This is a genomic window from Acidithiobacillus ferriphilus (genome assembly GCF_028215975.1).
Classification (GTDB): Bacteria; Pseudomonadota; Gammaproteobacteria; order Acidithiobacillales; family Acidithiobacillaceae; genus Acidithiobacillus; species Acidithiobacillus ferriphilus.
The window spans coordinates 743,424-799,606 of sequence record NZ_CP116458.1 but is presented as its reverse complement, the minus strand read 5'-3'; the positions used below and the strand labels follow the sequence as shown (position 1 = coordinate 799,606).

The following is a 56,183-nucleotide window of genomic DNA, read 5'->3' as shown; positions in this document are numbered from 1 at the left end:
GTTGGCAGAGGCAACAATATCCGGGTCCTCGTGAGAGGCAAATACATAATCGAGATGCGCCGGCAGGAAATAGCTCGCCATCTCTGCCAGCAGGTTCTTGTATGTGAGGTTACCGCCGGGATCGAGCAGCATCCCTTCCCCATTATTAACAATAAGGAATTGATTGGCCTGAATCCCATCGCCCTCCACCAGATCGGTGAAGGCAATGCATTTATGCGTTCCGTCGTCATACAGCAACTGTGGCATTATGGGCTCCTATGCAGGTGATACCGGCCCTGCCATTAAGCAGGGCAACAGAATTAAAACGCTATAAATATAACAGTATTATTTCATACTATTGTTTTTTAAGCACGCTATCAAAAAGCGACCCCGCACAGCAACCCGTCTGGGTGGTTTTTTCACCCAGACGGGAACCTGATGGATGAGATTGGGCCTGCCGGGCTGAGTGTCGGGGCTTGGCCGTGCTTGCATAGCGGCGATACCTCTTTTACAATGCGGGCATTCAGTTGAGCTGAATCAGCGCAGCGCGAATCAGAACGCTCCCTCCATCAGGAGGTTTGGGTACGACAGGTCTCCTGATCGTGCCTTTTTTATTTTGAACTGCCACTTTTTCAGAGGTCGTGGAATTTATGGGTGAGATAACGAGGGCGCTCATCAGCGTTTCCGACAAACGGGGCGTCGTGGAATTTGCCCGGCGGCTGCAGGATTTCGGCGTGGAAATACTCTCTACCGGCGGCACCGCCAAGGTCTTGATGGCCGATGGTGTCGCGGTGCAAGAAGTGAGCGACTACACCAGCTTCCCGGAACTGCTGGAGGGCCGCCTCAAAACCCTGCACCCCAAAATCCACGGCGGGCTGCTGGCGAAGCGCGGCAACAGTAGTCACGTCCGACAAATGGCCGAACATGGCATTCCCGCCATCGATCTTCTCTGCGTCAATCTTTATCCCTTCGCCGAGACTGTCGCCAGCGCCGATTGCACACTGGAAGAAGCCATCGAAAACATCGACATCGGTGGCCCGACCATGCTCCGTGCGGCGGCGAAGAACTGGGAGAACGTCACCGTCCTCGTCGACCCCGATGACTATCCCGCCGTACTGCAGGAGATGGAACAGAGTTACGGCGGCATCGGTGCCAGCACCCGCTTCCGTCTGGCTACCAAGGTCTTCGCCCACACCACGCAATATGACGGTGCTATCGCCAACTATCTTTCCAGATTCAATCCCGATGGCAGCCGGACAATCTTCCCACAAACCCTGTCCTTGCAATTTGAGAAGGTCCAGGACCTGCGCTACGGTGAAAACCCTCATCAGACCGCATCCTTCTACCGCGACGGCAGCGGCGGCGGACTGGCGAACGCCCGTCAGTTGCAAGGCAAGGAATTGTCTTACAATAACATCGGGGACGGCGATGCCGCCGTCGCGCTGGTGATGGAATTTGCCGAACCCGCCTGTTGCGTGGTGAAGCACGGTAATCCCTGCGGCGCAGCCGTGGGACTGGATCTGCTCGGCGCCTATCAGCGCGCGTGGGCCGGCGATCCGGTATCCGCCTTTGGCGGCATCATCGCCTGTAACCGGCCGCTGGATGCCCAAACCGCTGAACTCATGAGCGGCCAATTTGTCGAGATGGTGCTGGCGCCCACTATTTCGCCCGACGCCCGGCCCATTCTGGCCAAAAAGAAAAACCTGCGCGTACTCGCCTTCGACGATGGTCGCGCTTGGCGGCGGGCGGGCTGGGATTACAAACGCGTGCGCGGCGGCCTGCTGGTACAGGACTTTGACCAGAGCATCGAAGCGGAGGCGGATTGGAAAGTGGTCTCGGAACGCGCGCCGACGACACAGGAGGCCCGTGACTTGGCCTTTGTCTGGCGGGTCGGTAAATACGTGCGCTCCAACGCCATTGTCTATGGCCGCGAAGGCCAGACCATCGGCATCGGTGCGGGGCAGATGAGCCGAGTAGACGCAGCCAGGTGCGGCGCGGCCAAGGCCTTGGAACTAGGCTTCGATCTGCACGGCGCGGCGCTGGCTTCTGACGCCTTTTTCCCTTTCCGCGATGGGGTCGATGCGGCGGCGGCTGCGGGCGTAAAGGTGATTATCCAACCCGGCGGCTCCATCCGTGATGAAGAAGTCATCGCCAGCGCCAATGAACACGGCATCGCCATGGTCTTTACCGGCGTGCGCCATTTCCGGCATGGTTAAGGAGGGGACGCAGATGGGTGCAAAAGTCATGGTCCTCGGCGGTGGCGGACGCGAACATGCCATCGCCTGGAAACTGGCCCAGTCAGCGGTGGTGGCGAAGGTCTACTGCGTGCCCGGCAATCCCGGTACGGCGGCGGAAGCCAAGGTCCATAATTTGGCCCTGAAAGCGACCGACGCCGGTCAGGTGGTCGCCGCCGCCCATGCGCTGGACATCGCGCTGGTCGTCATTGGTCCCGAAGCACCACTGGTAGCGGGCGTGGGTGATGCCCTGCGCCGGGCTGGTATCCCGGTCTTTGGCCCCAATGCAGCCGGAGCGATGCTGGAGGGCAGCAAAGCCCACGCCAAAACCTTCATGGAACGGCACGGCCTTCCCACCGCCCGGTACGGACGTTTTACCGATGCTGACGCGGCCCTCGGCTACCTGCGTGACCATCCGTTGCCGATGGTGGTCAAAGCCGACGGCCTGGCCGCTGGCAAGGGGGTCGTCGTAGCTTTCGAGCGAACAGAAGCTGAGGCCGCCGCACGCCAGTTCCTGCAATGGGGTCCCATCATCATCGAGGAGTTTCTGGAAGGTGAGGAAGCCAGCTTCATCGCCATTGTGGCGGATGGTCAAGTCCTACCACTGGCGGGGTCACAGGATCACAAACGCCTGCGCGACGGCGATCGGGGTCCCAATACCGGTGGTATGGGTGCCTACTCCCCGACCCCCATCTTGGATACTGCCATGAGTGAGCGAGTGTTACGCGAAGTGATGCGCCCCGCGGCAGAAGGGTTAATGACGGACCGTACGCCCTACTGCGGCTTCCTCTATGCCGGCCTGATGATCGGTCCCGCCGGGCCCAAGGTGCTGGAGTTCAACTGTCGGCTAGGCGATCCCGAGACACAACCGCTGATGATGCGTTTGCGTTCCGATCTCTATACGCTTTTGCTGACCGCGGCCCGCGGCGATCCACTGCCGAAGGCACTCGACTGGGACAGTCGCGCTGCCCTCTGCATCGTACTGGCCACTGCGGGTTATCCTGACCATCCGCGGCTAGGTGACCCCATTCTCGGTCTCAATAAGACGCAGGGGGATACTGTCAAAATCTTCCATGCCGGGACTACGACAGAGCACGACACCGTCATCACGGCTGGTGGCCGGGTGCTCGGCGTCACGGCACTGGGAGAAAGCCTGTCGATCGCACAGCAACGGGCTTACGCCGCCGTCGCCGATATCCGCTGGCCGGGCTTGCAGTATCGGCAGGACATCGGCTACCGTGGCCTGCGGCGCGCCTGACCGCGTTTTCGACTGATGCTACCTCGTCATCCACGTCGACAGGATGTTCGCCGGGGGATAGCGCATTTACGGCGCGGTGGGGTCATCGCCTATCCTACGGAAGGAGTCTGGGGACTGGGCTGCGACCCGCGCCAACGCCGCGCGCTACGCCGGGTTCTGGTCCTCAAAAGGCGTCCACAACATAAAGGCGTTCTTCTGGTAGCAGGCCGGGTGGCAGAAACCCGGCAGTACTGGTCTGCGCAAGGAATAGACCCGGCACTGCCGGCACGACTCTGGCCCGGAACGACACTGGTACTTCCCACCACACCGAAAGTCCCTTTCTGGATACGCGGACGCCATGAGAGCATCGCAGTGCGGATCAGTACCCACCCGGCCATCGTCGCCTTGTCCCACGCCTTTGGCGGCGCCATAGTCTCCACCAGCGCCAATCCGGCAGGGCAACAACCAGCCCGTGACTTGCGCGCCTTGTACCGCTATTTTGGTCGTTCCCTGTGGATATTACCGGCCCGGCTGGGCCGTCAACGCCGCCCCAGCCGTATTGTCGATGCCCGCAGCGGCCGTATCTTACGGGAGTAACAGCATGCAACAGCCATCCTTAGACGAAATGGAAGCCTTCCTCCGCAGCCTCCAGGATCGCGTCTGCGACGCCCTGGAAGCAGCGGACGGCACCGCAAAATTCCGCGAAGATCTGTGGGAACGGCCCAGCGGTGGCGGCGGTCGCACCCGGGTTATTGTCAACGGCGCTTTGCTGGAAAAAGGCGGGGTCAACTTCTCCAAAGTTCATGGCGACCAGCTTCCCCCCTCGGCTACCGCACACCGCCCTGAACTGGCCGGACAGACCTTCACCGCTCTTGGGGTCTCTCTGGTACTGCATTGCCGCAACCCCTACGTCCCCATCGTACACATGAACTACCGATTCTTCTCGGCGGGACCAGTGTGGTGGTTCGGCGGCGGCGCCGACCTGACGCCCATCTACGGCTTTGAGGAAGACGCCCGTCATTTCCATAGCACCCTCAAAACCGCCTGTGATCGCCATGACCCAGGCTTTTATCCGCGCTTCAAAGCCTGGTGTGACGACTACTTCACCATCAGGCACCGTCAGGAAATGCGCGGTATCGGCGGTATATTTTTCGACGATCTCAATGGCGATGGCGAGCTTCTGCAAGCCTTCTGGGAGGATATGGCCAACAGCTTCCTCGCCAGCTATCTGCCCATCGTCGCCCGGCGCCGGGACCTGCCCTACGGCGAACGCGAGCGGCAATTTCAACTTCTGCGCCGGGGGCGCTATGCGGAATTCAACCTCGTCTATGACCGCGGCACCCTCTTCGGCCTACAGTCCGGCGGGCGCACCGAAAGTATCCTCATGTCCCTGCCCCCCCTGGCGGCCTGGACCTACGACTGGCATGGCGAAGCCGGTAGCCCCGAAGCCCGCCTCAAGGAGGACTTCCTCACACCCAGGGATTGGGCGTGAGCTACGGTCTGCTGCGCCCCCTGCTTTTTACGCTGGACCCGGAGCGCGCCCACACCCTGAGCATCGCTGCGCTGGAAACACTGGGGCGCATGCCGCAAAGCATGGCCTGCCTGACAAAGCACTATAGCGTCACCGATCCCCGTCTGGCGCAGGACTTTTGGGGCCTGCATTTTCCCAACCCCGTCGGTCTCGCTGCCGGCTACGACAAGGACGCCCGCGCCGCCACCGCCCTCCCCGCCCTCGGTTTCGGCTTCATCGAAATCGGCACAGTGACCCCGCGCCCGCAGCCGGGTAATCCGCGCCCCCGGGTCTTTCGTTATCCGGCACAGCAGGCGGTCATCAACCGCATGGGTTTCCCCGGTGAAGGGGCTGCGGCAGTTGCCCACAGACTGGCGGCGTTAACTAGCCATCCGGTGCCTATCGGCATCAATCTCGGCAAAAACAAGGATACCCCGCTGGAGCAGGCGCAGGACGACTATGTCGCCGCGCTGGAGTTGCTCTTTCACTATGGCGACTATCTCTGCATCAATGTCAGCTCACCCAACACGCCTGGGCTGCGACTGCTGCAGGGGGAGGAGGCCTTACGGGGACTGCTCAGGGCAGTTACCGCAGCCAACCAGCGTCTGGCCTTGCAGCATCAGCGCCCCCCTCTGCCGCTGCTCCTGAAAATCGCTCCAGATCTGGATAATGATGACCTCGACGCTATCGGTTGTCTGGCCTTAGGCACGGAACCTCTGGTGGATGGTTTTGTTGCCACCAATACCACTGTAGAACGCCCGGTCTCCCAGCCTGGACTCTCCGAAAGCGGGGGTCTGAGCGGTGCACCATTGCTGGAGCGATCCAATGCCGTCATCGCGCAACTCTATCGAGCGACCCAGGGACAGGTACCCATCATTGGTGTCGGTGGTATCCTCAGTGCGGCAGATGCCTATGCCAAGATCCAGGCTGGGGCCAGCCTGTTGCAGATCTATAGCGGGCTCATTTTCCGGGGACCGGCACTGGTGCGGGAGATTCTGGAAACACTGCCGGAGCTGTGGTTGAAGGATGGTTATCCCGACCTTACGCACGCACGGGGTAGTGCCGCCTGATATCCTCTCTGCCGCGGAAATCATTGCCCTTGCGCACGCATCATATAGTGTAATCGAGGTGAGGCTGCCAAAGGTGGAGGACTACAGAAGCGGACTTGCTGGACGGTATGGCAAAATCAGGGCGTGGCTAACGTATTGGTAGTCGTTATGGAATACCCAAGGTTGCCGGGTCCTGCCTTCTCGCCATGGAGAAGGCTTAACATCGCCAGCCTGACCAATCAGATACTGAAGTGCTTAGGTTTCTGACCCCAATCAAAGGCACCCATCATGTCGTAAGCATTGTGGTCACGATGGTTGAGGGCCCGCAGACCAAAACGGGTTTCGATGAATTTAAGGATGCTGGCCGTGCTGGCCAGGTGATGGTCCACCAAACCCTGGCGCGCCCAAGGACTGATAAGCAGGGCCGGGGTACGGGTGCCGAATCCGTAGTCGTCCACCACTTTAGGCGGCAGCGAATCCCAGAAGCCACCGCCTTCGTCATAGGTAATGAAGATGGCGGTTTTGTCCCAGGCCGGGCCATCAGCGGCAGCGCGCACCAATTGCTCCACCCATTCCATGCCATAAACGGGTGCACAGTCGGCCGGATGCTCGTCATGGGCGGCACTGGCCCTGACAAAGGAGACACCGGGCAGTTTGCCGGCTCGGGCATCGGCGAGAAAGTCGTCACTGTCGCGCATACGACCGCCCTTCACATATTCTGGCCAACGCGGGTAGTACTGGAAGGGGTTATGGTGGGCTACATACAACTGACCCGTGTCAATCACCGCCGAGCCGTCGCCAGGGCCAAAAGCGGTCTTAAGCGCCCACGGCTTTACGCGGTTCCAGTTTTCGTTATACCAGGCCCAGGATACTTTGGCGCCATCCAGACGGTCACCGATATTGTCGTAGGTCTGTGCCTCCGGGGGTGGGGATATCTTCAAGGCCTTCACGGCATCCGCATTGGTCGGTCCCTGCACCGGCGGCAGATCGTTGACCAAGACTTTTTTGTGGTCATAGGGCAGATCAAAGAAGCTGTGTTCCAGACCGGCGTCTTTCGGATCGAAAGGTGCGCAAATATCCTTGGGCGCATTGGGATAGACACAGGAGCGGGCGGCCACCAGATAGAGCGCATTGCCGGTACTGCCGCCGCTCATGGCCTGAAAGAAATGATCAAAGAGCGTGTACTGGTGCGCGACACGGTGATAGAAGGGCAGATCTTCACCGGTATAATACCCCAGCACCGGACCACTGGGTCGAGCCAGATCAAAGGCGGTCTGCTCCGGGCTCATTTTTTTGAATTCGTCCCGCGACAAAAGGGTTTTGCTACCGCCCGCCAGAGCTACGAAACGGTCCATCTTACCGTTATGAACCTCCGCCATCATGCGGAAAAACCGATGTTTTGGATCCCAATGTACATTGCCTTTGGCGGGAATATAGGGCGCCATGTGGAAGGGCTGGTTAGGCAATTGCACGTTCTGAAAACCCGGAATATCCGTAGGTAACGGTAGGTTATCATAAGCGATACCCGCCGGATTTTTCTGCAAACCGAAAAAACGATGATCCAACTGCCCCTGTGCATCTAACAAATTGATAATCTGTTGCCCGTTTTTCGGCTGGAAGGTACCGAAGTAATGATCAAAACTGCGGTTCTCCTGAAATATCACCACCACATGCTCAACCTTTTGACGCAGGAGATTTTCCTCGCTGATTCCCGCAGCTCGTGCCACACCCAGCAGATGCGGAGCGGCGATAACCGCACTGCTCCCCAGTCCCAACTGCGTCAAAAACTGTCGACGATTTTGTGGCCCCATAGAAAACACCCTCGTTCATCTCAATCACCCATGAAACTATCACATCAGCGCTACGAGGAGTGGCTTGATAAATGTACCTCCACATTAAAATTGCTGGCATGCTTCGGCATATTCTTGGTAAAGGGCGGATAAGTACCCTCTTCCACCGATTTCAGCGCCGCCTTATCAATTGATCCCACACCACTGGATTGGGCAATTCTCGCCCACAGTAGTCGGCCCGACGGCGTCAATCGGAAGGTGATCACGGCGGTGCCACTCAAATGCATCATCCGGACGGCCTCCGGAACATGCGCATCGGCCTGAACACGGGTGCGCACCATGCCAGCGTACTGATCTACAGCCGCCTCACGTGCAGCCATGCTTGGCGCCGGAGGGGGTGGTGGCGGTGGCGGCGTGGTTACCGGCGGACTAGGCGGTACCACTGGTGCCGTAGGCAAGGGTGTTTTGGCCATCAACGGCTTGGGCGCAGGCGCGTGATGCACTACCGGCTTCGGCTGCGGAATGGGATGAGGTAGCGGCTTAGGCACCGGCTTCGGATGCACTACCGGCTTCGGTGGCGGTGGCACCGGCTTGGGTTTGGGAGGTGCCGGTTGCACCATGTGAATGGCGATAATCTTCTTTACCATTAGCTTAGGTGCTGGTGTATTACCACCCCCCCAAATCAATCCACCTACCAACACTACCTCTAACACTGCGCCAATCAACAATGCGCGTCCGAAATGCCCCTTCGGACGTTGTGGTGCCCAGGATGGATCACTGACAATTGTATTCACCGATTATATTCCTCGTATATACTTTTCCTAATTACTCGCTTTCGCGGCAATCCCGATATCACTCACCCCAGCTTTCTGACAGCGATCCATCACATGAACGAAGTTCTGGAAGGGCACTCCCTTGTCGGCAACAATGGTGATCTGAGTCTTGCCGGGATCGCTATCAGAGGCAAGCATTTCCTGCAGGCCGCCGAGATCATAGCGATGACCCTTTACATTCACTGATCCATCCTTATCGATATTGATGGTGTAGTGCGGATGCGGAAGCTGCTGTGCCCGACTAGCGGTCGGGAGTTGTAAATTCAGCCCCTTATCGGGGATCATTTGCAGAGTAATCATGATAAAAAACACCAGCAGGAAGAGCATGATATCAATCATGGGGATGATCTCCACCCGGCCCTTTTTCTGCTCGAAGTAACGGCGCCCCATCAACTGGCCCTTGCCACAGACAGCACTTCACTGCGCTGCTTACCGCTGTTGTCCGGCGTGATCATGGGCTGACCATCCATCCGATTGAGCAGCATGGTCTTTACGGAATCCAGTTGCAGGAGAATCTGCCGCACCTGATTGTTGAAGGCATTGAAAGCGATCAGGCCGAGCATGGCGATAAACAGGCCGGTTGCCGTGGCGACCAGCGCGTCAGCCACACCGCCGGTGACCGCCGCAGGAGCGTGTCCTGGCGCGGCCAGCACCGAAAAGGCGTGGAACATGCCGATAATCGTGCCGAACAAACCCAGCAGCGGCGCCAAAGTGATGATGGTGTCCAGCAACCACAGACGGCGATCCAGTTGCGGCGCCAATACCAGCACGCTTTCTTCCAGACGGCTGGCGAGGGCTTCGTCCTTGACCTGTCCGTGATGGGAAGCGGCCATTCGCAGCAAAGCGGCTTCGGGCAGATCCCCGGCGCTTATGGTCATTTTACTAAGCGTTTCACGATCCAGCCGACCATGGCTACCCAACTCCTGCACGAACACCAGCCCACGCAAAATGGTGCGCCGCAGGTACCAAAAGCGATCCACTATCACCGCCAGTTCAAGCAGCAGCAGAGTACCGAGCACGTAAAGAACGCCATCTGAATAGTTGGCGAGATGAATGAGATATTGCGGGTTCATGGTAGCCCCTCTATCAACCGAAAGGACCACCATAGCAAATCAATGTGACAGTTTTATGAACCTTTTATGACGTTTTTATATCAATGTCATTTTTCTTGTTACGCAGATCAGCTATATTAAAGCGTTAGGACACTGCCTCCAACAGCACGCAACCCAAATCCAGTCATGGAATAAAGAAGTGGATTACTGTAATGGAATTGTTTGCTGTTCAGGCTGCTGTGGCGCCGTTGGCTGGCTGCTGGCCGAAGGCGGCGGCAACCCCGTCCCCGCCGGGGCTTCCGCGCTGGCAGCCAATCCCAGCCGCTGCGAAAGCAGTTTTTGAAACTGCAAAGACAGCGGCTTGTCACCCAAAGTCCCAATGCGGATATTGGCCTTGGTAACATCCGTCGCCATGGAGGTTAGCGTCACCTTGGCCGTCTGTCCATCTTGGGTGGTACCTTCAAGCAAAAGCTTAGAAGGACTCTTGTGGATTTCACCGTTATAGCGAATGTCCATTTCTCCGAATGCCGCCCGGGACGCCGCACTGACCCGACTCACCGAAGCCGGGTAGAACGCGTAGAAATTGGCGACCCCGCCGTTCTCCGCGTAAGCCACCGCCCCGCCGCCAGCTCCGGCTGCAAGGAGCGCCACACACCCGCCAAGCGGTAGCGTTGCCACCACGCCTGCTGCCACCGCCAACCACGCCAACCGCCGCTGCATCGCCATGCCAACCCCCTAGCTCCGTGAAAAAACGGTTACAAAAAAACCCGGCAAAACCGGGCTTCTTCAGCTTTTTGGTACCGAGAGTCGGACTCGAACCGACACGATGTCACCACCACCGGATTTTGAGTCCGGCGCGTCTACCAGTTCCGCCATCCCGGCAAAATACCAGCGTATATATTAAAGGGTCTGTCTGCCCTAAGCAAGACCGGGCAGGCAATCAAAGATTAATGCCATCCCCAGCCTGGGCCTCCCCACCAACCCCAAGGTCCCCAAGGACCGCCACCCCAGCCCCCGTTAATAAAGACCGTACTCGTGGCGGGCTCACGTACTTCCAACGGCCACAAATACACGGTACCGGCCCGCAGTTGCGGGTAAGGATACTCATACCCTCCAATCTTTTCCATCTGCACCCCCGCCACCGTCCCCACAAAGGTAAGTTCCCTTCCCACCGCGTAAAGCGCCGGGTCGTAGAACCCTGGGGCACAGGCGATAAATCGCCCTTCATCGGACTTTTTCCGACCCAGATAAGGCCGTCCATCCTGACGTAGTGGCAGCGCCATTACCGTAAAGCAGGTCTCCTGAGCCTTCGGCTGCGCCTGAATCAGTATTCCACCCCAGCGCACCAGCTTTCCGTTTTCCGCCCCCGTCTGCGCCTGACGCGGTGTAATGGGCGGAAACTGCCCACTCACCGGTGTAACCGTTGCGCACCCCCCCAAAACTATCGCTGCAATCACACCCATCAATGCCTTCAATGTGTTCATTGCAATCTCCTGCATCGCCATCATTCACAGACAAACCACAGTGTGGACCATTTCCTGAGCACATTACTGCGTCAAACCAAGTGCCTGCAGGACCATATCAAGCGTCACAAAAGTTTCACCAGACGGCACATGCCGACAAACGATCTCCCGCACGGTCACCAGTGGCAACTTTTTCGGCAACCCCAGCCGGTGTCCGTTCACACTGTCCAAGACAATTCCGCACAAAGCCCGCCACCGGTGACATTAAAAAGGCGCAGACGCATCCCCTGCGCTTCTGCCAATTGACGGGCAATAGCCAGACCAAGACCACTACCCTCACTATGCCCACGCGCATCATCCAGACGAATGAATGGTTCAAAAACTTTCTCCAGATCCGCCTCCGGGATTCCCGGACCGGCATCGCACAGACGTAACAGGAGATGCCCCGGCATTTTCTTAAACTCTGCCGTCATCCTCCCGCCGCCGTAACGCAAAGCATTATCTAAAAGATTGGACAGCAGACGGCGCAAAGCCTCCCGGTCTCCCCGGAAGGGATAACGACGCGGTAATACCGCCTCCCAGTGGCCGCCCTCCCGCGCGAAATCCGCGCCCACTTCGGTCAGCAATACCACCAGATCAAAATCCGCCACCTTCGCCGCCATACCACGACCCAGCGCAAGGGATTGGGCCAGCAACTCATCCATCCGCTCCATATCCTGCAACATACCATCCCGAAGACGTTGCGGCGTGGTCTTCGGCAACAGTTCCCAGGCCATACGCAGGCGCGCCAGCGGTGAACGCAGATCGTGGGAGATTCCGGCCAGCAACAACGACTGATGATTAATCATCGCCTGTAAACGGGTTCGCAGGTTAGCGAAAATATTGAGGATATCCTGAAACTCATAAGCACCGCCGCGCGGCAGACTCGGCAGAGGTGCCTTTAACGATCCGCGCAATGCCTCTGAAATCACGCCGAGAGGCCGTAATACCCGGCGTACCAGAATCATCGTCAGCACCAACAGCGCGAGAGTTGAAAAAGCCAGCACAAAAATCATGGCGATAGGAAGAGACGATGCCAACCGTCCTCGGTCAAAATGTACCCAAGCCGTTTGTCCGGAAACAGTAACCGGCACCCAAAACGTACGCACGCTTCCGCCCAACACATCCACACGCACGGGTTTTCCTAAGCGCCTGGCCAGCGCGCGACTCAGCAACCAGCCATATATATGCCCATGGGTGTGCTTTATAGAACGATCCAGATGCGCGGCAATTTCTATCCCATTGTCGGACTGCAGACTGGCTAAAAAAGTGGGGCGCTCTTGCGGAGACAATTCGGCATAGGTTTTCGCACTGATCACAATCAAACCTGCCAGATCCTCCGCCGAGCGCTCGGCCAGCGGATATAGCACCGTAGCCACGATGATCAGCAAGGTCAGAATCTGTAGAACAACAATGCCCAGCCCCAAGGTCCAGGCCGTTTGCGAAAACAGGCTGCGTCCGCGCCACAGGCTCATGGGACAGGCATGAACCGATATCCAGCGCCACGCTCTGTCTGCAAAAAGCGTGGTTGCCGGGGATTCTCTTCAATAATTTTGCGCAGACGGGTCACCCGCACATCTATACTCCGGTCAAAGCGCCCGTCCTCTTCTCCGCCCAACAACTGCAGCAGAAGATCGCGACTCAGTATACGTCGCGGGCGCTGCGCGAAGACCAGCAACAACTCCATTTCCGCCGGATTTACGTCAATCTCCATATCACCACGGTAGAGTTGCCGCTCGACCATATGCAAACGGAAATCACCAAAGTGGAGTTTTTCGCCACCCTCATCTTTCCCGCTGCGGCGTAACAAGGCCCGCAAACGCGCCACCAGCTCCCGCGCATTGAAGGGTTTTGCCAGGTAATCATCAACGCCGCTTTCCAGCCCAAGGATACGTTCTTCGTCTTCGCCACGGGCCGAGAGCATAAGAATAGGAGGCCCGCCATCCTTACCGCGCAACTCTTTGGCGAGACTGATGCCATCCGGTCCCGGTAACATCCAGTCGAGCACCATCACATCCACCGGACCCGCCGCCATTTGTTGACGCATCTGCTGTCCATTAGCCGCCAATAGCACCGCGAAGCCCTGAGCTTCGAGAAACTCCTGCAGCATGGCTGCAAGCCGCTGATCATCATCCACTATCAAAACGACCGCCATCTCAGCCTCGCAAAACCCTTTTCCGGAAATATTCTCGAAATATGTCGGAGTTACTATACCACCATCGGCAGCAACGGTACCCAAACCAAAAGGTGGAGTGGAGCGAAAGGGTCAGACAATCGGTCGACATAAACTTTAAGGGCGGGCGATTGCAACACAAAGTTTTGTAGCGGTTGTTTTGCGGCTATTGGACGGACTTCTGGTCCGTCTTTTTTTGTGTCTTTAAAGCGATGGTATACTAGCCCAGATTCGCTCAACAAGGATACCGTATGGACCCCAAAGCACACCGTCTCGTCTGGATCGACCTGGAGATGACAGGCCTGCGACCAGAACAGGATCAGATTCTGGAAATCGCCACACTGGTCACGGACAACAACCTGCGGATTCTCTGCGAAGGCCCGGTATTGGCCGTGCATCAACCGGAATTCGCACTCACGGCTATGGATGACTGGAACCAGCGTACCCATGGTGCTTCCGGTCTCCTGCAACGAGTCCGCGATAGTCGCCTGGATACGGCCGCAGTGGAAACACAAACGCTGGACTTCCTGCACCAACATGTCACAGCAGGTACCTCACCGATCTGCGGCAACAGCGTATGTCAGGATCGCCGCTTTTTAGCCCGCCTGATGCCGCGGCTGGAACGTTTTTTTCACTACCGGATGATGGATGTCAGCACCATCAAGGAACTTGCCACGCGCTGGTATCCGCATCTGCCCAAATTCCCCAAAACCGAGCGCCACGAAGCGCTAGCCGACATCCGCGAATCCGTTAGTGAGCTCGCTTATTATCGCGAGCGGCTTTTCACGCCGACATCATCATTACCAGACTCCGAGGCTGAATAGATCTCGGAATCAGTCCGGCCGCTGGCTATTTCACCGGCATTACAATTACACAAAATGCGGCCCATCCCTTCGTTGGCCTAGATGCAGATGCATCTGCTCCGATGTTAAGATGGCAATTTGTAGCCGTTCATATATTTGGGGCGGGGTGGGTGCAGTGCTGGTCATGGAGGCTCCAACGCGGTGGATATCGATCTCTTCTACGAACTCGCCGTGCCTGTCCATCTCGGTCGCAGCGAGGCCCAGGTTTATCATGAAACGCTGGATGAGATTAGCCTCGCCGACACCTTGGGTTTTCACGGCATCTGGCTCGTGGAACACCATTTCATGCGCGAGTATTCTCACTCCAGCAGCCCGGAAAGCTTCCTCGCCGCAGCCAGCCAGCGCAGCAGGAATCTGCGTCTCGGCCATGCCGTCGTTGTTCTGCCATACAATCATGTCGTGCGTGTTGCGGAACACGTCGCCGCCTTGGACATCCTCAGCCATGGCCGCCTGGAACTGGGCATAGGGCGTGGCTTTTCTCCCAAGGAATATCAACTTTTTGGCAGCCAAATGGCGGACAGTCGACGTCATATGCAGGAAGGCTTACAAATTCTTCGCCAGGCAGGCGGTGGACCCTTCGGCCATCATGGAAAGCTCTATAATTTCGATGAACTGGATATTCTTCCCAAACCCCTCCAACAACCTCATCCACCATTGTGGACGGCAGCCGTGAGCCCGACGACTATCCAATGGGCAGCGCAGGAAGGCATTGGCGTGCTCTCCGGACCATTTAAACCCTGGTTCCTCATCAAACAAGATCTGCGTGCCTATAAAAAGAGCTGGCGACGACACCATGGAGACGGTCCTTTGCAAAAGGGCCAGAATGCGGGTTTTGCCATGACCATTGGCTGCCTATGTCTGGAGGATGCGGCGGAAGCACGGCACTGGGCCGAGGGCTTCACCTGGTATTACCAGCGGCTGTTGGATCAGACTCGGCCGGTCCTCGCACAACTCAAGGAAAGCTATGAATACTATCACCGTCTCGGCTTTCTCGAACCACTGTTGCGCCGTGGCCTCAGTCTGCGTCTGCTAGAGACCATGGGTATGGTCGTGGTCGGCGATCCCGACACCTGTCGTCAGAAACTGGCCCGTTACGCCCGGGCGGGCGTGGATCGGCTGATTCTGGCCGTCGGTGCCGGGATGGTCCCCAGCGCCGTAACTCAACGCTCGCTGCACCTGCTCGCCGACGAGGTGTTACCCGTTCTGCGCGGTACCCACCCCCGATAATGCAAGTGCTGGTCACAGGTGCGGCAGGGCATACGGCAGCGGCGCTGTTACCCGCTCTGCTCGCCCACCCGGACATCCACCGGGTCATCGCCCTGGATCGCCGGGCACCCGCCATACAGCATCCACACCTGCAATACCTGCCTTTGGATATACGCGATTTACGGCTTGTCGAGCATCTGGCGCACGTGGACCGCGTCATTCATCTCGCCTTTATGGTGCTCAGTCCGCGCCGCGGGCCGCAACGACGATGGCGCGAGGAAATGCGCCGGATTAACCTCGATGGCAGCCAGCATCTATTTCGTGCGGCCGCGGAAGCCGGCGTGCCGCAAGTCATCTACTCCAGCAGTGTGGCGGCTTATGGCGCCTGGCCAGACAATCCCATCCCCATCCGCGAAAGCCAGCCGTGTCGTCCGGTACCAGGTTTTGCCTATAGTGAGGACAAGGCTGCGCTGGAACAGTGGCTGGATGTATTCACGATCACGCAGAGTCAAACCGCCATCGCGCGCCTACGTTTGCACGCTATTATCGGTCCTCGTGGGCAGGCATTGGTAAACGGTATTGCGACAAGCCCTTACGGACTGCGACTGCGTGATCCGGACCTGCCCATTCAATGCCTTCACGAAGAGGATACAGTTGCCGCCCTGCTGGCGGCACTGGACTATGGCTGGGGCGGGGTATTCAATATCGCAGCACCCGATCCCATCCCCTGGTCAAGCATTCCTCGCCGCTGGCAGCTTCCGCTCTCCCCCACCCAAATGCACCGTGTACATAACTGGTTACGCCCTTTTAGTACCGGCCTCGGCGATCCCGGCTGGCTACGGGTCCTGGAAAATCCGCTGATTGTCGACATCAGCCACGCCCAACAGACATTGAGGTGGCACCCTCGTTATAACGTGTACAGCGCTATTACCCGGTTACGCGATGCGGGTGGGCAGCAGCCAATGCACCCTTGGAGCGGCTGAGCGTCCGTGGCAGAATAGCCTATGAACTTCGCTCAACGTATCCCCGCGCGCGCCCAAGTCCAGCGTCATCACGACGCGCTGGTCAATCGGCTTAACGAGCACAGCGGTAACTACCGGGACCCTGTCCAGGCCGTCCCGTGGAAAAGCCTCGATGCAGAAACAGCCTGGCTCCCCGAAGAACTGCTATCGATCTATGGATTGCCTGAATACGTACAACTGAGTCAGGACGAACGCATCCGTCTTTCCCAGGTCGAATTTGTCTCTTTCTGCGAACTGGGCCTATGGCTGGAAGCCTTGTTCATCCAACGCCTGGGCGCCAACTCGCTACAAGAGCTGTACCGCGATCCGGTCAGCTACCATTATCAGCTTCATGAACTGCGGGAAGAAGTGGGGCACAGCCTCATGTTTCTGGAATTACAGCAACGTGCGCAACTCCCATTTATGACCCCTTTGAGCGAGCGCCCACCCTTGGCCCGTCTTTTCGCCCGTTATGCGCCCGAAGGCTCCGCAGCTTTCTGGACAACTATTCTGGTCGGTGAGGATGTACCGGACCGCATGAATCGGCTGATCTTCGCACACAAGGAACTGCCTGCGGCGGTACTGGCCATCACCCACATCCACATGCGCGAAGAAGCGCGTCACATGGCTTTCGCCCGTACCACCATTCAGATGCGCAGTCAGGCCATGGGGCGCGCAAAAAAACGTTTCATCAGCCCCGTTCTGCGCGAGGTGTTTCGCCAGTTTTTGCGGACCAGTTTCTTTCCAGGCGAACAGGTCTATGCAGCGGCCGGGTTGAGCAATCCGCGGATCTGGGCACGCCGCGTGCGCCACAACCCGCACCGTATTCACCTGATGAACCAGTGTGCAGCGCCCAGTCGCGATTTTTTGCACACGCAAGGCTTTGCCTTGTGAACAGCTATTTCCTGCTATAATCTGAAGTCCATAGGAGAATAAAATGCGATTTCATCCTGGAACCATCCTCGCATCCCCCGACGCGCAGGCCATCTTCGAATCCGGAGAAATTGATCCGCAGGAATTGCTCCGTCACCACGTCCTGGGCGAGTGGGATGAGGCTATGGAAGAAGACCTCATTGAAGCCAGTGAAAAGGCCATTCGCGACGGCGGGGTGGTTGTCAGTACCTGGCAGGTAAGCGGGTATACGGTCTGGATTCGTACCGATGCCAGTCGGGAAACCACTATTATTGACGTTCCACTCGACCACTGAGGTGTACCATGGCGGTATTGCAGATTGCGACCCGGCCTTTCGCCGATCAACGCCCTGGCACATCCGGGCTACGTAAAAAGGTCAAAGTTTTTCAGCAACCGCATTATCTCGAAAATTTCGTTCAATCCGTTTTCAGCGCTATTCCCGATCGCGCCGGACAAACTCTAGTTCTTGGCGGCGACGGACGTTTTTATAACCGTGAAGCCATACAGACCATCCTCCGGATGGCGGCGGCGAATGGCTGGGGCAAAGTCATTGTTGGACGGGGGGGGCTCTTCTCCACACCCGCCGTCTCGACCGTCATCCGCGCGCGGCATGCCCACGGCGGCATTATCCTTAGCGCTTCCCATAATGCCGGTGGTCCCGATCACGATTTTGGCATCAAGTACAACACGGCCAACGGTGGACCTGCGTCAGAAAAAATCACTGACGCCATCTGGGCTGCCAGCAAGGCCATCCAAAGTTACCAGACATTAGACAGCGCAGATGTAGATATCGACCAGAATGGGGAATTTTTGCTGGGCGACATGCGCGTAGAAATCTGCGACCCGGTGGCGGAGTATGTAGAACTGATGGCCCGCATTTTTGATTTTGCTGCGCTGAGGCGACTCTTGCAGGGACCATTTCGGATGCGTTTTGATGCCCTGCACGCTATCACCGGCCCCTACGCTCACGAGATTTTTGAAGAGCGTCTGGGTGCGCCTGCCGGTACGGTGGTTAACGGCGTCCCGCTGACGGATTTCGGGGGCGGTCATCCCGACCCCAATCTGGTATATGCCAAGCCTCTGGCGGATCACCTGTTCGCAGAAGATGCGCCCGACTTTGGGGCGGCTTCCGATGGCGACGGCGATCGCAACATGATTCTCGGACGTCAATTTTTTGTGACTCCTAGTGACTCGCTGGCGGTACTTGCGGCCCATGCCACGGCCATCCCTGCATACCGGCAGGGACTAAAAGGCGTCGCCCGCTCCATGCCCACGAGCCAGGCAGCAGACGTGGTTGCCGAGGCACTGGGCATTGCCCACTATGAAACGCCTACCGGCTGGAAATTCTTCGGGAACCTGCTGGATGCAGGCAAAATCACCTTTTGTGGTGAGGAGAGTTTCGGCACCGGATCGGACCATATCCGTGAAAAGGACGGACTCTGGGCAGTGCTGGCCTGGCTCTCGGTAATCGCGCATACGGGGCAATCCGTGGCCGACATCGTCACTCAGCATTGGCGGCGCTTTGGCCGTCATTACTATACCCGCCATGATTACGAAGAACTCCCGGCAGAAATTGGCGAGCAAATCATACAGACTATTATCGCCCAATTGCCGGTACTCCCCGGCCAAAGTCTGGCAGGACGCAGCATCATTACGGCCGATGATTTTACCTATACCGACCCTATCGACGGCAGCACCAGCACCCATCAAGGTCTGCGCCTGCTCTTTGCCGATGGTGCCCGACTGATATTCCGGCTGTCGGGTACAGGAACCGAAGGCGCCACTTTGCGCATTTATCACGAATATCTGGAGAAGGATACGCAGCGTCAGCAACAGGACCCGCAACGTGCCCTGCGTGACCTGATCCGACTTGGCCGCGATCTTACCCGGATAGAAAGTCTTACGAATCGCAAGACCCCCACCGTCATCACCTGATAAAGGAGTTTGATCATGATAGATTATGAAAATGATAATGGTATTGGGTATAGCGCCCTCGGTATCGCTTTGGTAGCCGGTGCCGTAGCCGGTGCGGTTACTGCCCTGCTTTTTGCACCGCAAACGGGCGACCGTACCCGTGAACAATTACGGCATCAGGCTAACCGAGCCTGGGATCGCGTCGTGGCTTCTCGCGAGCGGATGAATGAACGGGTTGAGGAACTGCTCGACACCATCGCCATCTATAGCGAAGAGCTGGTCCAGAAAGGCAAAGAACTCAGTGACAAAGAGCGCCAGCGCCTGAATGACGGCATTGGTCTAGCACGCGGGGAATTGGACCGTTTGCGGCGTCGTCTTTCTCGTTTAGATTGACCGCGGCGGGGCAAGCGGCTATTCTCTGCGGCGACGGGGCGTAGCGCAGCTTGGTAGCGCGCCTGCTTTGGGAGCAGGATGTCGTAGGTTCGAATCCTATCGCCCCGACCATATAATCAATAGGTTAGGATATTTCTTTGAGGTGGCCTTTTCTACAACCCGCTTTCTTTCTACAACTGTCGTTTTTTGGCGCTGGGCCGTAGCGCATCAAATCAGGCATTTCGCTTGAAAGTTGACACCTCATGCTTGCACAGTAGTCTGATCAGACAAGCAATAGGCTTCACAGTGTAAGGTTCTTACGAGGGCATCGATAGATGAACTTGCCGAAAAGAAAAATCAATGACTTCATCAAAAGAGTTAATTCGTTGGTGCGGTTTGGTTTGTCGGATTTTGATAGTCTGAGCAGCATCATCCACGAAGTGGAAACCTTACCCGCATCCAACGCATATGAAGCGCGGGAGAAATTTGAAGTGTTGTGCGCCCTAAGTTCATTTTACGGCGATCATGAAGAAGTTCAAAGGTATATTAAAAAGGTGCAACAATATCCTTACAACGAGAAAGCCCAAGCAACGTGCATGTTATCCTTGATGAGGTTAGGCAGTTTCCAGTCTGCTGGGGGTATTTGTAATAATTTATCAGAATACTCTGACATAGAGATAGCAGACGATGCTGCCCGCATAGCTCTTTATACTGGACAATTAGATTTATTTTTCTCCAGATATCAGAGTTTATCAAGAATGCAAAAAGCCGACGATCTTTTAGAGTATTACCGTGGCGCATTAAATATCTATAATTTTCTTCAGCAGCGGGACATCTCCGAAGATACTTTCAAAAGCTATATATCAACTGCTGCGGAAACTGTAGGCCTTAATGTGAGATATATTGCACAAACCGGGGTTCGGTTTATCAAGAATGAGCTCGGTCTCTCGTATATCTTCTATGTGGTTGACGCTCATTTAAGCCTGTTTCAGCTAGACTTGATAATTATTGATGCGCTATTAAATAAATATGGAGTAACTTTTTCCGAGATCATAACCTTTTCTGTGGAGAGATTTAATCCAAGTAGCAATCACCTTAATATGGCCTCCATAAGAGAGTTATCTGAAAGCAAAGTCATCTAAAATGAGGCCGGTCGAATTCTTAACCTCAGCGCAAACTATTTTAGAACTTCAGGGTGAACCCAATATAAGAAGCGCGATCAGCCGGCCTTACTACGCCGTATACCATGAAGCCATAGCTGCAGTAACACGGAAGGGCATACCTATCTATCACGGATCGAGCCACACAGAAGTGTCAGCAAGCTTAAAAAAGGCGGATCTCAGGCTAGGCATCCTCCTTAGCGATTATCACAAAAAAAGAGTGATGGCCGACTATTACCTGGATGTAAACGTTGGGGTTGACCCTCATGATTTTATTGGGAGATGCCGCGAAATGATGGATGAGCTTGACAAATTGTAAGCTTTACCCAAGCGCCCAGACCAATCAATCAACAGCTTAGGCTACTTCTTTGAGGCAGCCTTTTCTACAACTCCGTCGAGGGACTTGACGGTCTGCGTGTCTGCACGACCAGCAGGTTGTCCTTAATATCGCTCAGACGCAGGTGAAGAATATCGCTTTTACGCAAGGCGGTCAGATAGGCCAGATCCATGATGCACCCATACCCGCCCTGCTCCATCGAACTTCCGGCACCCCCCACTGCGGGGGATTACGTCGCCCGCGTCCGGAATAACGGCAGGCATCACGCCAAGCTTCTGCATCCCACTGGCGCAAGTCCTGCGTAGATCGTAAGCCGTCCGGTGCCCACCCTCCCGCACCAGCGATGACGTTCCCGCCGTGCGCCCTTGCCGTTGTGGTCCTTCCGTCTGCCGATCATATAAACAGCACCACCAGATAACAAATCCTGGAATGCAGGCGTTACCGTACCCACCGAGGCCGATTAACGGTGCGACAATTTGCCGCAGTTAACACGAGCCGCGCAGCGTGTAATATGCAGATGGCTTACATGGTATCAAAACAGGAGGAAACAGGTATGGCCAATCCATATAATCTACATAAGATTGCAACGTTACGTTTTTTGTCGACTACGGTGACCGCGATCACCATCGCCATGATTCCAAACATGGCGTCAGCTTGCGCTTGTGGTTGTGGTGTTTTCAACCTGGGTTTACCTGGTCTTCCCAGCACCTTCTACAAAACCAAGATATCTCTTCAGTACGACTATATGAACCAGAATGAAACCCAGCATGGTAGTGGTATCGTGTCGAGGAGTTTAAACCCGGACAAGCAAATAGAGACAAATTTCTTTAATTTAAATATTCAGCACATGTTCAATCATCAGTGGGGGATCACGGCGATGATCCCATACTGGAATAGGCACTTCGTCACCGACAGCAATGGCACTGTCGGGCTTACCGATGCGAGCCAGGGTGTTTCGCCACAGATACTTACCTCTAACGCCACGGTTCTTTCGGATATCCGTATAATGGGTATGTACACTGGCTTCTCAAGCGATATGTCCAGCGGTATAACCTTTGGTTTGAAACTGCCTACAGGGCCGACCAATGCCGGTAATTATTATCAAGGGGACCCCATCATGGATCGGGACACCCAGCCAGGAACAGGTACGAACGACTTGCTTCTTGGTGGGTATAAGATGGGGAATGAGTCCGACTGGGGATGGTTCACGCAAGTCCTGTGGCGTCACGCACTCGATAGTTACCAGGGGTATCGTCCGGGGGACAGCGTGAATCTCGCCGTGGGGGCGCATTACGACGGGATAGAGGCCAGCACCCATTTAATTCCTACCCTGCAGTTGAACTACCAGTGGCGAGGCCATGACCAAGGTGGTGGTGATGCTGCATATGGTAATATGAATAGTGGTTACTCAAACCTATATATCACCCCGGGTGTGCAGGTCAACCTGAGCAGCAAATGGTTACTGAATACCTCGGTTTATTTGCCGATTTATCGTTACGCCAATGGCTATCAGCAGGTCGCGCATTTTATGGCGAATGCGGGCGTGACATACCAGTTCTGAGATGCTTGGCTGGCCTCTAATTGTCTAGCCTGTGTCCCGAAGTTAGAAGATCAAGTTGCGTCTTCGACAGTTCGCCGAGAAAGGCCTCCACCTGTCCATCAGGAAGCCTATAAACCAACTCTGGTAAGGTGGTGGCACCAGTACTTATGAAAATCCGCTCATTCTGCCGTAACGCGGAATGAGTGGCTTCCGTGGCGGTGGCGGATGAAATCGCCGCATGTCCAGTTCTAAGTAGCCCCATATAGTTATTTTTCATGGCTTCTTGTGGACTTTGTGCCTGAAGAATGGCGGCGGCCCTACCGAAGCTGGAGTCTGTGAGGAAACCTACCGGCACGTAGCGAACGGTGAGTTGGCCTTTATCGACGAATGGACGTTCCAGTTGGAATGCTTTTGCGCAATATATACAGTTAGGATCGAAAAAGTCATAAATTACCGTTTTCCCTGAACCTATTTGAATATAAGTTGCATGCTTCAGTCGTACCCAAAGTTCTTGCCATTTGTCAGAGGCTAGCGCCGGCGACGAGCAGATAATAAAATAACCCATCAAAAAAACATACTTGATTATTCTTTTCATATTCCTCGGGGAGAGTATATTCTTCATTTTATCTATCCATCGTCATATTGAGCCATAGTCAGGTCGGACGCCACCAAACCTTATGCGTTATTGTGTTTCATGCGGTCTTGGCCCACGGGACCAGAATCCCTGATGTTGCCGACTCCGTGGTCGCCGCCGAGTCCGCCAATTCTGGACATTGCATAGCGCACACAACGCCGGACATTTCCGGCATCCTTGGCTACCCAGTGACCATCATCTTCCTGTTCATATTCCACACGTTTACGCTGCATCCTTTGAGCTTACTATCCCAATTGTAGGCGCTTTATGGGATTATGAAAAGAACCATATGACCCGCTCTACAGTACTGCCCTGCCGCAACACCAGCGGACGTTTTATTAATAGAAAGCATCGGCCATCTCCTTGTCGTGGCTGTAACGCTGATAGTCTGCCAACCGTCGGTCATGTGCTGTCCCCATTTGCCACCTTCCAGCACCAACGATGCCGTAGCAGCAATGCGCCCCTTGCCGTTGATGAAAGAGACAGGTGATCAACCAGCCAATCACCTGTACTATCGGCGTCATCTCCCCTTCTATCACATTGGGGATTTTACGACATCTGCTAAAACGGCTGTTTTTCTGTCATAGCCACCATCGCCGCATACTTTGCTGGCCAACTAATGGGACATGGGAGACATATGGGCCATACTGGACGCTGCCGGAGGCATAATCATGGTACGTTGATACAACCCATGGAACATCCACGCGGTCAATCCGATGGTAACGACAAATAACGGCAGAAAAAGCACCATCGCCACGGTATGCCACATCTGCGCATGGGATATATCCATATGCAAAATAAAGTAGCCCTGAATAATTACCGCCACACCAGCAAGGAAAGATATCATCAGGACCGTCCCTAAAGGTGTCGTGATGTGCGTCACGGCCAACCAAAGACCTACCGTCATCAGCAACATGGAAATAATAAAACTCGCCAGATATGCGCGGCCATTAGCCAACTGCACCTCCGGATGATTTAACGGATCTTGCATATGTTCTGTCATGCCACTATCCCCTGCAAATACACAAAGGCGAATACAAACACCCAAATAACTGCCTGAAAATGCCAGAACAGTCGAAGATTAATCAGACGATAAACCACGTTGACACTAAAACCCTCCCGCGCGACCTGGACCATCATGACCAACATCCATACCACACCAACGATAATATGCAGCGCGTGATAGATTATAATTGTAAAAAATATAGATAAAAATCCACTCACCTGTGGAAATATTCCATGCGCAAACATGTTGCCAATGTCTATGCCTGAAATCACCAAATAAACCACGCCCAGCAGCATGGCGACAAACATGCCGCCAATCACCCCGCCGCGATTTCCATTTTTTAGCGCAACCATAGAATATCCATAAATCAATACGCTGAGAAACAAGGTAACGGTTTGCCCATACGCATAGACTGGGTTAATAAATGCAGAGGACGATGGCCCCCCCGCCAGATTAACCACATGGCTCAACACACCCAGTGTTGCGAACAATGCCGCATAGACCATGGCGTCAGTCAACATATAGAGCCAGAATCCAAAGGTCCGGGTACCGATCATGTCATGGCCGGCATAGTGTCGCGCCCAGAGTGTGGCGTGGGCCGGATCGACTTTTTGTGCTGCAGATGCACTCATTGAATAACTCCTTTTTCAGATATGCTCGAAAGCGGGCTTCCCTACCCAATTAATTAAGGGTCGGGATAAGCCCGTTAACGATCCATTGGGGCCAACGAAGGACTTGTGGAGGTTGTGCTACCGCTGATGCCACTCGTTCCAGACTGAAGAATGGAGTGGGCAATCACCGTGCCTCCCCGTACCCCGGCAATCGGCATAGCTACGGACGTTTCGTCGCGAGCACCACTTTCTACCTGCTCCACCGTGTGTGCAGGGATCGTCATATCGGTATCACGATCAAAAGACCGAATGATGATGAGCGCCACAATGAGTGCGACACACAACAACGCCAGCCACCAGATCCGCCAGATGAGGGCGAAACCCAGGCTCATGAAGAGCGTGCCGAGGAATAGCGGAACACCTGTATTCTTTGGCATATGAATACCCTCATAATCACCTGGATGCAGTTCCGTCAATCCGTTTTCCTTGCGCCATGCCCACTCATCCAATGCATTAACGTGTGGGATAAAGGCATAGTTATAAGCTGGAACGGGAGAATGCGTCATCCATTCCAAGCTCCGGCCAGTGCCCCAGGCATCGGCACCCACGCGATTTTTTACGCGGTCCCGAAGACTGACATACAGGTGGGCTACGAAGAACAGTACGGCAACCACGTAGAACACCATGCCAACCAGCATGATATGAAGATATGGTGACCATTGCGTATAGGGAATATAGTCCAGGCGGCGGGTCATACCAGCAAAGCCGAGAAAAAACATGGGAACAAATGACCAGCCGGTTCCAAGGATCATAAACCAGAAGAACCATTTACCCCATTTCTGTTCGAGTTTGAAGCCAAACACTTTGGGGAACCAATACTCAACGGCGCCAAAAATACTCGCCGCAATCACCAAGACCATCATATGAAAGTGCGCGACCACAAATAAACCGTTGTGCCACATGTAATCGTTGCTGGCGAACGCGTTCATCATACCCGTCATACCACCAACCAGCAGGAGGAATAGCGCAAGCAATGCCCATAACATGGGTAGCTCATAACGAACACGCCCACGATACATCGTGAAGACCCAGTTGAATACTTTGACACCAGTAGGGATACCCACCAACATGGTCGTTACACTATAAAAACTATTGACACTCGGTGCTGCAGCCATAGTAAAGAAGTGATGCAGCCAGACACCCCAGGACACCCCGCCGATGGCGAATGAGGCAATCACCATAGTCACGTATCCAAACAAGGTCTTTTCGGAGAACGTGGGAATTATTTCCGACATGATGCCGAAAGCTGGAAGAATCAGGAAATATACTTCGGGATGCCCCCAAACCCAAAACAGGTCATTATAAAGCATCAGGTTCCCACCCATGCCAGCGGTATAGAAATGGGTGCCCACGTAGCGATCCAATCCGAGCAAAGCCAACGCGACCATCAACACCGGAAAGGATGTGAGCGCGATGAGGTTGGTGCTGAGGGACGCCCACGTGAACATGGGCATACGCATCCAGGTCATGCCCGGAGCACGCATTTTTACGATGGTAGCAATCAGGTTGATACTGCCCAATGAAGTGCCGATGGCGCTCAATTGGAAGGTCCACATCCAGTAATCTACGCCCACCCCAGGGCTGTATGGCAGTTCAAAATAGGGCACAAACCCATACCATCCACCATGGGCAAAGTTGCCTACGAACAGGGACATCATGACCAACGCGGCGCCCGCCGTTGTTAACCATAACCCCAAGGCATTCAGGTATGGGTAAGCCATGTCTCTGGCGCCAATCTGTAGCGGCACGATGATGTTCATGAGCCCCACCAACAAGGGGGTAGCCGCGAACACCACCATGATTAATCCATGGGCCGTGAAAATCTGCCCCAGGTGGAATGGCGTAAGATATCCATGCACCGCGCCCATTTCACCCGGTGAACCGGGACCCACGGCCATTGCCTGTTGAGTGCGAATCATCAAGGCATCAGCGAAGCCTCGCAACAACATGACCAGCCCCAGTAAAATATACATGACACCGATTTTTTTGTGATCGACCGTTGTCAACCATTCTCGCCAGAGATATCCCCATTTACCAAAATACGTCGTTGCCGCCAGCACCATAGCAGCCAGGATGGCCACTACTATAAAAGTCACCACGAGAATCGGAACGTGAAAAGGTATCTGCTGAAGCGTGAGGCGACCCAGCAGAGGAGTCCACGGCCCTTGTAAATGTACTAGCATGTCAATAATCTCCTGCTTTTTGTTCGGCGCGCTGTTTTTGCATGTAATTGACCATGTTTTCGGTCATGGCCATGGGTGTCCGCCATACTTTGCCGTGCATGACTTCGCCAATCACATAATCAAACAAACCGGGTTGCACGTTACCGAAGGTTTGCTGATCACCACCCACGGCTATGTAAGGTTTTGCAAAGCGATTAAAACCCGCGTAGCTGAGATGCTGGGGCGATTGCTGAGTACTTTTCACCCATTGCGCAAATTGGGCCGCGCTTACCGCCTTCGTTTGGAAGTGCATCCATGACAGTCCTGCACCGCTGTAATCGGCAGAAAAACCTATGTAGGTACCTGCCTTGTCCGCCACCAATGCCTGCTTGGTACGCATACCTGGCATGACATCGATCATGCCAACCAACTGGGGGATAAGGAAATCATTCACGACGGAAGTGGACGTCAGGCGGAATTTGACAGGGGTCCCTACCGGAACCACTAACTGGTTTACCGAGGCAATATGTTGTTGTGGATAAATGAACAACCAGCGCCAATCTGTCGCGATCACGTCAACTTCCACGGGATCTCCGCCATCCGCCTTCTGCGCTTTGGCAATAACACCTGGGTTGTAAGGGTTGACATCATAGATGGCCTTTACTGACAGGTAGGACAAGACACCGACCGTCACTAAAGGAATACCCCATACAATGGCCTCTATGGCATTTGAGTGGCTCCACGTTGGATCATAACTTCCTTTACCACCTTTTCTATATCTCCACATAGCCCATATGGTTAGTAACGTTGTGGGGACAATAATCAACAACATAATTACGACATCAAGAATGAAGTAGTGATAGAAGGTATGCGATATCAAACCTTCCGGCTTCAACAGATATAGGCCGTTATTAGAACAGCCCCCCAACGTGAGCAATGCTGGTGGTAGCACCATTTGTGCCCCCCTTCTGTAGCGTTTATTCTTTATAAACACTTGAACCTCCAATAACATACTGTGCAATATATCCGGGCCTTCGCCACCGGCCTCCCTACGCTCCCACCATCTCGCTGCTACTACTGTTATTTGTTTTATCTGACTGACCTGTATGATCAAACTGAGCCTGTGCACTGTACTCGTGGACTGCCGGAGCAGTGACACCAGATTGCTTACTAAAAGCCAAACGGAATTCCGCAACACAAGCTACGCGGCGCTTGCGGGATTCACGACCAGGAAAAATCAAGTACTCATCGGGAAATCTGAGCAACTTCTCACGGATGCTGCGCCATTGCTGGGCAATATTGCCTCCTGGCCCACAGGTGCCAAGCCTTGTCGCAAGGAGTGTTTCACCGGTAAACAGGCGATCGGCCCACCAATAGGTAATCGCACAGGGCATTTGCCCTGGCGTATGAATAACTCGGATTGTCTCCTCACCGAAATGTACAATGTCGTTATCCCGCAAACGCACATCGACACCTTTGTATTCCGTCGATTCGTGCGCAGCCACTCGCGGACCGAAGGACCTAAGCTGGTTCAACGCATCCTCGAGAGTGGGGTCGGGAAAGTGAGTTAGCAGAACATATTGCAACGCAATTTTTCGCTCTGCCAAAAATGACAGTGCCTGTGTGATGAGGTCTGCCGTGGGGTCAATAATCACTCCCTGCCTGGTGATGGGATCCCCCAGAACATACGAAAGCAATTTCTTCTTAGCGGCACACTGCCTAAATAACATAGATAATCACACCTGCTTGTGTTGTCAACACGCAAGCTGTGCAATGATCGATCCATAATTAAATTAATATATTATAATTATATTATATATTAATTTTTATTAAATAACAATTTGATTAAATTAATATATTTATAATTCTGATTAGCCGATAAATGACATTCTCAAAGTTGAGCACTGCCACTTGTGGCAGTGCCTCGAATCAGCGCCCGCCATTTATGGCAGGCGCATAAATATTTAATGGGAACTCATTTTCTGTGGACACAACAGCCTCCCACTCTAGGATTTGGGTGTCGTTGCTCCGGGAATCCCGACAGACGCCTTCCATTGCTGCATCTTGCCGATCAGTGGCGATTCCGCGCATTGCCGTGAAGTCAGGGCGCCGCAAGCGCTGGCCCATTCGCCAGTCACTCCAAAAAATTTCGCGGCAGATTGCATCTGTTGAGCCTGAGCGCCCGTTGTCTGAGTGCTCAGAGCTTGATAGTACGCCGCTCGCTTCCGCGCCCAGTTGGAGACACCTTGCCAACATGCCGTCTGTAGCGCAGATGACGTCGCCGCACAGCGGGCGCTATCCTGGCGCGCTTTGGTCATATCCGTCTGCCATTCATCAGAAAAGGAGGCCTTGGCGCCGCCCGGCGTCTGCGCCACAGAGGGCACGGCTGGGACAGTAGATGTGGAGGGAATGGACGGCATAGCGGCGAGAGGCGTCGATGGTGCGACAGTAGACGAGTAAGTAACCGACGGTGAGACCACTGAAGGTGCCACTTGCGGCAAGACAACGGGCGTTCTGCGTCCCAACGGCGATCGGGCGGCAGGAGCGGATGGCTGTGGGGCAACGGCAAGTGTCTGGTGGCTACTCGCGGCACCTTGCGGCTGTGGCACCATGCCATTGGTCGTAGTCGTTGCACACGCTGTCAACACCAACACACCACCCGCAGTAAGCACAGACCATCGCATCCAACGCATAAAACACTCCTTCCTCAAATCATAAAACAACGTTCCAACCTATCATTTAGAACATGGCCACTCAAAAGCTTATCTCTACCAATGTCCTTAAAACGCCCACATGAGATGACCGTTACACCGTGCAGCCTAGCAATAGTGCGTTGACCACTTCCTTTCAGGTCCTTAGAATAGACGATATCTACGTGGGAGGGGACCCCCTCCCTTTTTTTGCATCCTCTTTAATGTTGGCGAGGTGGGGCGTGCAGGCGGTCCTGGCATTGGCAGACGGCAGCATCTATCGCGGTAAAGGCTTTGGTGCCATTGGATTGGCAGTGGGAGAGCTTTGCTTTAACACCGCCATGAGTGGTTACCAGGAAATCCTTTCTGATCCCTCATATCGGGGGCAGATCGTTACGCTCACTTATCCGCATATTGGCAATACGGGCGTCAATCCGGAGGACATGGAAGGTGCCCGGATACATTGCTCTGCCCTGGTCGTACGCAACCTGCCGCGCACCCCCAGTAGTTGGCGCAGCACTCAAACTCTGCATGCTTTCTTGCAAACACACCAGACCCCCGGCATTGCCGAGATCGACACCCGCGCCCTGACCCGCAGGTTGCGGGATGGCGGCGCTCAGAATGCTGCCGTCCTCGTCGGAGAAGCGGTCAACGATGACGACGCCCTTGCTGCGGCGCGTACCTTCCCCGGCCTCCTTGGTCGGGATCTGGTACAGGATGTGAGTTGCCGGGAGACAGGCACCTGGAATCTCGCCAGCGGCGCTCCCGATCAGGGCTATCACGCACAACCCGTCACCCGGTCACAGCGCCATGTGGTGGTTTACGACTTTGGCACTAAACGGCATATCCTGCGACTGCTGGCCGATCGTGCCTGCCGGGTAACCGTCGTGCCAGCCCGCACTGCGGCTGCCGAGGTCATTGACCTGCTCCCGGATGGTGTACTCTTCTCCAACGGCCCCGGCGATCCTGCAGCCCTCGACTATGCCAAAGAGGCCATGCGTCAGATCATCGCCACAGGCATTCCCACCTTCGGGCTCTGCCTGGGACATCAGTTACTGGGACTGGCCCTGGGTGCCAGAACCAACAAGATGAAATTTGGGCACCATGGGGCTAACCATCCAGTCAAGGATCTGCGTAGCGGCCGGGTACTGATCACCAGCCAGAACCATGGTTTTGCGGTGGATGGGGATACCTTGCCTGATTGCCTGATTGCGACACACATCTCTCTGTTTGACGGTAGTTTACAGGGTATGGCACATCGGGACCTACCCGTCTTTTCTTTTCAGGGGCATCCAGAGGCCGGACCCGGCCCCCATGACGCCAGTGTGATTTTTGACGACTTCGTTCACGCCATGAACCAGCACGGGGGCCGTCAGCATGCCTAAGTATCAGGATATCAAAAGCGTCCTCCTCATTGGCGCTGGCCCCATCATCATCGGGCAGGCCTGCGAATTCGATTATTCCGGTGTCCAGGCCTGCAAGGCGCTGCGGGAAGAAGGTTGCCGCGTCATTCTGGTCAACTCCAATCCCGCCACCATCATGACCGATGCACAGACGGCGGATGCCACCTACATCGAACCCATCGAGTGGCAAACCGTGGCGCGCATCATCGCCATGGAACGCCCCGACGCCATCCTCCCCACCATGGGCGGTCAAACGGCGCTCAACTGCGCCCTGGATCTGCACCGGGAGGGGATACTGAAGCAGTATGGCGTCCGTCTCATCGGCGCCTCGGTCGAGGCCATCCGGGAAGCAGAAGATCGTGGCCTGTTCAAAAAAGCCATGGAAGAGATCGGCCTGGAGGTGGCTTGTTCGGCTTTCGGTCATGACATGGAAGGCGCACGGCAGATCGCCGAAGATATCGGTTACCCGGTCATCATCCGGCCCTCCTTCACCTTGGGTGGCACCGGCGGCGGCATTGCCTATAACCGCGAGGAGTTTGAGGAAATAGCTGCCCGTGGTCTGGAGACCAGCCCTACCCACGAAATTCTCATCGAAGAATCCATTATCGGCTGGAAAGAATTTGAGATGGAGGTGGTGCGCGACCGGGCGGATAACTGCATCATTGTCTGCTCGATCGAGAATCTCGATCCCATGGGTATTCATACCGGGGACTCCATCACCGTAGCCCCCGCCCAGACCCTCACTGATCGTGAATATCAGCGCATGCGCGACGCCGCTATCGCTGTACTGCGCCGTATCGGCGTAGATACTGGCGGTTCTAATGTACAGTTTGCTGTCAACCCCGAAGACGGGCGGCTGATCGTCATTGAGATGAATCCACGGGTGTCGCGGTCATCGGCGCTGGCCTCCAAGGCCACCGGATTTCCCATTGCCAAAATTGCCGCCAAACTCGCGCTGGGTTATACCCTAGACGAGCTGCGCAATGACATCACCCAGGCGACGCCGGCGAGCTTCGAACCGACCATCGATTATGTGGTCACCAAAATCCCCCGCTTCGCCTTCGAGAAATTTCCGGAGGCTGACGCCCATCTGACTACTCAGATGAAGTCGGTAGGTGAGGTGATGGCCATTGGCCGCAGCTTCCAGGAATCGCTGCAAAAGGCGCTGCGCGGTCTGGAGACAGGCGTGGATGGTCTTGATGAGAAACTCATCGGGAATGATCCAGACACCCAGCAAAAGCTGGAGCAAGAGTTAAGGGTCCCCGGCGCCGATCGCCTCTGGTATCTGGCGGATGCCATACGGCGTGGGTGGGATCAGGAAAGCCTGCAACGTATCACCCACATTGACCCCTGGTTCCTGGAACAGATTTTCGAGATCGTCCAAACGGAAGAGAATTTGCGCGGCCTCCCTCTGGCGAGTCTCGATAACGCTCGGCTCCGCGCCCTCAAAGGCATGGGCTTCTCGGACCGTCGCCTCGCCCGCCTGCTGGGCTGCCGCGAGCAACTCCTGCGGGAGCATCGCCAGAAGCTGGGTATCCGCCCCGTCTACAAGCGGGTGGACACCTGCGCCGCCGAATTCCGTTCACCCACACCCTACCTCTATTCCACCTATGAGATGGAATGTGAGGCAGAGCCCGGTAACAAGCCCAAGATCATGATTCTGGGAGGTGGCCCCAATCGAATTGGGCAGGGTATCGAGTTTGACTATTGTTGCGTGCATGCGGCCATGGCCCTGCATGAAGACGGCTTTGAGACCATCATGGTCAACTGCAATCCGGAGACTGTGTCCACCGACTATGACACCTCCGACCGCCTGTATTTCGAGTCGCTCACTCTGGAAGATGTCCTCGAAATCGTCGCTGTCGAAAAGCCCCAGGGCGTGATCGTCCAGTTTGGTGGTCAAACGCCACTGAAGCTCGCCAATGATCTGGAAGCCGCCGGTGTACCTATCGTCGGCACCACCCCGGATTCCATCGATCTGGCTGAAGATCGCGAACGCTTCCAGCAACTTTTGCAGCGTCTTAACCTGCGGCAGCCGGAAAACGCCATTGCGCGGAGCGCCCCGGAGGCCCTGAGCAAAGCCCGCGCATTGGGCTATCCGCTGGTAGTGCGTCCTTCTTATGTACTGGGTGGTCGCGCGATGCGTATCGTCTACGACGAAGATGACCTCGAACGTTATATGATAGAGGCTGTGCGTATCTCCAATGATCAGCCCATTCTCCTGGATCGTTTCCTTAATGACGCCCTGGAGGTGGACGTTGATGCCGTCGCCGATAGTCAGCAACAAGTGGTCGTGGCGGGGATCATGGAGCACATTGAACAGGCAGGTGTGCACAGCGGCGACTCCGCCTGTTGCCTACCACCCTACTCCCTGTCCCCAGCCATTCAGGACGAACTCCGGCGACAGACCGTGGAACTGGCCCTGGCGCTCGGTGTGGTGGGCCTGATGAACTGTCAGTTTGCCGTTCAGGAAGAGCGCATCTATGTGCTGGAGGTGAACCCGCGCGCCTCACGGACGGTGCCTTTCGTCTCCAAGGCCACCGGCTGGCCTCTGGCCAAAATTGCCTCCCGCTGCATGACCGGGAAGTCGCTAGCGGCACAGGGTATTCCTCAGATTCTCAATCCGCCCCATTTCAGCGTTAAGGAAGCCGTCTTCCCCTTCATCAAATTCCCCGGCGTGGATGTACTGCTGGGGCCCGAAATGAAGTCTACCGGCGAGGTGATGGGCATCGGTGCCAGTTTCGGCGAGGCTTTTCTCAAGGCACAGATCGGTGCCGGTGAACACTTCCCGCGCTCCGGCACAGTTTTTCTCAGCGTCCGCGACGCAGACAAGAAAGGCCTTATCCCTGCGGCACGGACATTGTCCGAACTCGGCTTTAAGCTGATCGCCACCAAGGGCACCGCCGCTTTTCTGCATGGGGAAGATCTGGATGTCACCGCGGTCAACAAGGTGACTGAAGGCCGTCCCCACATCGTCGATGCGATCAAAAACGGTAAGGTGCAGATCATCATCAACACCGTAGATGAACGGCAATCGGTGCGCGACTCTTTTAGCATCCGTCGTGCAGCGCTGCAAATGGGATTGACCTACTATACCACCCTGGCGGGCGCCATCGCCGGCGCTGCTGCCATTCACGCTCTGATGACGGAGGAACGCAGTGTCCTCCGGTTGCAGGATCTGAACCAGACAAACACCAGCACGAGGTAGATATGAGCGACAAAATCCCCATGACCGTTATTGGTGCCCAGCGTCTGCGCGATGAGTTACATCGCCTCAAATCCGTGGAGCGGCCCACCGTTATTGAAGCAATCGCCGAGGCGCGCGCCAAGGGTGATCTCTCGGAAAATGCCGAATATGACGCCGCCAAAGAACAACAAGCGTTTATCGAGGGACGTATTCGTGAGGTGGAAGACCATCTGGCCCGCGCCCAAGTCATTGATCCCAAGGCATTGCATACAGGAGGAAAAATTGTTTTTGCAGCCACCGTGGATCTAGAGGATGCGGAAGGCAACGAGGTGACCTACCAGATCGTGGGTGATGCCGAGGCCGACCTCAAGGAAAATAAGATATCCATTAGCTCCCCCATTGCGCGTGCGCTTATCGGCAAGCACCAAGGCGACCCGGTTGAAGTGCGCGCTCCCGGTGGAACGCGGGAGTACACCATTCTCGCCGTACGCTACGTGTAATATGTGTAGAAGGAAAAAGATTGACACAACATATCTACTTACTTTTCCTGGCCGTGCTGCAAGGTGTTACGGAACTATTTCCCATCTCCAGTCTAGGTCACGTTATCCTGGTACCGGCACTTCTCCATTGGCCCATCAACCGGGATGCTGAGTGGTTTCTGCCCTTTGTGGTCGTGCTCCACCTCGCCACAGCCACGGCATTGCTCTTGTTCTTCTGGCGCGACTGGGCGGCGCTGCTGGGTGGTTTCATTCGCGCACGTGGACATTCCAGCAATCCCCAGTCACGGCTGTTATGGATCCTCTTCATCGCCTCCATACCTGCCGGCTTACTAGGTCTTGCCCTCGCCCATAAAATCAAAGATCTGTTCGGTGGTTTCACCTTTGCTGCGGTTGCGCTGATGATTAACGGCATCATGCTCATCTGGGGAGATCGCTTGCGCGCGCGGCAACCCAGCCATTCACTGGACAATCTGAGTTGGATACGGGCTATCGGCATAGGATTCGCCCAGTCCCTCGCGTTGATTCCCGGATTTTCACGTTCGGGTGCGACGTTGGTGGCTGGTATTGGTGTAGGATTGGACTATGAAAATTCCGCAAAATTTTCCTTCCTCCTCGCCACCCCCATTATTGCGGCAGCAGGGCTGCTGGAGGTACCCAAACTCCTCCACGCCCAGCTACCTTCCGGACTGATGGACACCATATTCCTTGCCGGTCTGTTATCAGGAACCTGCGCCTGGGCCTCAGTCTGGTTCCTGATGCATTATTTCCACCGGCATGAAGTCAAAGCGTTGCGGCCCTTTGGTATCTATTGCATCGCCTTTGGCGCGCTAGCACTCATTGCGGCCTGGGCCAGTCCGTAGATGCCGATGGCCAGGCCCAGCAGGAGTGGTGTGCTGTGGCGGAGCTGCTCATTATCCAGCGCCAGTACGGGCATCAGCATAAAAAGACCGAGCATGCGCGCCACGTAGATGAAACTCAAACCACTCACGGCCCGCTTTTCGAGCGGGCTCATGGGCGCGCCTTTGGCGCGGCCTTTGCCGCGAGGGCGGGTCTCAGAAGAAGCCATAACCCATCACCAGTTTACCCAGAATCAGGGCCGTAAAGAGCAGGAAGAGGTAGGAGATGGAGTAGGCGAACATCCGCCGGGCGTAGCGGTCCATCTCCTGGCCTTCCGGCAGGGCTTTGAGGTGCAGGGCCATCCTTACAAACCAGGCACCAGAGAGCGCGGCAATAGCGCCATACACCCAGTCACCGGTAAGATAGGCGGGAACCAGACTGACGATCCAGGTGAGGACGGCATAGTTCAGGACCTCCTTGCGGGTGCGATCCACGCCGTGGGTTACCGGGAGCATGGGGATGCAGGCCTTGGCATAGTCTTGCCGACAGCAAATGGCCAGTGGCCAGAAGTGCGCGGGGGTCCAGACGAAAACCAGCAGGACGAGAACCAGGGGCAGCGCGGCGAGACTGCCGGTGATGGCGCTCCAGCCAATCAGCGGCGGTAAGGCACCGGCGAGACCACCCCAAACGATGTTCCAGGGGGTGCTGGGCTTGAGGTAGAGGGTATAGACGACGCCGTAGCCGACGGTGCCCACCAGGGTCAGCACCAGGGTCAGAGGGTTGCTGCCCCAGGCGAGGATGGCGATGGCGGCACCCATCAGGACGGCGGCATACAGGATGGCGCCAGTGCGGCTGACGCGCCCTTCGGCCAGCGGCCGGTGGAGGGTGCGGTGCATGTGCTGGTCGAGGGCGGGTTCGACGATCTGGTTGAGGACGCCCCCTGCCCCGCCGGCCAGCGCGATGCCAACCAGACCAGCGAGCGCTGACTCCCAGTGGATAAGGACGTTGGGGGCGAGAATCTCGCCCACCGCGGCAGTGAAGACCAGCAGAGAAACCACCCGCGCTTTGGCCAGAACCCAGAGATCGCTGAGGAGCGACGGCCGCAACCGCTGCCCGGAAAGATCGTCGAGATTGTTCGTGTTTAATCCTTCTTTTAACATGATACCGAAGCCTCTGGGTTTCGCTCTGTCAGTGTGTCATGCCAGGCATGATCATCGTGTGCAGGTATAGTTGCGAGAACATCCACCAGGTCAAACCAATAGTAATCAAAAAGAGCGGTATGAACAGCACCAAAGCTACGGTATTCCAGATATTATGTTCGGAAATATCGATATGCAGCAGAAAGTAAATCTGCGCGATAATCGCCATACCCGCGCAAGCCGAGATAACCATCAACAACCCAAATGGTGGCACGGCATGCGATGTCACCAAAAAAGTAGCGACAAGCATCAGAATGCTGGAAATCGCGAATCCTGAGAAATATCCCTGGGACGTGGACATCTGCACTTCTGGATGCAGCGTCGGATCATCCTGATCGTGACTCATGACATATACCCCCACAAATAAACGAATACATACACAAATACCCAAATAATGGCCTGCAAATGCCAAAACATACGCAGCGTCAACAGCCGGCCCACCACCTCGGTAGTAAAGCCCTTGGTCAACACCTGCGCCATCATGACCAAAATCCAGATCAACCCGAAGAAAACATGGGTGGCATGCACCTGGGTCAGGACGATAAACGCAGACACCCCGCCACTGGTCGCTACGGTGATGCCCAATGACGCCAAATGCGTCATGTCATGGATATCCAGTGCCAGAAACAATACACCCAACACAAGAGCCGCGAGCAACCCGTTAATTACCCCGCTTTTGTTTTTGTGCTTGAGTGCGTTCATACCAAGGCCATAAGCCAATACACTGAGAAACAACGCCATAGTCTGGGCAAAGGTATACCATGGCTTTACAAAGTCGGCCGGGGTAGGGCCACCAAAATAACTGTGCTGGTAACTCAGTACGCCATAAGCGGCAAAAAGTGTCGCAAACAGCATGCCGTCGCTCAGCAGATACATGAAATAACCAAAGGTGCGAGTGGAGATCACGTCATGCTGATAGTGACTTTTATCCCATAACTCTGCCGTTTTTGGATCCACATTACTGGCATGAGAACTCATAAGAACCTCCTCAATCTGTTGCTCTTTAACCGGTAACCAATGCCCCGGCCACCACCCATCAGAATAATCATCCACCGCGCTGATCCGGCCCCACACTGATGAGCCGGGTTGCGAAGCCAGTAGCGGCGGATCAGAACATCCTAGGCCCTTGCCCCACCCACAAGACGCTATTTGCTAATCTGTGCTTCACGGCGCAGGGCTTCTTTTTCCATCTTTTCCACTTCCGCCGCCGTAATGATGTAACCCGGATCGCCCTTGAAGGAGCGATAGATCACAAGCGCGACAACTGCTAGCAAAGAAAGGGCACAAAGCCACCAGATACGCCATACCAGAGCGAAACCCAGTACAAAAGTCAGGCCACCGAGGATAATGGCCACACCGGTATTATTCGGCATATGGATATCCTCATAGTGATCAGGTTGGACATGATCGATGCCGTTATCACGCCGCCAAGCCACTTCATCACGCGCACTGATATGCGGCAATACGGCAAAGTTATAAAACGGCACAGGGGAATGGGTAAGCCACTCCAGCGAGCGGGAGGTACCCCAGGCATCAGCACCAACCTGATTTTTTACATGATCGCGAATGCTGACATAAAGCAGCGCAACAAATGCGAGGACGGACAGCATATAAACCGCAATACCGAATTCCATCACCAGAAGATAAGGGTGCCAGACGGTGTTGAACACGTAATCCAAACGCCGGGTCATACCCATAAAACCGAGCATGTACATAGGCACGAACACCAGTACCGTACCGGCGGAGAAAAGCCAGAACATAGTCTTTGCCCAAAACTCATCCAGCTTGAAACCGAAGACCTTCGGAAACCAGTAGATTACCGAAGCAAAAATGGCATACACAATCACCAGCAGCATGGTGTGGAAGTGCGCGACCACAAAAACGCTGTTGTGGACCATATAATTGATGGCCGGAACAGCCAGCATCATGCCGGTCAGCCCGCCTATCAGCAACAGAAAAAGTGCGCCGATAGCCCACAGCATGGCGGCGTTAAAGGTCAGGCGACCGCGATACATGGTAAATGCCCAGTTAAACACCTTCACACCGGTAGGGATACCGACCAGCATGGTGGCCACACTGAAAGCGCTGTTGACGTAAGGACCCGCGCCCATGGTAAAGAAGTGGTGCAACCAGACCAGCCAGGAAACGCCGGCAATAGCCATACTGGCCAGCACCATGGTGATATAACCAAACAGTGGCTTCTCCGAGAAGATCGGGAAGATTTCCGACATCATGCCGAAAGCCGGAAGAATCACGAAATAGACTTCCGGATGACCCCAGATCCAGAACAGGTTGGTGTAGAGCATCAGATTACCGCCCAGACCTGCCGTAAAAAAATGGGCACCCAGATAACGATCTGCAGCAATCAATGCAAGTGCCACCTGCAATGCAGGGAAGGAAGTCAGCGCAATCACGTTCGCAGAGAGTGTGGCCCAGACAAAGATTGGCAATCGACCCCAGGTCATGCCCGGTGCACGCATCTTGATGATGGTCGCCAGAATGTTGATGCCGCCCAGAGTGGTACCCAGCGCCACCAGTTCCATGGTCCATATCCAGTAATCCACGCCCACGCCTGGACTATATTGCAACTCAAAAATCGGCGCATATCCAAACCAGCCGTTGTGCGCGAAATCGCCAACGAACAGAGAAATCATGATCAATGCCCCCGCCGCGGCGGTAAGCCACAGCCCCAAAGCGTTCAGGTAGGGATAGGCCATATCGCGAGCACCGATTTGAATCGGCACAATGATGTTCATGAAACCGACCAGCAACGGCGTGGCCGCCAGCAGAATCATGATCACCCCATGAGCACTGTAGATCTGACCGAAATGGAATGGGGTCAAGTAGCCGTGCGTTGCGCCGAACACCCCCGAGGAATGCGCGCCTACGGCCCAGGCCTGCTGCGTCCGGATCATCAGGCCATCAATGAAACCACGGAACAGCATCACTAAACCGATGAGGATGTACATCACACCCAGCTTTTTATGATCCACAGTGGTCAGCCATTCCTTCCACAGGTAGGTCCATTTCCCATAGTAAGTGATCAGACCCAGCACCAGAATGGCCCCGATGACCACCGCGACAAACAGTGGGGCCAGGATGGGGTTGTCATAAGGAATCTGAGACCAGGCAAGGCGCCCCAACATGGGGTTCCAGCCTCCGGCTAAATCTACGAGCATCACTCAATCCTCCTGTTGCTAGTCGCGATGTTGGGCGTTTTGCTTCTGCATATACGCCACCATGTTTTCCGTCATCATTGGCGGGATAGGCCAGGTTTTTCCATTCATGACCTCGTCGATGACATGATCAAACAAACCATCCTGCACCGACGAAAAATACGCCACCTTGTGATGCACATTGATATATGGGTCAGCGTAATTATTGAAGCTGGTGTAGGTCATGGATGTCGGGGATTGCCGCACCCTTTGCACCCATTGACCAAAGTCGGCTGAACTCAATATTTTGGTCTTGAAAGTCATCCACGAGGTACCTGCGCCGGCATAATCCGAAGCGATCCCTTGATATTCCCCGATATTGCTGCTTTCCAGGGCATTTTTCGTACGCATGCCGGGCATGACGTCAATCATGCCTACCAGTTGCGGGATAAAGAACGTTGTGGTCACGGCGGTCGAGGTCAAACGGAAAAATACCGGGGTATGCGCAGGCAGCACCAGTTCATTGGCTACGGCCATATGATACTGCGGATAGACAAAGAGCCACTGCCAGTCGGTAGCAATGACATCCACCTCGACCGGATCACTTGCAGGCTTCCGATGTTTGGCAATAATTGTCGGATTATACGGATTTATTTCGAAGGTCCCGACTACGGCAAAATATGACAAAACGCCGACGGCCATGATGGGAATACCCCAGACAACCACTTCAATAGTATTGGAGTGGGACCAGACAGGATCATATTTTCCCCGGTTTTTACCCTTCTGATAGCGCCACATGAACCAGACAACCAACAGGGCAGTCAGCCCAACGATAGTACCCATGATTCCGACATCCACCAGCAGATAAAACAGACTGGTATCGGCCATCAATCCTTTTGGATCGAATATCCAATAGGGGCTACCAGCGCAGCCGTCGAGCAGCAGAATCGGCGCGAGGGCGGCATAGCGCCACCCGTTTTTCAGGTTATTCCTCCACTTCACTTGCATTTATATTTCTCCCTGGCGGACTACAGACCATCCGCGATATGACAGGATAGCGGTCACTATCCGATTACTTTCCCCGATATCGATTAGCAGACGATTCAACAAGTTACCGAAATTCCTGGAAACCAATCCACTAGACGAACGGGCGCCGTCGAAGAACACATAGATGGTGAAAAACCAAACGAGAAAGAACATCTTGGCAAGGGCGATAGGCGAGGCGAGAAGAAACAGCAGACTCGCGATGCCTCGGACAGTAGGCGGTGGCCAAAAGAACCAGAATAATGGATTATCAGCAGATACTGACGCCGATGCTTGCAGTTTCATAATCACATTCCTTGCGTGCGCACAAAGGTACTACACCAGGGTAAATAGTATAAACTTATACTTTTTTATTCTTATTGACTGCTTGGTTGTAAAACTATTCCAGCAGGCAGCGCAAAGCAATAGAAATTTGCCACAAATATTTTTGGGGTTAAGCAAGTGCTAATTATCAACGCACACAGGCAACATTTCATATTAAAATATAATTATATCTCAATAAATTATTGATATTGAATGCAAATAAAATCAGCTAGATACAAATCATGATTGACATGCCGCAAACACCATAAACAAAATATTTTAGAATCTAAATATTTTATTTATAGATGGTTATAACCTAATAAAAATATCTTCTAGCGTTATTTTTGTCAAAAACCAGCCATACACTCCGCCGAAGGGATCGCAATACACAGACACACAAATTACTGATCCACTCCTGGTCTGCCACCCAAAAGTCATTTGCGCAAGGTCATTACGGAGTAGCACATAGATAAAACTGCCCATACCGAACCCACCCTTTCCTTGCCTGCTGACCATGTTAGACTTGCGGCATGAATACCCAACCTTTCGTCCTGATTCTGCTCAGTTCAGCGCAGCGTCTTCGCCTCAACGATGGCACAGAAGTAACTACCGGCTTCTGGGCGGAAGAACTGGTAACACCCTGGCAGATACTGCGCAAAGCAGGGTGGCGACCCCAGCTAGCCACCCCAGACGGTGTACCGCCGCCAGTCGATGCCGAGAGTCTGGACCCGGCCACGCTCGGTGGAGACTACAGCAAGGCCGCCTGTTTATGTGACGCCGTCAGGCAAATAACGGACTTGCACACACCCATTGAGTTAGATGTGCTGACGGGCAAAGATCTGGACACATTAATCGGCGTTTTCATTCCCGGAGGCAACGGGCCGCTCATGGACCTCTGTCAGGCAGCCAGCGTGGACCGGTTACTGCGCCACTGCGTGGCGGCGGCAAAGCCCATCGCCACCCTTTGTCACGGCACGGCGGCACTCCTGGCCACCTGTGGCGGCGCAAAGCGTTCGCCATTCTGCGGACAACAGGTGACCTGCTTCAGTGCTGCGGAGGAATCGGCGACATCGCTGGCCGGACGCTGGCCTTATACGCTGGAAAATCGCCTGCGGCAGGAAGGCTTTCGGGTGAGCACCGGCGCTCCGTGGCAAAGCCATATCGCCACCGACCACCTTATCCTCAGCGGCCAGAATCCGGCCTCTGCGGCGGCACTCACCCATGCTTTTATACAACGTCTCCCCTCCACACCAACACCCAAAGGAAAACACTATGAATGCTGATGCACTCAAAAAAATGGCGGCCGAGGCAGCCTTACGCTACATCCAGCCCGGCATGGTCGTCGGGGTAGGTACCGGCTCCACCACCAACTTCTTCATCGAGGCGCTGGGTGCCGCCAATATCCATGTGGACGGCTATGTGGCTTCCAGCGTCGCCACCGAAAACCGCCTCAAGGCGCAAGGCCTCAACGTGCTCGACCTCAATGGTACCGGCGATATCCCGGTCTACGTCGATGGTGCTGATGAGGTCGATCCGCACTTCCGCCTCATCAAGGGTGGCGGCGGCGCCCTTACCCGTGAAAAGGTTGTCGCCAGTGCTGCCCGCCTCTTCGTCTGCATCGCGGATGTCAGCAAGGACAAACCGATGCTCGGCAAATTCCCCCTGCCCGTGGAAGTGATTCCTTTCGCCCGCAGCTTTGTCGCCCGGCAACTGGTGAAACTCGGTGGCAGCCCCACCCTGCGCAATGGCGTCACGACGGACAATGGCAATGTCATCCTCGACGTCACCGGACTCGATCTCTCTGACCCGTTGCGGATGGAAGAAAGCATCAATGCGATTCCGGGCGTGCTGGACAACGGCATATTTGCCCATCGGCGTGCGGATGTGATGCTGTTTGGCAGTGCTGACGGAGTCATCGAACGCAAGGCGTAAGTGGTAACAAGCGACCGGGGGCAATATGGAAGGCGAAATAGACCACCGCGGCACCCGCCGTGACTTCATTCACGGCGAGTTGCATCGCCGGGATCTGAATACCGATCCCTTCCGCCAGTTCGCTGACTGGCTGGCGGCAGCAACAGAAGCGGGCAACTTTGATGCAACGGCCATGGCGTTAGCGACAGCGGACGCAGAGGGGCACCCTGACGTCCGCTTCGTCCTTCTCAAACATTTTGACGAACGTGGTCTGTGCTGGTACACCGATCAACGCAGTCAGAAGGGGCAGGAACTGGCGGTGAATCCGCAGGCAGCCGCAGTATTTTACTGGCCGGAGAATGATCGACAGGTGCGTGTAAACGGGCCGGTCGAGAGGCTCAGCGATGCCGAGGCAGAGGCCTATTTTCAGCAACGCCCCGGCAGCAGCCGTTTTGCCGCTGCCGCCTCCGAGCAGAGCCGACCCATCGCCAATCGCGCTGCACTGGAACAGCGGGTAATCGATTTACAGGCCCGTTACCCGACTGGCGACGTCCCTCGCAATCCCGCCTGGGGCGGCTATCGCCTGTTACCAGAACGCTTTGAGTTCTGGCAGGGGCGGCGCAGCCGACTGCATGATCGCTTTCTTTACCAGCGCTCGGAAGATACCGGTGGAGTCTGGATGATTCAGCGGCTGATGCCCTGAGAAGCAGCGCTAAAACTCCTCCAGTCGCGCCTCGTAATCCACCACGATCATCCGATAGATATTTCCCCCCAGTTGCACGTGGGCAGACTGCGGGGCACCGATACTGATCGTGTTACCCCCCGCCACACTCAATCCCGAAGGTCCGAAGTGCTCCTGCTCAATAAGGTCGTTGAGCAGGGCTTCCAATTCCTCACGGGGTGCCGAGACGGTGTTGTCAATCACCCTACAAAGTTTGCCTCGTTTAGTTTTGGCCGCAAGGATGACCGCATCTGAACGCAGGGGCGGCAGTCCACCCTCCTCTTCCTGCTGTTCCTGAATCATATCTGCCCGCTCCTGGGAGATTCATCGCGAAACAGCCACGGGGCACTTTGCCGCCGCTGTGTTTCGTAAGCACGGATGGCATCCTCCTGCTGCAAGGTCAGTTGGATGTCATCCAGACCATGCATCAGTTTATGCTTGTGGCCAGCATCCATGGGGAAGGGATACCGGCTGTCACCCATGGTCTGCACTTCCTGTGCCGGTAGGTCTATGCGCAGATGGTAGCCGGGGTTCGCCGCCACTTCATGGAAGAGATGATCCACCACATCCATGGGCAGGCGCACCAGCAGGATGCCATTCTGCACGCAATTATTGGCGAAAATATCGGCGAAACTCGGGGCAATCACTGCCCGAAAGCCATAATCCGCCAGGGCCCAGGGCGCATGTTCACGACTGGAACCACAGCCGAAGTTTTCCCGAGTCAACAGGATCTGTGCACCCGCATAAGCGGGCTGATTGAGCACGAAATCCGGGTTATTTACCTGCTTTCCATCCTGCTCCAGATAACGCCAGGCGTCAAAGAGGTGCTTACCCAGCCCCTTGCGCTCGATGGTCTTGAGGAATTGCTTGGGGATAATTGCATCAGTGTCCACGTTGGGACGATCCAGCGGCGCAACCACCGCTTCCACTACGGTAAAGGCTTCCATTATCTCTCCATCCGATGCTGTACGACATACTCCACGGCTGCACATTCTGCTGACCAGCCGCGGATTGCCGCAAAAATACCGATCTCCACCATGCCCAGACTGCACAAGCCCAAGGCGAGGCGCAGTAACCAGTGCCGCGCGCGTTTTTTAGTGCACGACCCAGTCACGTACATCCACAAAATGGCCGGCAATGGCAGCCGCTGCGGCCATGGCAGGGCTCACCAGGTGGGTCCGTCCGCCAGCACCCTGACGCCCTTCAAAATTGCGATTACTGGTGCTCGCGCAACGCTCCCCCGGTTCCAGGCGGTCGGCATTCATGGCCAGACACATGGAGCAGCCCGGCTCCCGCCATTCAAAACCGGCATCCCGGAAGATGCGGTCCAGGCCTTCGGCCTCCGCCTGCGCCTTGACCAGACCGGAACCCGGCACTACCAGCACCGCCTTGACCGACGCGGCCTTGTGATGGCCTCTGGCAACCGCCGCCGCCGCCCGCAAGTCTTCAATGCGGGCATTGGTGCAGGAGCCGATGAATACCTTGTCCAGCGCTATCGAAGAGATGGGTGTTGCGGCCGCCAGATCCATGTAAGCCAGCGCATCACTCCAGCCCTTGCGCCGCACCGGATCTTTTTCCAGTGCAGGGTCAGGGACATGCGCGGAAATATCCACCACCATCTCCGGGCTGGTGCCCCAGGTGACCTGAGGTGCCACATCCGTAGCCTCCAGACGAATCTCCGCGTCGAACTGCGCATCAGGGTCGCTGTGGAGTTCGCCCCAGGCCGCAACCGCCTGATCCCAGACCTTGCCGATCGGGGCATAGGGACGGCCACGCAGATAATCGATGGTGACGGCATCTACGCCCACCATGCCCGAGCGCGCACCCGCCTCAATGGCCATATTGCACAGGGTCATGCGACCTTCAACCGACAGTGCCTGCACCGCAGGTCCGGCAAACTCGATGGCGTAGCCGGTGCCACCCGCCGTACCGATTCGTCCGATGATGGCCAGCACCAGATCTTTCGCGGTCACCCCATTGCCCAATTCACCTTCCACCCAGATGCGCATGGATTTGGATTTGCGCGCCCACAGGCACTGGGTCGCCAGCACATGCTCCACTTCGGTGGTGCCGATCCCAAAGGCCAGCGCCCCCAACGCCCCATGGGTCGCCGTGTGGGAGTCCCCACAGACCACCGTCATGCCCGGCAGGGTCAGGCCCTGTTCCGGTGCAATGACGTGAACAATGCCCTGCCGCTTATCGTGCATACCAAATTCTTCGATGCCAAACTCCGCACAGTTCTGGTCGAGGGTATCCACCTGCAGGCGCGAGGTGACGTCGGCAATCCCTGCGGCGCGATCAGTGGTCGGCACGTTGTGGTCGGCCGTCGCGATATTGGCATCAATGCGCCACGCCTTGCGGCCCGCCGCCCGCAACCCGGAAAAGGCCTGCGGGCTGGTCACTTCGTGCAACAACTGACGGTCGATATAGAGCAATACCCCACCGTCCTGCTCCGTATGGACCACGTGGCTTTCCCATAATTTATCGTAGAGTGTTTTTACAGACACCACTTGTCTCCTCAGAAAGTTGTCGTTTCCGGTCCGCCGACGGACCGCGTCAGGCAGGCGGGGGTACGGCCTCTATCCAGGCCGCATCTATGGCACAATCGTTGTTCGGCTGAATGGCGAAATAGTCCCGCACCTCGGTGGCGGTAGCCGCGCAAAGACTGCGGATCGCGGCGACCCGCAACTCCGGGGTCCGCATACGCCCTATCCAGTTCTCAAAGCACAAAGGCAATTTCCAGGTCTGCCGGTCGCTGACAACGAAACCCGCCCGGACCAGCATGGCTTCCCACTCCGAGTACCGATAATCGCGCACATGGGAGGCATCCCGCAAGACTTCGATGCTTTGCAGCAGGGTATCCAGCAGCGGTGTTTCCGGTGCGATCACATCGATCACCACCAGCCTGCCCTCCGGTTGGAGCACCCGCCGTACTTCCCGCAGGGCACGCGGCACATCCGCCCAGTGGTGCGCCGAGAAGCGGGTCACCACCAGATCGAAGCGGGCATCGGCGAAAGGCAAAGTTTCCGCCACGCCTTGCTGCGTCCGCACATTCGCCAGCTTGCGCCGCTGCGCCTCGGCCGCCACCACCACCAACATCTCTGCCGAGAGATCATAAGCCGTTACCTCCATGACCTCACCCGCCAGCGCAAAGCTCGCGTGTCCCGCACCACAGCCGAGGTCCAGCACCCGCCAATCCCGCTGACCATCGGCCAACGCCCGTAACCGCTCCAGATCAGCCCCCTGCGCATGCGTAGGGCTCCGCAGGTAATCCATTGCGGCGACACCAAACTGCGCATCTACCAATTTTTGCTGGTCCATGATCAATCCTTACGCTGTCGTTTTTAACGGCGTGAATGCATCGTACAGGCCTTGTTAAACTGGTACAATGTGATAATTTATACTGGTATATTTTCTACCATAAGAACTTGTGTTGCATCCAGGAGAAAAGCATGGAAACCAGACTGCCGGTCAAGAAGTGGGGGAATGCTCTGAGGATCAGAAAGTGACGCTTCGGGTAGAAGCAGGCTGGGTCAGCGTCAGGCCGGTTCCGGCAGACCACCTGAAGCGCAGCGACCGCCTGGATCGCTTTGCTCCGCTGATCGTCTATCCATGACCGGCAACGCGCCCCTTCTCGGCGACTTCATCCGCCGTCACCGCGGAAAAATCACCCCGCAGCAGGCGGGCCTCAGCATACAGGGACGACGACGCACCCAGGGGCTGCGCCGTGAAGAACTGGCCCTCCTCTGTGGAATCAGCAGCACCTGGGTTACCTGGATAGAGCAAGGCCGCCCCGTACAGCCCTCCACTGCCGTACTGGACCGCCTGAGTCAAACGCTGCAACTCTCCGAAGCTGAACGCGCCTACCTGTTCGACCTGGCCGGTCGTGCCGATCCCACTGCCGACAAAACCCATACCCAGCCCCCGCATGCCGTACTGCGGATTGTGCAAGCCCTGGACACACCTGCCTATGTACTGGATCGCTATTGGAATGCGATCGCCTGGAACACGGCTGCGGCGGCGCATTTTGTCGGCTGGATGGACCAACTCCCGACACCGGGCAACCCTCCCCCCAATCTACTGGAATTCCTCCTGCTGAATCCCACAGCGCGCAGTTTTGTCGTCGACTGGGAAGGCCGTACCCGGCGGATCATCGCGGAATTTCGTGCGGATGTGGGCAAGCACCTGGACGATCCGCAAATGGCCCGCCAAATCGAGCATCTTCAGAAAAACAGTCCGATTTTTGCTCAGCTCTGGGCTGCACAGGATGTCGTCGAACGGGAGGGTGGCAGGCGGGTTTTTCAGCATCCACAGTACGGGCAGGTGGTCTATGAGCAGAGCACGTTATTGCCGGCGACCAGCACCGATCTCAAGCTGGTCATCCTGCTGCCGGAATAGGAAGCAACGATTTCTGGCTTGCTGGCTTTGTCACGACACGCCCTCGGCGCCCCATAATGCCAATTCTTGTTCCTTGCCAAACTTGTGGGCATAATTCCCGCATATTCAAAAATTGGTTTCCAGATGATTCATTCGCACCCAATTACAAAGGAATTAGGAGGATTGCATGCGGTTTCGATCATTGGTGGGAATGGGCATTCTGTCCTCGTGGGCAATAGTGGCAGTTGCGCATGCGGCTCCCCGTTTCACGCTGGGCAATGTGCCATCGTACTACCAGGGGAATTTCGGGACGGGCAGCCATGTCAACATTTTTTACGATGCCACCTATTTCCAGTTTCGCAATCGGGACCTGCGCCTCAAGTTGATGGTTCCCTACCTCTCCGTTTCCGGGTTACCCCAGGGGACGCGGCTCACGGGTGGGGGTGTTGTCCACCGCCCTGGCACGACACAAACCCGTAGTAACGTGAGCGGCCTGGGTGATATCTGGTTATCCGCACACTACACGGTTTACCAGAGAACCGGCCTTTTGCCCGCCGTGGTGCCCTATGCCAAGGTCAAGCTTGGTACGGCCTCCGCCGCCAAAGGATTGGGCACCGGGCGCAATGATTACGAGGTCGGCGTGGGTCTGGACGAGACCATTGGCACCCGCATCTTTCCATTCGCCCATCTGGGCTATCGTTTCGTGGGCAATCCCGTTGGCGGCAATCTGCACAATATCTGGACCTATGATATGGGTTCCAGCTTTGTTGCCACGTCACGCAACATCCTTACAGCGATGTTTTCAGGTTCCGAATCCGAGCAACCGGGTTATGCTGGTCCGGCGGACATCGTTTTTGCCTGGAACTACAATGTCACGCGCGCCGGTAGTGGCATTCAGCTCTATGCAGACAAAGGATTGTCTAACGGCAGCGCGAATTACGGTGTTGGCCTGGGTGCTCAGGTCGTCTTTTAATTGATTCCTGGATCCGTGCAGCTTCTTGAATAAATACTATCTTCGCCGGCCCACGGACCGTCGGCGAGACTGAGGCGACCGTTCTGCCAATGGATGGTAGTGAGGGAGCCGTTCGCGATTTGCACTTGGCGGAATTTGGCAAGCGGTTCGCCCCGGATTTCAAGGACGGCGGTCCTGATCACTCCTGCATGGGTAACGGCCAGGATCGGTCCAGGTCCTGCGGCAGTGTCCTGGAGGAAAGAGCGTACGCGACGCTGAAGATCGGAAAGGGACTCTCCACCTGGAGGCACCACCTCGTCGGGGGCCTTTTTCCAGCGGCGCAACAACTCGGGCCACCGCGTCTTGACCTCCACTTGCTGCAAGCCCTCCCAATCGCCGTAACCCATCTCCACCAGCCGCTCATCCGTGGTGACGGGCAGACCCAGGCGCTCTGCGACGATACTTGCGGTGGCATAGGCCCGCTTTAGTGGGCTGGCCACAATGGCGACAAGATTCAGGCGCGCGAGGTGTTCCGCAACCCTTCGCGCCTGCGCCTCACCGTTGGGCGTGACTTCCGGGTCGCAGCGGCCCTGATAACGCCCGCTGCGATTCCATTCGGTCTCACCGTGCCGCAACAAAAACAGGATGGTCTCCATGGCCGGGGCTTTTAATAACGCCAGGAAACACCGGCTACCAGTCTGCTGCCGGCATGGATGCTCTGACCCGCCAGATCCAGCTGGTAGGCGATGACCGGTCGCACGTTTTTGGTAACGGCGTATTCGAGTCCGATACCACCTCGCAGTATATTGTAGAATTCTGAGGCGTTGGGGGTTGTACTGACGGCGAGCGCGTTACTGGCCAGCGTTTTTGAAAAAAACAGAGTACCGATGACGGTGAGGCGCCGGATGAGACCGACGCCCGCCACCGCCGAGGCCCGCACCTGCGTCACACCATCCCTGACGTAGATGCGCGGCCCGACTGAAAGGCCGGCGTACGCCAGCCGGGACCCGAAATCATGCTCTACCCCCACCTCGTAATCCGGTTCGACGGCCAGGGCGCCGGTCCCGAGTTGGGGGGTGGTTGATGCCCGCCCGGTGGGAATGATCGCGTTGACGGTAATGGCGTCGGCGAAGTGCGCACGCTGTCGCAATCCGTAGGAGAGGCCGATCTGTTGATCCTGCAACCCCCCTGCGGAATAGGACGCCTTCGGTTTGGATTTGGTGAGCAAGGCGGCGCGCAGTTGGTAAACCAGCGCCCAGCCCTGCCCGATCCCTTGCTCGCCATCGATACGGAACTGCGTCTCCGAAAGCTTCGAATGGGTCGGGGTGCTGCTGCTGCTGAATGAAGTCTGCGGGAAGAGGCGGTCGGAGTGATAAAACCTCACCGTGGCCTTGATTTTCCCGGACCCCGCGGGGGGAACCCACGGCTGGGCATAAGCGGACTGGCCCCATCCCACGTAACAGACGACCAGCATGACCAGGGCCGGGAGCTTCCTGCGGCGGATATGCATGGGTTGAGCCTCTCCTGTGTAAATGATAACGCGATGTGTGCGTGTGCCTAGTTGGCGAAGGCCAGATATTCGAACCCCATGCCGCGCATCTCATCCGGTGAAAGCAGTCCACGACCGTCCATGACCGCCTTACCTGCCATCGAAGAGTGGACGCGCGGCCAGTCGAGGTTGCGAAATTCCGGCCAGCTAGTGGCGATCAGGACGGCATGACAACCCTGTGCCGCAGCATAGGCATCGGCGCAATATCCCAGGGCAGCATGGGGCGGCAGCACTTTTTGCGCGGTAGATATGGCGGCCGGATCATAGGCCTGGACAACAGCGCCCTGCTGGCAAAGCATGGAAATCACGGACAAGGCAGGTGACTCGCGCACGTCATCGGTCTGTGGTTTGAAAGCCAGGCCGAGGACGCATACCGCCTTGCCGTGGAAGCCCCCCAGAGCGTCGCCGAGTTTCGCTACGGCGAGGCTGCACTGGCCGGCGTTGATGTCCGTGACCGCATGCAGGAATTGCGAATAATACCCCTGCTGTTCCGCAATGGCGGAGAGGGCCAGGACGTCCTTGGGGAAGCAGGAGCCTCCGTAGCCAAGACCGGACTCCAGGAATTCGGCGCCAATGCGCTCGTCGAATCCCATACCTTGGGCAATGGCATGGATATTGGCCCCTACCCGCTCGGCAATACGGGATATCTCGTTGATAAAAGAGATTTTGGTGGCCAGGAAGGCGTTGGAGGCATATTTGGTGAGTTGGGCGCTGGCTGGATCCGTCAACAGGACCGGGCAGCGCAAGGGGGTATACAACGCCGCCACCTCTTCCGCCGCGGCACTGTCCCAGGCACCGATCACGGCGCGATCCGGGTGGAAGGTGTCATATACCGCCGACCCTTCGCGCAGAAATTCGGGGTTGACGACCAGCGGGGCATTCATCCCCGGTGATAGGTGCTGGGCCAGGATGTCGGCCACGCGTTCCGCATTTCCACCGGGAGGGGTGGTGCTTTTGAGAACGACGATGAGGGGCTGCGTCGCCGCGAGGGCGACCTGCCGGGCGGCCTCTTCCACTTGGCTCATATCGGCATGTCCGCTGGGAGTCGGCGGCGTGCCGACGCAGATGAAAGCCATATCTGCATGCCGCATGGCTTCCTGGTAAGAGGTAGTGAAGTTGAGGCGGCCGGCCCGGACGTTCCGTTCCACCAGTTCGGGAAGCTCTGGTTCAATGAAGGGGATCTGGCCCTGACGCAGCAGGACGATCTTTCCTTCGTCCATGTCCACTCCCGTGACGTGGTGCCCTAACTCGGCCAGGCAGGCCGCGGTCGTCAATCCTACATACCCGACACCAATGACTGCGATGTGCTTCATACTGCCTCCTGCGTGATGCTCATGGATGATTTGTAGTAGCCCTGCTGCCAGAGTCGGCCATATTGGCCTCCTTGCGCGAGAAGCTGCTCATGGGTGCCGTCCTGAATGATGCGGCCGTGTTCGAGAACCAGTATCCGGTCGGCGGCGGCGATGGTCGCCAGGCGATGGGCGATGACCAGGGTGGTGCGGCCAGTGGTGAGGCGATTCAATGCCTCCAGCACGCGACGCTCGGAGAAGGTATCAAGCCCGCTGGTAGGCTCGTCGAGGATAACGATAGGCGCATCCCGCAACATGGCCCGGGCAATGGAGACACATTGCCGCTGCCCTCCGGACAGCGACGCCCCCCGCTCTCCGACCAGGGTATCGTAGCCATCGCGCAGCCCCCCGATGAGGTCATGGAGACCAACCGCCTGCGCTGCACCGATAGCCTCTTCGCGCCCGGCACCGGCGCGACCGTAGGCGATGTTCTCCCAGATGGTGCCGTGAAAAAGGAGCGGTTCCTGCAGGACCAGGGCTATCTGGTCGCGGACAGAGGTGACTTGCAGATCGCGCAGATCGCGCCCGTCCAGCAGGACCCGCCCTTCTATGGGATCGTGAAAGCGGGGAATGAGGCTCACCAGTGTGCTTTTGCCGGCGCCCGTAGTGCCCACCAGGGCCACTGTCCGACCGGAATCCACACGGAAGGATATATCCTTCAGCACCAGTTCACCGGGCTGGTAACCGAAGAAAACGGAGCGAAATTCCAGCGCACCGGTACAGGATGGCAGAGGCACTGCGTTCGGGGCGTCCCGGATATCGGGTTCTTCGGCGAATATATCCCCGAGGCGTTCGGCCGCCACCGTCGCCTTGCTGACGGTCCCGGCCATCTTGGCGAACTGGCGCAGGGGCGCTGCCATGCCACGCAGGTAGGCGAGAAAAACCAGCAATTCACCCGTCGAGATGCGCCCGGCCAGCACCTGGGAGGCGCCGTACCAGACCGCTATCCCCACGGCCGCGGCCACCAGGCCGCCCACCAGGGGGGTAAAACGCATTTGCAGTTCATTGGCTTCCAGTGCCGCATCCAGGCTCTGTTCGGCGCGTTCGCGAAAGCGATTTTCCTCAAAGGACTCCCGGCCATACGCCTGGACGACGGGGATGCCGGCGATGCTTTCCTGCGCCATGCTCCACAATTCGCCTTCTTTCCGCCGCGCCAGACGGAACGCCTGTTTGAGACGCCGGGTGTGACGCTGGGTGATGACCAGCAGCAGGGGCACGGATGCTATCACCACCAGGGCGTAACGCCAGTCAATGGCGAGCATGATCCCAGCCATGCCGACGATGGTGAGCAGATGGGCGAAAAGCCCCGTTCCCACCGACACGACAAAGTCCTGAAGGGTCTGAATATCGCCACCGAGCCGGGCCATGAGATCCCCGCTCTTCTGACGGCGGTGAAAAGCCAGTGAAAGCCGTTGCAAATGGGCGAAGAGGGTGCGCCGGATGTCGAAAACGGCGCGTTGCCCCACACGCAGCAGCAGGCGGCCCCCGGCATAGGCCAACGCAGAATCGGCCACGGCGAACAGGAGCATGACAACCCCCAGGACATCCAGCAGCGCTACACGATGGCCGAGGGGATCCGGCAGGAACCCGGCAAGCCAGACAGGCAGAGGTTTCTGGGAAATCACGCTGTCGATGACGAACTTCAAGGGCCAGGGAATGACCAGCAACACCATGGCCCGCGCCGTCATCGCCAGAGCGGCGCCGGACAGCGCCGCCCAGTGCGGGCGCAGAAACCGGCGCAACTCCCAAAGGGAGAATGGGGATTGTCCCTGGCCCATGGCCGCGCCCATCACATCGGCCCGGATCGCAGGGCGGCGATGATATCCGTCACCTGCCGGGCAGTTCTGTCCCAGCCGAAAATCCCCCCTGCCGCCTCCCCGGCGCGCTGTCCCATGGCCTGCCGCTGCGACGGCCCGTTCAGCATAGTGAGAATGCAGCCGACACAGGCCGCGAGGTCCCCCGGCGGGAAGAGCAGACCGGTCACGCCATCCTCGATCAGGCTGGGTAGCTGACCGATGCGGGGCGCCACCACGGGCCGTCCAACCGCCAGTGATTCCACCACTTTGAGGGGCGAGAAATAGAACCCATCCTGGGGGAGGTAGGGTGCTACCGTAAGGTCCATGGCGGCGAGATAGCTGGGGATATCTTCATGGGGTACGCGCCTGGTCATGATGACCTTACCACCGAGACCATTTTCCGTCGCACGGGACTGGAGGGCGGCACTGCCGGGACCTTCGCCCACCACCAACAGCACCGCCTCGGGCGACTGTCGGCTGACCAGCATAAAGGCGTCGAGCAGAAAATCCAGGCCATGCCAAGGCTTCAGGCTGCCAACGAAGCCGATGACCGGTCGCCCATCAAGCTCGAGGCGTGTGCGAATCCCCTGTCCATCCACTTGCGGGTGGAAACGGCTGATATCCACCCCGTTGGGTAGCACGGTCACGCGATTCGCCGGTACCTTCCGGGAGAGCACGTGCTCACGAACGGCCTCTGACACGGCCACGATATGGTCGGCCCGCTGGAAGGCCGCGACTTCCGCCTCCTCCGCCATGGCCTTCAGCCGTAATCCCCGGAAACGCTCCTGTTCGTAGACCAGAGGCGCATTCACTTCCAGCACGTAAGGCACCCTCAAAGCGCTGGCGAGGTCGCCGCCGGAGCGATGAAAGAGCGCATAACGCTCATAGAGCGCCTCCGGCCGCACACCCGCCATATCCAAGGCATCCAGGGCGCGCGCCGCGAGCCGGCGGTCGCAGATCAGCTTGTCGATCTCCCGGCGCACAGTTTGGTCATATTCCTCCTGCCTGATTCCCAGCCGTTCCCCCTCACTGCGAATCTCTGTGGGATCAGCATCGGGCGGCAACTCGATCAGCCGCGCCGGTGGGTAAGGATTCCCTTTCCCCTGCCTGGCGCAGAGTAGCGTGACCTCGTGTCCGACGCGGGCGAGCGCAGTGGTGAATTCCCGCACATGCACCGACGCCCCTTTGTCCCCGAGGACGGGGATACCGCGATCCGCGCACAGGTATACGATATTCATGGCTGCACACTCTGCACGAAAAGGGTGCGCAGGGCCTTGGCGGTCTCCCAGCATTCGAAGCGCTCCTCTATCTTGCCCCGGCTCGCCGCCGCGAGGCGGCGGCGCAGCGGCGCGTCGGCAAGCAGCCGTTCCAGGGTATCGGCCAACACCACCGGGTCCCGCGGCGGTACCAGCAACCCGGTACGGCCGTCTTCGATCAATTCGGGGATACCTGAAACCGCGGTTGAAACCACGGGCGTACCAGCCGCCATGGCTTCCGCCAGGACGTTGGGGATGCCGTCCCGGTCTCCATCCTCCGTTACATGCGGGGCGAGAGCGAAAACAGTGGCTTGCCCGTAAAATGCCAAGAGGCGATCGTGAGCCATGGCGCCCGGCAGGGTTACCATAGCCGTCAGGCCCAGTTCGACGATGTGGGTCTCCAGTTCCTGGCGCAACGGGCCTTCACCGACGATGACGCAGCGAAAGGCGATCCCTCGGCTGTGCAGCAGGTGACAAGCGGTAACCAGGTCTCGCATCCCTTTCTTGGGAACGAGGCGGCCCACCGAAAGGATCAAGGGCAGATCGGCATTTTCCCCCAGCGGAAAATCCGCAAAAGAATCGCCCTGAGGAAAGGCCGCGAGATCGATACCGTGGTAAACGAGATGGATTTTGTCCCAGTCCTGGCGCGGCAGAAAACCACGCAGGTATTCGACGTTGTAGCGGGTGCAGGTGAGGACGAAATGCGCCGACTCAATCCGTCGGCGCATGACCTCCTGGGGGGTCAGGTAAAGATCCTTGGCGTGCGTTGTGAAGCTGTAGGGAATATTGCACATGACCCCGGCCAGGCGGGCGACCG

Annotated in this window: 58 protein-coding genes and 2 tRNA genes (2 of these 60 cut by a window edge); 24 read left to right on the top strand and 36 right to left on the bottom strand. The window is 56.5% G+C overall.

What is annotated here, in order from left to right:
- Positions 1-246: the 5' portion of an oxygen-binding di-iron domain-containing protein gene (locus PJU76_RS03935; RefSeq protein WP_271780568.1), read on the bottom strand. The gene continues 546 nt to the left of window position 1, outside the view; 246 of the gene's 792 nt are visible here — the first part of the coding sequence; its start codon is at positions 244-246; its stop codon lies off the left edge, out of view.
- A gap of 383 nt (positions 247-629) precedes the next feature.
- Here PJU76_RS03935 and purH point away from each other — a divergent pair, with 383 nt between their 5' ends.
- Genes purH through PJU76_RS03910 form a run of 5 tightly spaced genes read left to right on the top strand, consistent with a single transcriptional unit; the run spans position 630 to position 6,030 of the window.
- Positions 630-2,195, top strand: coding sequence for a bifunctional phosphoribosylaminoimidazolecarboxamide formyltransferase/IMP cyclohydrolase (purH, locus tag PJU76_RS03930; protein WP_271780567.1), 1,566 nt, complete (start codon positions 630-632; stop codon positions 2,193-2,195).
- Between the two features lie 13 nt (positions 2,196-2,208).
- The gene (gene purD / locus PJU76_RS03925) at positions 2,209-3,471 is read left to right on the top strand and encodes a phosphoribosylamine--glycine ligase (protein ID WP_271780566.1); all 1,263 of its coding nucleotides are present in this window, start codon (positions 2,209-2,211) and stop codon (positions 3,469-3,471) included.
- Positions 3,472-3,486: 15 nt separating this feature from the next.
- Positions 3,487-4,047: an L-threonylcarbamoyladenylate synthase gene (locus PJU76_RS03920; protein WP_271780565.1), complete on the top strand. Its 561-nt coding sequence runs from the start codon at positions 3,487-3,489 to the stop codon at positions 4,045-4,047.
- Positions 4,048-4,051: 4 nt separating this feature from the next.
- Positions 4,052-4,942, top strand: coding sequence for an oxygen-dependent coproporphyrinogen oxidase (gene hemF, locus PJU76_RS03915; RefSeq protein ID WP_271780564.1), 891 nt, complete (start codon positions 4,052-4,054; stop codon positions 4,940-4,942).
- Complete coding sequence (locus PJU76_RS03910) at positions 4,939-6,030, top strand: quinone-dependent dihydroorotate dehydrogenase (RefSeq protein ID WP_271780563.1); 1,092 nt, start codon at positions 4,939-4,941, stop codon at positions 6,028-6,030. Before hemF ends, PJU76_RS03910 begins: the two co-directional genes overlap by 4 nt.
- A gap of 218 nt (positions 6,031-6,248) precedes the next feature.
- Here PJU76_RS03910 and PJU76_RS03905 read toward each other — a convergent pair whose 3' ends face one another.
- From PJU76_RS03905 to PJU76_RS03865, 9 genes are all read right to left on the bottom strand, one after another.
- Complete coding sequence (locus tag PJU76_RS03905) at positions 6,249-7,820, bottom strand: alkaline phosphatase family protein (RefSeq protein WP_271780562.1); 1,572 nt, start codon at positions 7,818-7,820, stop codon at positions 6,249-6,251.
- A 50-nt stretch (positions 7,821-7,870) separates the two neighbouring features.
- Complete coding sequence (locus tag PJU76_RS03900; RefSeq protein WP_271780561.1) at positions 7,871-8,593, bottom strand: TonB family protein; 723 nt, start codon at positions 8,591-8,593, stop codon at positions 7,871-7,873.
- Between the two features lie 27 nt (positions 8,594-8,620).
- Entirely contained in the window at positions 8,621-9,022 is a 402-nt protein-coding gene (locus tag PJU76_RS03895; protein ID WP_271780560.1) for an ExbD/TolR family protein, read from the bottom strand.
- Positions 9,022-9,705 (bottom strand): MotA/TolQ/ExbB proton channel family protein, encoded by a 684-nt coding sequence (locus PJU76_RS03890; protein ID WP_271780559.1) that lies wholly within the window; start codon positions 9,703-9,705, stop codon positions 9,022-9,024. The genes PJU76_RS03895 and PJU76_RS03890 overlap by 1 nt, the downstream gene beginning before the upstream one ends.
- 183 nt (positions 9,706-9,888) lie before the next feature.
- On the bottom strand, positions 9,889-10,410 hold the full coding sequence (locus PJU76_RS03885; protein WP_215850200.1) for a DUF3568 family protein: 522 nt from the start codon (positions 10,408-10,410) through the stop codon (positions 9,889-9,891).
- A 69-nt stretch (positions 10,411-10,479) separates the two neighbouring features.
- Positions 10,480-10,566: transfer RNA gene (locus PJU76_RS03880), tRNA-Leu, on the bottom strand.
- Positions 10,567-10,631: 65 nt separating this feature from the next.
- A complete protein-coding gene (locus PJU76_RS03875) occupies positions 10,632-11,168 on the bottom strand; it encodes a Slp family lipoprotein (protein WP_271780558.1) in 537 nt (178 codons plus the stop codon).
- Between the two features lie 197 nt (positions 11,169-11,365).
- Complete coding sequence (locus PJU76_RS03870; protein ID WP_271780557.1) at positions 11,366-12,661, bottom strand: sensor histidine kinase; 1,296 nt, start codon at positions 12,659-12,661, stop codon at positions 11,366-11,368.
- On the bottom strand, positions 12,658-13,341 hold the full coding sequence (locus tag PJU76_RS03865; RefSeq protein ID WP_271780556.1) for a response regulator: 684 nt from the start codon (positions 13,339-13,341) through the stop codon (positions 12,658-12,660). The genes PJU76_RS03870 and PJU76_RS03865 overlap by 4 nt, the downstream gene beginning before the upstream one ends.
- A gap of 269 nt (positions 13,342-13,610) precedes the next feature.
- On the opposite strand from PJU76_RS03865, the gene orn reads away from it, so the two are divergent.
- From orn to PJU76_RS03820, 9 genes are all read left to right on the top strand, one after another.
- Positions 13,611-14,183: an oligoribonuclease gene (gene orn / locus PJU76_RS03860; RefSeq protein WP_271780555.1), complete on the top strand. Its 573-nt coding sequence runs from the start codon at positions 13,611-13,613 to the stop codon at positions 14,181-14,183.
- Between the two features lie 180 nt (positions 14,184-14,363).
- Entirely contained in the window at positions 14,364-15,449 is a 1,086-nt protein-coding gene (locus PJU76_RS03855) for an LLM class flavin-dependent oxidoreductase (protein WP_271780554.1), read from the top strand.
- Positions 15,449-16,411, top strand: a complete 963-nt coding sequence (locus PJU76_RS03850; RefSeq protein WP_271780553.1) for an NAD-dependent epimerase/dehydratase family protein — start codon at positions 15,449-15,451, stop codon at positions 16,409-16,411. The genes PJU76_RS03855 and PJU76_RS03850 overlap by 1 nt, the downstream gene beginning before the upstream one ends.
- A 21-nt stretch (positions 16,412-16,432) precedes the next feature.
- Positions 16,433-17,323: a diiron oxygenase gene (locus tag PJU76_RS03845; protein ID WP_215850206.1), complete on the top strand. Its 891-nt coding sequence runs from the start codon at positions 16,433-16,435 to the stop codon at positions 17,321-17,323.
- A 43-nt stretch (positions 17,324-17,366) separates the two neighbouring features.
- Entirely contained in the window at positions 17,367-17,636 is a 270-nt protein-coding gene (locus tag PJU76_RS03840) for a hypothetical protein (protein WP_215850207.1), read from the top strand.
- Positions 17,637-17,644: 8 nt separating this feature from the next.
- On the top strand, positions 17,645-19,276 hold the full coding sequence (locus PJU76_RS03835; protein WP_271780552.1) for an alpha-D-glucose phosphate-specific phosphoglucomutase: 1,632 nt from the start codon (positions 17,645-17,647) through the stop codon (positions 19,274-19,276).
- Between the two features lie 15 nt (positions 19,277-19,291).
- The gene (locus PJU76_RS03830) at positions 19,292-19,648 is read left to right on the top strand and encodes a YtxH domain-containing protein (RefSeq protein ID WP_064220175.1); all 357 of its coding nucleotides are present in this window, start codon (positions 19,292-19,294) and stop codon (positions 19,646-19,648) included.
- A 34-nt stretch (positions 19,649-19,682) separates the two neighbouring features.
- Positions 19,683-19,759: transfer RNA gene (locus PJU76_RS03825), tRNA-Pro, on the top strand.
- Positions 19,760-19,962: 203 nt separating this feature from the next.
- Positions 19,963-20,769, top strand: coding sequence for a hypothetical protein (locus PJU76_RS03820; protein ID WP_271780551.1), 807 nt, complete (start codon positions 19,963-19,965; stop codon positions 20,767-20,769).
- Positions 20,770-21,170: 401 nt separating this feature from the next.
- On the opposite strand, the gene PJU76_RS03815 is transcribed toward PJU76_RS03820, so the two are convergent.
- Complete coding sequence (locus PJU76_RS03815; RefSeq protein WP_271780550.1) at positions 21,171-21,296, bottom strand: hypothetical protein; 126 nt, start codon at positions 21,294-21,296, stop codon at positions 21,171-21,173.
- 381 nt (positions 21,297-21,677) lie between these two features.
- Here PJU76_RS03815 and PJU76_RS03810 point away from each other — a divergent pair, with 381 nt between their 5' ends.
- The gene (locus tag PJU76_RS03810) at positions 21,678-22,685 is read left to right on the top strand and encodes a hypothetical protein (protein WP_271780549.1); all 1,008 of its coding nucleotides are present in this window, start codon (positions 21,678-21,680) and stop codon (positions 22,683-22,685) included.
- A gap of 16 nt (positions 22,686-22,701) precedes the next feature.
- Here the strand turns inward: PJU76_RS03810 and PJU76_RS03805 are convergent, their stop codons facing one another.
- The 8 genes from PJU76_RS03805 to PJU76_RS03770 form a co-directional block, all read right to left on the bottom strand.
- Positions 22,702-23,286: a thioredoxin fold domain-containing protein gene (locus tag PJU76_RS03805; RefSeq protein WP_271780548.1), complete on the bottom strand. Its 585-nt coding sequence runs from the start codon at positions 23,284-23,286 to the stop codon at positions 22,702-22,704.
- Positions 23,287-23,636: 350 nt separating this feature from the next.
- Positions 23,637-23,822 carry a hypothetical protein gene (locus PJU76_RS03800; RefSeq protein WP_271780547.1) on the bottom strand — a complete coding sequence of 62 codons (186 nt, stop codon included), beginning with the start codon at positions 23,820-23,822 and terminating at the stop codon, positions 23,637-23,639.
- Between the two features lie 92 nt (positions 23,823-23,914).
- Complete coding sequence (locus PJU76_RS03795) at positions 23,915-24,301, bottom strand: cytochrome O ubiquinol oxidase (RefSeq protein WP_271780546.1); 387 nt, start codon at positions 24,299-24,301, stop codon at positions 23,915-23,917.
- On the bottom strand, positions 24,298-24,936 hold the full coding sequence (locus PJU76_RS03790) for a cytochrome c oxidase subunit 3 (RefSeq protein WP_271780545.1): 639 nt from the start codon (positions 24,934-24,936) through the stop codon (positions 24,298-24,300). Before PJU76_RS03790 ends, PJU76_RS03795 begins: the two co-directional genes overlap by 4 nt.
- A gap of 74 nt (positions 24,937-25,010) precedes the next feature.
- Positions 25,011-27,158 carry a cbb3-type cytochrome c oxidase subunit I gene (locus PJU76_RS03785; protein ID WP_271780544.1) on the bottom strand — a complete coding sequence of 716 codons (2,148 nt, stop codon included), beginning with the start codon at positions 27,156-27,158 and terminating at the stop codon, positions 25,011-25,013.
- 1 nt (position 27,159) lies between these two features.
- Positions 27,160-28,092, bottom strand: a complete 933-nt coding sequence (locus PJU76_RS03780) for a ubiquinol oxidase subunit II (protein ID WP_408629767.1) — start codon at positions 28,090-28,092, stop codon at positions 27,160-27,162.
- A gap of 94 nt (positions 28,093-28,186) precedes the next feature.
- Positions 28,187-28,867 carry an MBL fold metallo-hydrolase gene (locus PJU76_RS03775; RefSeq protein ID WP_215849488.1) on the bottom strand — a complete coding sequence of 227 codons (681 nt, stop codon included), beginning with the start codon at positions 28,865-28,867 and terminating at the stop codon, positions 28,187-28,189.
- 276 nt (positions 28,868-29,143) lie between these two features.
- Complete coding sequence (locus tag PJU76_RS03770) at positions 29,144-29,830, bottom strand: hypothetical protein (RefSeq protein ID WP_271780542.1); 687 nt, start codon at positions 29,828-29,830, stop codon at positions 29,144-29,146.
- 239 nt (positions 29,831-30,069) lie between these two features.
- Between PJU76_RS03770 and carA the strand changes: the two genes are divergently transcribed.
- Genes carA through PJU76_RS03750 form a run of 4 tightly spaced genes read left to right on the top strand, consistent with a single transcriptional unit; the run spans position 30,070 to position 35,777 of the window.
- Positions 30,070-31,212, top strand: coding sequence for a glutamine-hydrolyzing carbamoyl-phosphate synthase small subunit (gene carA, locus PJU76_RS03765; RefSeq protein WP_271780541.1), 1,143 nt, complete (start codon positions 30,070-30,072; stop codon positions 31,210-31,212).
- Entirely contained in the window at positions 31,205-34,438 is a 3,234-nt protein-coding gene (carB, locus tag PJU76_RS03760) for a carbamoyl-phosphate synthase large subunit (RefSeq protein WP_271780540.1), read from the top strand. The genes carA and carB overlap by 8 nt, the downstream gene beginning before the upstream one ends.
- A gap of 2 nt (positions 34,439-34,440) precedes the next feature.
- A complete protein-coding gene (gene greA / locus PJU76_RS03755; protein WP_271780539.1) occupies positions 34,441-34,917 on the top strand; it encodes a transcription elongation factor GreA in 477 nt (158 codons plus the stop codon).
- 20 nt (positions 34,918-34,937) lie between these two features.
- On the top strand, positions 34,938-35,777 hold the full coding sequence (locus PJU76_RS03750) for an undecaprenyl-diphosphate phosphatase (protein ID WP_271780538.1): 840 nt from the start codon (positions 34,938-34,940) through the stop codon (positions 35,775-35,777).
- Here PJU76_RS03750 and PJU76_RS03745 read toward each other — a convergent pair.
- The 7 genes from PJU76_RS03745 to PJU76_RS03715 all read right to left on the bottom strand — a co-directional run bounded on the left by PJU76_RS03745 (position 35,723) and on the right by PJU76_RS03715 (position 41,437).
- On the bottom strand, positions 35,723-35,983 hold the full coding sequence (locus PJU76_RS03745; RefSeq protein ID WP_271780537.1) for a hypothetical protein: 261 nt from the start codon (positions 35,981-35,983) through the stop codon (positions 35,723-35,725). The two genes, PJU76_RS03750 and PJU76_RS03745, sit on opposite strands and share 55 nt — an antisense overlap.
- Positions 35,970-36,914, bottom strand: coding sequence for a heme o synthase (locus tag PJU76_RS03740; RefSeq protein WP_271780536.1), 945 nt, complete (start codon positions 36,912-36,914; stop codon positions 35,970-35,972). The genes PJU76_RS03745 and PJU76_RS03740 overlap by 14 nt, the downstream gene beginning before the upstream one ends.
- Before the next feature lie 28 nt (positions 36,915-36,942).
- On the bottom strand, positions 36,943-37,299 hold the full coding sequence (locus PJU76_RS03735) for a cytochrome o ubiquinol oxidase subunit IV (protein WP_215849975.1): 357 nt from the start codon (positions 37,297-37,299) through the stop codon (positions 36,943-36,945).
- The gene (locus PJU76_RS03730) at positions 37,296-37,931 is read right to left on the bottom strand and encodes a cytochrome c oxidase subunit 3 (RefSeq protein ID WP_215860059.1); all 636 of its coding nucleotides are present in this window, start codon (positions 37,929-37,931) and stop codon (positions 37,296-37,298) included. The genes PJU76_RS03735 and PJU76_RS03730 overlap by 4 nt, the downstream gene beginning before the upstream one ends.
- 167 nt (positions 37,932-38,098) lie before the next feature.
- On the bottom strand, positions 38,099-40,132 hold the full coding sequence (locus PJU76_RS03725) for a cbb3-type cytochrome c oxidase subunit I (protein ID WP_271780535.1): 2,034 nt from the start codon (positions 40,130-40,132) through the stop codon (positions 38,099-38,101).
- A gap of 18 nt (positions 40,133-40,150) precedes the next feature.
- Positions 40,151-41,116, bottom strand: coding sequence for a COX aromatic rich motif-containing protein (locus PJU76_RS03720; RefSeq protein ID WP_271780534.1), 966 nt, complete (start codon positions 41,114-41,116; stop codon positions 40,151-40,153).
- Positions 41,117-41,437 carry a hypothetical protein gene (locus PJU76_RS03715; RefSeq protein WP_271780533.1) on the bottom strand — a complete coding sequence of 107 codons (321 nt, stop codon included), beginning with the start codon at positions 41,435-41,437 and terminating at the stop codon, positions 41,117-41,119.
- Positions 41,438-41,985: 548 nt separating this feature from the next.
- Here PJU76_RS03715 and PJU76_RS03710 point away from each other — a divergent pair.
- Genes PJU76_RS03710 through pdxH form a run of 3 tightly spaced genes read left to right on the top strand, consistent with a single transcriptional unit; the run spans position 41,986 to position 44,069 of the window.
- Complete coding sequence (locus PJU76_RS03710) at positions 41,986-42,738, top strand: type 1 glutamine amidotransferase domain-containing protein (protein ID WP_271780532.1); 753 nt, start codon at positions 41,986-41,988, stop codon at positions 42,736-42,738.
- The gene (gene rpiA / locus PJU76_RS03705; RefSeq protein WP_215849979.1) at positions 42,728-43,387 is read left to right on the top strand and encodes a ribose-5-phosphate isomerase RpiA; all 660 of its coding nucleotides are present in this window, start codon (positions 42,728-42,730) and stop codon (positions 43,385-43,387) included. The genes PJU76_RS03710 and rpiA overlap by 11 nt, the downstream gene beginning before the upstream one ends.
- Positions 43,388-43,412: 25 nt before the next feature.
- The gene (pdxH, locus tag PJU76_RS03700; protein WP_271780531.1) at positions 43,413-44,069 is read left to right on the top strand and encodes a pyridoxamine 5'-phosphate oxidase; all 657 of its coding nucleotides are present in this window, start codon (positions 43,413-43,415) and stop codon (positions 44,067-44,069) included.
- Positions 44,070-44,078: 9 nt separating this feature from the next.
- Here pdxH and PJU76_RS03695 read toward each other — a convergent pair whose 3' ends face one another.
- From PJU76_RS03695 to PJU76_RS03680, 4 genes are all read right to left on the bottom strand, one after another.
- The gene (locus tag PJU76_RS03695) at positions 44,079-44,390 is read right to left on the bottom strand and encodes a hypothetical protein (RefSeq protein ID WP_064218510.1); all 312 of its coding nucleotides are present in this window, start codon (positions 44,388-44,390) and stop codon (positions 44,079-44,081) included.
- On the bottom strand, positions 44,387-45,034 hold the full coding sequence (gene leuD, locus PJU76_RS03690; protein ID WP_271780530.1) for a 3-isopropylmalate dehydratase small subunit: 648 nt from the start codon (positions 45,032-45,034) through the stop codon (positions 44,387-44,389). Before leuD ends, PJU76_RS03695 begins: the two co-directional genes overlap by 4 nt.
- A gap of 147 nt (positions 45,035-45,181) precedes the next feature.
- Positions 45,182-46,594 carry a 3-isopropylmalate dehydratase large subunit gene (leuC, locus tag PJU76_RS03685; RefSeq protein ID WP_271780529.1) on the bottom strand — a complete coding sequence of 471 codons (1,413 nt, stop codon included), beginning with the start codon at positions 46,592-46,594 and terminating at the stop codon, positions 45,182-45,184.
- A gap of 49 nt (positions 46,595-46,643) precedes the next feature.
- Positions 46,644-47,408 carry a class I SAM-dependent methyltransferase gene (locus PJU76_RS03680; protein ID WP_271780528.1) on the bottom strand — a complete coding sequence of 255 codons (765 nt, stop codon included), beginning with the start codon at positions 47,406-47,408 and terminating at the stop codon, positions 46,644-46,646.
- Between the two features lie 291 nt (positions 47,409-47,699).
- On the opposite strand from PJU76_RS03680, the gene PJU76_RS03675 reads away from it, so the two are divergent.
- Positions 47,700-48,485, top strand: coding sequence for a helix-turn-helix transcriptional regulator (locus tag PJU76_RS03675; RefSeq protein WP_271780527.1), 786 nt, complete (start codon positions 47,700-47,702; stop codon positions 48,483-48,485).
- Between the two features lie 166 nt (positions 48,486-48,651).
- A complete protein-coding gene (locus tag PJU76_RS03670; RefSeq protein WP_271780526.1) occupies positions 48,652-49,437 on the top strand; it encodes a hypothetical protein in 786 nt (261 codons plus the stop codon).
- Here PJU76_RS03670 and PJU76_RS03665 read toward each other — a convergent pair.
- The 6 genes in view from PJU76_RS03665 to PJU76_RS03640 are tightly spaced (at most 47 nt apart) and all read right to left on the bottom strand, a layout consistent with a single transcriptional unit that may run on beyond the window.
- The gene (locus PJU76_RS03665; protein WP_271780525.1) at positions 49,434-50,072 is read right to left on the bottom strand and encodes a histidine phosphatase family protein; all 639 of its coding nucleotides are present in this window, start codon (positions 50,070-50,072) and stop codon (positions 49,434-49,436) included. The two genes, PJU76_RS03670 and PJU76_RS03665, sit on opposite strands and share 4 nt — an antisense overlap.
- Before the next feature lie 11 nt (positions 50,073-50,083).
- Positions 50,084-50,926 carry a hypothetical protein gene (locus PJU76_RS03660; protein WP_271780524.1) on the bottom strand — a complete coding sequence of 281 codons (843 nt, stop codon included), beginning with the start codon at positions 50,924-50,926 and terminating at the stop codon, positions 50,084-50,086.
- 47 nt (positions 50,927-50,973) lie between these two features.
- Entirely contained in the window at positions 50,974-52,278 is a 1,305-nt protein-coding gene (locus PJU76_RS03655) for a UDP-glucose dehydrogenase family protein (protein ID WP_271780523.1), read from the bottom strand.
- The gene (locus tag PJU76_RS03650) at positions 52,275-54,104 is read right to left on the bottom strand and encodes an ABC transporter ATP-binding protein (RefSeq protein ID WP_271780522.1); all 1,830 of its coding nucleotides are present in this window, start codon (positions 54,102-54,104) and stop codon (positions 52,275-52,277) included. Before PJU76_RS03650 ends, PJU76_RS03655 begins: the two co-directional genes overlap by 4 nt.
- A complete protein-coding gene (locus tag PJU76_RS03645; RefSeq protein WP_271780521.1) occupies positions 54,104-55,348 on the bottom strand; it encodes a glycosyltransferase family 4 protein in 1,245 nt (414 codons plus the stop codon). The genes PJU76_RS03650 and PJU76_RS03645 overlap by 1 nt, the downstream gene beginning before the upstream one ends.
- Positions 55,345-56,183, bottom strand: partial view of a glycosyltransferase gene (locus PJU76_RS03640; RefSeq protein WP_271780520.1) — the 3' portion only. It continues 424 nt past the right edge of the window; the window shows 839 of its 1,263 coding nt (coding positions 425-1,263); the start codon falls outside the window, past its right edge; its stop codon occupies positions 55,345-55,347. Before PJU76_RS03640 ends, PJU76_RS03645 begins: the two co-directional genes overlap by 4 nt.

What these genes read in the sequence shown, in the direction of transcription:
- purH (WP_271780567.1), top strand. Translation starts at nt 630, where the DNA reads ATGGGTGAGATAACGAGGGCGCTCATCAGCGTTTCCGACAAACGGGGC.
- purD (WP_271780566.1), top strand. Translation starts at nt 2,209, where the DNA reads ATGGGTGCAAAAGTCATGGTCCTCGGCGGTGGCGGACGCGAACATGCC.
- PJU76_RS03920 (WP_271780565.1), top strand. Translation starts at nt 3,487, where the DNA reads ATGCTACCTCGTCATCCACGTCGACAGGATGTTCGCCGGGGGATAGCG.
- hemF (WP_271780564.1), top strand. Translation starts at nt 4,052, where the DNA reads ATGCAACAGCCATCCTTAGACGAAATGGAAGCCTTCCTCCGCAGCCTC.
- PJU76_RS03905 (WP_271780562.1), bottom strand. Translation starts at nt 7,820, where the DNA reads ATGGGGCCACAAAATCGTCGACAGTTTTTGACGCAGTTGGGACTGGGG.
- PJU76_RS03895 (WP_271780560.1), bottom strand. Translation starts at nt 9,022, where the DNA reads ATGGGGCGCCGTTACTTCGAGCAGAAAAAGGGCCGGGTGGAGATCATC.
- PJU76_RS03890 (WP_271780559.1), bottom strand. Translation starts at nt 9,705, where the DNA reads ATGAACCCGCAATATCTCATTCATCTCGCCAACTATTCAGATGGCGTT.
- PJU76_RS03885 (WP_215850200.1), bottom strand. Translation starts at nt 10,410, where the DNA reads ATGGCGATGCAGCGGCGGTTGGCGTGGTTGGCGGTGGCAGCAGGCGTG.
- PJU76_RS03875 (WP_271780558.1), bottom strand. Translation starts at nt 11,168, where the DNA reads ATGAACACATTGAAGGCATTGATGGGTGTGATTGCAGCGATAGTTTTG.
- PJU76_RS03870 (WP_271780557.1), bottom strand. Translation starts at nt 12,661, where the DNA reads ATGAGCCTGTGGCGCGGACGCAGCCTGTTTTCGCAAACGGCCTGGACC.
- PJU76_RS03865 (WP_271780556.1), bottom strand. Translation starts at nt 13,341, where the DNA reads ATGGCGGTCGTTTTGATAGTGGATGATGATCAGCGGCTTGCAGCCATG.
- orn (WP_271780555.1), top strand. Translation starts at nt 13,611, where the DNA reads ATGGACCCCAAAGCACACCGTCTCGTCTGGATCGACCTGGAGATGACA.
- PJU76_RS03850 (WP_271780553.1), top strand. Translation starts at nt 15,449, where the DNA reads ATGCAAGTGCTGGTCACAGGTGCGGCAGGGCATACGGCAGCGGCGCTG.
- PJU76_RS03845 (WP_215850206.1), top strand. Translation starts at nt 16,433, where the DNA reads ATGAACTTCGCTCAACGTATCCCCGCGCGCGCCCAAGTCCAGCGTCAT.
- PJU76_RS03840 (WP_215850207.1), top strand. Translation starts at nt 17,367, where the DNA reads ATGCGATTTCATCCTGGAACCATCCTCGCATCCCCCGACGCGCAGGCC.
- PJU76_RS03835 (WP_271780552.1), top strand. Translation starts at nt 17,645, where the DNA reads ATGGCGGTATTGCAGATTGCGACCCGGCCTTTCGCCGATCAACGCCCT.
- PJU76_RS03830 (WP_064220175.1), top strand. Translation starts at nt 19,292, where the DNA reads ATGATAGATTATGAAAATGATAATGGTATTGGGTATAGCGCCCTCGGT.
- PJU76_RS03820 (WP_271780551.1), top strand. Translation starts at nt 19,963, where the DNA reads ATGAACTTGCCGAAAAGAAAAATCAATGACTTCATCAAAAGAGTTAAT.
- PJU76_RS03815 (WP_271780550.1), bottom strand. Translation starts at nt 21,296, where the DNA reads ATGGATCTGGCCTATCTGACCGCCTTGCGTAAAAGCGATATTCTTCAC.
- PJU76_RS03810 (WP_271780549.1), top strand. Translation starts at nt 21,678, where the DNA reads ATGGCCAATCCATATAATCTACATAAGATTGCAACGTTACGTTTTTTG.
- PJU76_RS03805 (WP_271780548.1), bottom strand. Translation starts at nt 23,286, where the DNA reads ATGAAGAATATACTCTCCCCGAGGAATATGAAAAGAATAATCAAGTAT.
- PJU76_RS03800 (WP_271780547.1), bottom strand. Translation starts at nt 23,822, where the DNA reads ATGACGCCGATAGTACAGGTGATTGGCTGGTTGATCACCTGTCTCTTT.
- PJU76_RS03795 (WP_271780546.1), bottom strand. Translation starts at nt 24,301, where the DNA reads ATGACAGAACATATGCAAGATCCGTTAAATCATCCGGAGGTGCAGTTG.
- PJU76_RS03790 (WP_271780545.1), bottom strand. Translation starts at nt 24,936, where the DNA reads ATGAGTGCATCTGCAGCACAAAAAGTCGATCCGGCCCACGCCACACTC.
- PJU76_RS03785 (WP_271780544.1), bottom strand. Translation starts at nt 27,158, where the DNA reads ATGCTAGTACATTTACAAGGGCCGTGGACTCCTCTGCTGGGTCGCCTC.
- PJU76_RS03780 (WP_408629767.1), bottom strand. Translation starts at nt 28,092, where the DNA reads ATGGTGCTACCACCAGCATTGCTCACGTTGGGGGGCTGTTCTAATAAC.
- PJU76_RS03775 (WP_215849488.1), bottom strand. Translation starts at nt 28,867, where the DNA reads ATGTTATTTAGGCAGTGTGCCGCTAAGAAGAAATTGCTTTCGTATGTT.
- PJU76_RS03770 (WP_271780542.1), bottom strand. Translation starts at nt 29,830, where the DNA reads ATGCGTTGGATGCGATGGTCTGTGCTTACTGCGGGTGGTGTGTTGGTG.
- carB (WP_271780540.1), top strand. Translation starts at nt 31,205, where the DNA reads ATGCCTAAGTATCAGGATATCAAAAGCGTCCTCCTCATTGGCGCTGGC.
- greA (WP_271780539.1), top strand. Translation starts at nt 34,441, where the DNA reads ATGAGCGACAAAATCCCCATGACCGTTATTGGTGCCCAGCGTCTGCGC.
- PJU76_RS03745 (WP_271780537.1), bottom strand. Translation starts at nt 35,983, where the DNA reads ATGGCTTCTTCTGAGACCCGCCCTCGCGGCAAAGGCCGCGCCAAAGGC.
- PJU76_RS03740 (WP_271780536.1), bottom strand. Translation starts at nt 36,914, where the DNA reads ATGTTAAAAGAAGGATTAAACACGAACAATCTCGACGATCTTTCCGGG.
- PJU76_RS03735 (WP_215849975.1), bottom strand. Translation starts at nt 37,299, where the DNA reads ATGAGTCACGATCAGGATGATCCGACGCTGCATCCAGAAGTGCAGATG.
- PJU76_RS03730 (WP_215860059.1), bottom strand. Translation starts at nt 37,931, where the DNA reads ATGAGTTCTCATGCCAGTAATGTGGATCCAAAAACGGCAGAGTTATGG.
- PJU76_RS03725 (WP_271780535.1), bottom strand. Translation starts at nt 40,132, where the DNA reads ATGCTCGTAGATTTAGCCGGAGGCTGGAACCCCATGTTGGGGCGCCTT.
- PJU76_RS03720 (WP_271780534.1), bottom strand. Translation starts at nt 41,116, where the DNA reads ATGCAAGTGAAGTGGAGGAATAACCTGAAAAACGGGTGGCGCTATGCC.
- PJU76_RS03715 (WP_271780533.1), bottom strand. Translation starts at nt 41,437, where the DNA reads ATGAAACTGCAAGCATCGGCGTCAGTATCTGCTGATAATCCATTATTC.
- PJU76_RS03710 (WP_271780532.1), top strand. Translation starts at nt 41,986, where the DNA reads ATGAATACCCAACCTTTCGTCCTGATTCTGCTCAGTTCAGCGCAGCGT.
- rpiA (WP_215849979.1), top strand. Translation starts at nt 42,728, where the DNA reads ATGAATGCTGATGCACTCAAAAAAATGGCGGCCGAGGCAGCCTTACGC.
- pdxH (WP_271780531.1), top strand. Translation starts at nt 43,413, where the DNA reads ATGGAAGGCGAAATAGACCACCGCGGCACCCGCCGTGACTTCATTCAC.
- PJU76_RS03695 (WP_064218510.1), bottom strand. Translation starts at nt 44,390, where the DNA reads ATGATTCAGGAACAGCAGGAAGAGGAGGGTGGACTGCCGCCCCTGCGT.
- leuD (WP_271780530.1), bottom strand. Translation starts at nt 45,034, where the DNA reads ATGGAAGCCTTTACCGTAGTGGAAGCGGTGGTTGCGCCGCTGGATCGT.
- PJU76_RS03680 (WP_271780528.1), bottom strand. Translation starts at nt 47,408, where the DNA reads ATGGACCAGCAAAAATTGGTAGATGCGCAGTTTGGTGTCGCCGCAATG.
- PJU76_RS03675 (WP_271780527.1), top strand. Translation starts at nt 47,700, where the DNA reads ATGACCGGCAACGCGCCCCTTCTCGGCGACTTCATCCGCCGTCACCGC.
- PJU76_RS03670 (WP_271780526.1), top strand. Translation starts at nt 48,652, where the DNA reads ATGCGGTTTCGATCATTGGTGGGAATGGGCATTCTGTCCTCGTGGGCA.
- PJU76_RS03665 (WP_271780525.1), bottom strand. Translation starts at nt 50,072, where the DNA reads ATGGAGACCATCCTGTTTTTGTTGCGGCACGGTGAGACCGAATGGAAT.
- PJU76_RS03660 (WP_271780524.1), bottom strand. Translation starts at nt 50,926, where the DNA reads ATGCATATCCGCCGCAGGAAGCTCCCGGCCCTGGTCATGCTGGTCGTC.
- PJU76_RS03655 (WP_271780523.1), bottom strand. Translation starts at nt 52,278, where the DNA reads ATGAAGCACATCGCAGTCATTGGTGTCGGGTATGTAGGATTGACGACC.
- PJU76_RS03650 (WP_271780522.1), bottom strand. Translation starts at nt 54,104, where the DNA reads ATGGGCGCGGCCATGGGCCAGGGACAATCCCCATTCTCCCTTTGGGAG.
- PJU76_RS03645 (WP_271780521.1), bottom strand. Translation starts at nt 55,348, where the DNA reads ATGAATATCGTATACCTGTGCGCGGATCGCGGTATCCCCGTCCTCGGG.